Below are 56,562 nucleotides of genomic sequence, written 5' to 3' on the forward strand. Positions count from 1 at the left end.
GCCCGAATACTTCAGACTAAAGTCGCAGAGCAAAACCTTGTCAATATCCCGTCAAAAAAAACCTTCAACGATGATAATGCGATGCAACTAGCTGTTTTGTCGGCACTTATAAAAAGTTCAAAGACTTCATAGAGCAAAATGATATTACCGATTGTTTCGTTGCAACCTACGCTCCAGCTTGTGGGAGCAACGCAGCGTTTTTGGACTATTCGCCATAAGAGCGACCCGCCTGCGAGCCAACCAAGAAGCCACAACTACCGTTGTACGGGGCGCCGCAAGGGCTTCCCGATTTGTAATAAAGGGAGGCCTCCGATGCCCAAGCCACCACGCACCCGCTCCGAGCTGGCCGACGTGTTGTTTCGCCTGCGCCGCAGCTTCTACGCCCTGGCCGCCTTCAGCGGCGTGATAAACGTCATGATGTTGACGCCAGCTATTTATATGCTGCAGGTGTATGACCGCGCCCTGGTCAGCCGTAATGTCACCACCCTGGGCATGCTCACCCTGCTGGTGGTCGGGTTGTTCCTGCTGATGTCGGCGCTGGAGATGACCCGTACCCGCGTGCTGATCCGGGTAGGCAACTACCTGGACATGGCGCTCAACCGACGCATATTCAGCGCCGCCTTCGAGCGCAACCTGAGCCGCGCAGGCGGCAACCCGGCCCAAGCCCTGCAAGACCTGGCGCAGGTGCGGCAGTTTCTGACCGGCAACGGCCTGTTCGCCTTCTTCGATGCCCCTTGGACACCCATCTATCTGGTGGTCTGCTACCTGATCCACCCCTGGCTCGGGCTGGTCACGACAATCGGCTCGTTGATCCTGGTGGGCCTGGCCTACCTCACTGAAAAGGCCACGCAAAAGCCACTGGCCGAAGCCAACCAGGCGTCAATGTCGTCGGCCAGCTACGCCAACAACAACCTGCGCAACGCCGAAGTGATCGAGGCCATGGGCATGCTGCCGTCAATCGGCAAGCGCTGGTACCAGGGCCACTTGCGCATTCTGCAGATGCAGACCCTGGCCTCCGACCGCGCGGCGCTGATCAGCAGCACCGGGCGCTTCGTGCGCATAACCTTGCAGTCGGTGATCCTGGGGACCGGCGCACTGCTGGCGATCGAAGGCAAGATCACTCCCGGCATGATGATCGCCTGCTCGATCCTGACCGGCCGGGCCCTGGGCCCGGTGGAACAGGTGATCGCCTCATGGAAACAGCTGCTGGGCTGCCGTCTGGCCTGGGGCCGGCTCAACGACCTGCTGCAGGACTACCCACAACGGCCACCGAGCATGTCGCTGCAACGGCCGATGGGCATGCTGGCGGTGGAAAACGTGATTGCCGGCGCACCCGGCACCAATACCAGCATCGTGCGCGGGGTGAGCTTCAGCCTGGTCCCCGGTGAGAGCCTGGGCATCATCGGCCCTTCGGCCTCGGGCAAGTCCACCCTCGCCCGCCTGCTGGTGGGTGTGTGGCCGGCCCAGGCGGGCAAGGTGCGCCTGGACGGGGCCGACATCTTTACCTGGAACAAGGCCGAACTGGGCCCGTGGTTGGGCTACCTGCCGCAGGACGTGGAACTGTTCGAGGGCACTATCGCCGAAAACATCGCGCGCTTTGCCGAAGTGGACAGCGATGCAGTGATCCGCGCCGCCCGCAGCAGCGGCGTGCACGACATGATCCTGCGCTTCCCGCAGGGCTACGACACCCGCCTGGCAGCCGACGGCACCCCGCTGTCCGGCGGCCAGAAGCAACGCATAGCACTGGCCCGCGCGCTGTACGGCGAGCCCAACCTGGTGGTACTGGACGAGCCTAACGCCAACCTCGATGACGTCGGCGAGAAGGCTTTGGTCGATGCGCTGGCCGAGTTGAAAACGCGCGGTGCCACGGTGATCCTGATTTCCCACCGGCCCAATGTGCTGTGCGCCGTAGACAAGATACTGATGCTGCGCGACGGCACCGTGCACATGCTCGGCAGCCGTGACGAAGTGTTCGCGGCGCTGCGCAAGGCCAGCGTGATTCCAGCGGCCAATACGGCCCCGCTGGCTTCGGTAAAAGTACGGGAGTAACCCTTCATGCAAATGGCTCAAAACTCCGAACTGATTGCCGCCGAAGCCAAAGACCTGATCGACCTGGACGCCGCCCGGCCGGCACGCTGGGGCGTATGGATGGTAATCGCCGGTTTTGGCGGTTTCCTGCTGTGGTCTTGCCTGGCGCCACTGGACGCGGGCGTGGTTGCCACCGGCACGGTCAAGGTCACCAGCAACCGTAAGGCGGTGCAGCACCTGAGCGGCGGCACGGTCGAGGCGATCCTGGTGCGCGAAGGCGATTTGGTTAAAAAAGGCCAGGAGGTAGTACGCCTCGACGCATTGCGCGCCGCGGCCGAGCAAGGTGCACTCAGTGCCCAGTACATCGTCAGCAAGACCGTGGAAAACCGCCTGGAAGCCGAACGCGATGGCCGCGATACGGTCACCTTCGACCCTGCCCTGCTCAAGCACTACGACAATGACCCAAGGCTGCTGGCGGCCATGGACCTGCAACAGCGCCTGCTCGACACCCGCCGCGCCGGCCTTGCCGGTGAATTGAGCATCCTTGAAGAAAACCTCGCGGCCTCGGCAGTGCAGCTCAAGGGCCTGCAGCAGGTGTACGGCGCCCGCGCCTCGCAGATCGGCTTCCTCAGCCAGGAGCTGCAAGGCACCCGGGTGCTGGCCGCCGAGGGCTATGTACCGCGCAACCGCTTGCTTGAACTGGAGCGCAGCAATGCCGACCTGTCCGCCGGCCAGGCCGAAAACCTCAACAACATTGCCCGCGCACGCAGCCAGGCTACCGAAATCAAGCTGCGCATGCTGCAGCGCCAGCACGACTACCTGAAGGAAGTGGAATCGCAGCTGACCGACACCGCAAAGGAAAACACCACCCTGGCCGACCGTTTGCGTGCGCTGGACTACGAAGTGACCCACACGGTGATCCGCTCGCCGATCGACGGCATGGTCCAGGGCCTGAGCATCGCCACAGTCGGCGGCATCATCCAGCCCGGCGCCAAGATCATGGAGGTGGTGCCGCTCGACCAACCGCTGCAGGTGGACGCGATGATCCCGGTGCAGGCCATCGACAAGATGGTCCCGGGCCTGGCCGTGGACATCGCCTTCCCGGCCTTCAACCACGCGCAGACGCCAAACATTCCGGGGCGGGTGAAGACCATTTCCGCCGACCGCCTGCTCGACGAAGAAAGCAAACAGCCTTTCTACCTGGCCCAGGTAGAAGTGACGCCGGCCGGCATGGGCCTGCTGGGCAGCAACCACATCCGCCCCGGCATGCCCGCCACCGTCACCATCAAGACCGGCGAGCGCAACCTGCTCAGCTACCTGCTCAAACCCATGCTCGAACGCGTCGACGCTGCGTTCAAGGAGCAATGACATGAAACGCTCGTGCCTGATGTTGTGCCTGCTGGGGGTGGCCGTACAGGCCAGTGCCATGGACCTGAAGCAAGCCTGGGACTTGCTGCAATACCAAGGCCCGATCTACCGCGCGGCGGTGCACGAAAAAGAAGCCGGCAGCGAAAACCGCGCCATCGGCGAGGCCGGCCTGCTGCCGCAGATCAACGCGTCGGCCTACTTCAACAGGGTCAATGGCAGCCAGCGGCAGAACGGCCTGGACAACGATCTGGACTATGACTCCAAGGGCGCTAATGTGCGCCTGCGCCAACCGCTGTTCAACAAACAGAAGATGGCCGAGTACCGCCAGGGCCAGCAGCGGGCCGACTACAGCGTGGCAGTGTTCGACGCCAAGAGCCAGGACGCTGCGGTACGCCTGGCCGACGCCTACTTCGACGTGCTGCTGGCCAGCGAAACCATCACCTTGGCCAAGGCCAAGCTGAACGCCTTCGAAGAGCAGCAGGCTTCGGCGAAACGGCGCAAGGAGCTGGGCGCCGGTACCATCACCGACGTCGATGAGTCGGTGGCCCGGCGCGACCTGGCCGAGGCCGATCTGATCGAGGCCCAGGACAACCTGGTCAACGCCCGCCGCAAGCTGGAGGAATACATCGGTGAAACCCCAGAGTCGCTGACCACCTTGCAGCCGGGCTTCAGTACGCCACCGCTGATGCCGGGCAACCTGCAGGACTGGCTGGTCAAAGCCCAGGCCGACAGCCCGCTGATTCACGCGCGCCGGCACAGCTACGAGCTGGCCGAAGAAGAAGTGAAACGTGCCCGCGCCGGGCACTACCCCACCCTGGATTTCGTGGCGGGCTATAACGCCGGCAGCAGTCAGTCGATTTCCGAGCTCAACCAGCGCAACCACTACAGCTCGATCGGCCTGGAGCTGAACATTCCGCTGTACAGCGGTGGCAGCACAAGCGCCCTGACCCGCCAGGCCAGTGCCAACAGTTCCAAGGCCCTGGATGAGCTGGATGCTACCCGTCAGGAGGTAATTTCCGGCACCACCCGCGAGTACCGCGGCGTGCAAAGCGGCGCCTTGCGCATTCAAGCGCTGGAAAAGGCCGTGGCCTCCAACGAGCGTTCGCTGACCTCGACCCGCAAAGGCTTCAAGGAAGGCGGCACCAGCACCAACTCGGACGTGCTCAATGCCGAGGAACTGCTGTACGACGCCCGCCACGACCTGTTCGAGGCGAAGCTGAACTACCTGATGTCTCGGCTGCGCCTGGCCTCGTCGGTGGGTAGCCTGGGGGATGATGATATCCAGCAGGTCAACGATTACCTGGGGCCGGAACTGATGGTGAGCAACTGATAAATACCTGAACGCATGCTCCTGCAGAGTACCGAGGTGGGCGCGATCATCAGTGCCAGGACCACAAGTCTACGATAGATGCGACGCATTTCTTCGCGCTATGATCGGTCACCCTGCCGCGGACGTCCTGCCCATGCCCGTAGACCTTCAAGCCTTGTACCCCAGGTTGATCCACCTGATGCTGGACACCGTGTTCGTGGTAGACAGGGACAACCAGATCGCCTTCGTCAGCGATGCCTGCGAGGCCCTGCTGGGTTACAAGCCCTGCGAAATGATCGGCACGCCGATCACCGACTATATGCACCCCGACGACCTGGCGGCCACGCGCGCGTCGATTGTGCGGGTGATGAACGGCCAGCCCCATTACGATTTCCGTAACCGCTATGTGCGCAAGGATGGCGGTATCGTGCACATCCTGTGGGCAGCCAGCTGGTCCGAAGAGGCTCAAGCGCGTATCGGTGTGGCGCGGGATGTGACGGCCCTGCGCCAGGCTGAAGAGGAGCTGCGCTTCCTTGCCCATCACGACCCGCTTACCCGGCTGGCCAACCGGGCCATGTTCAATGAACGGCTGGACAGTGCCCTTGCCACAGCGCGGCAGCACGATGGCACGCTGGGGTTGCTGTTTCTGGATATCAATGACTTCAAGGAAATCAACGATGTGCACGGGCATGCTGTGGGTGACCGGGTGCTGTGCTCGCTTGCGCGGCGGCTGGAAGGCTGCGTACGCGCAACCGACACGGTGGCGCGCATGGGCGGTGACGAGTTCACCGTGCTGTTGAACGATTGCCCCTCGCCAGTGGCCATTGCCGAGCAGGTAGCCCGCATCCTGGCGGTCATGGCCGAGCCACTCGGTATGGAGTTGTCCGGCATCGACACGCCGTCCTGCAGCATCGGCGTGGCGCGCTTCCCTGAGGATGGCAACGATGCCGACATGCTGCTGCGTCATGCCGATGGGGATATGTACCGGGTCAAGCGAAAACACACGGCGACCGGGTAACGATAACCCGGCGGCACTCGGGGGCGATTCTGTTCCCGCAAGTGAGGATCGTTTTCAATATTAAGGTAGCGTTTCAACACAGCACAAGTTCAACCACCGGGACACCACCATGCCTGACCCTGAAAGCACTTTGCTCGACAGCTGGCAGCACAACGCCCACGCCTGGATCGACGCCGTGCGCAGCGGCGCCATCGAGAGCCGTCGCCAGGTCACTGACCAGGCCATCCTGCTCGCCATCCTCGGCCGCCAGCCCGGGCGAGTGCTGGACCTGGGCTGTGGTGAGGGCTGGTTGCTGCGTGCACTGGATGACCGCGGTATCGAAACCGTGGGCGTGGATGGTGACAGGGCGCTGGTAGAGGCCGCGCGCGCGGCGGGCTCGGCCGAGGTGCACCTGGCCAGCTATGCGCAGTTGGCCGATGCGCAGGTTTATGTGGGCACAGGGTATGACCTGGTCTGTGCCAACTTTGCGCTGTTGCACCAGGACATCATCCCGTTGCTGGCGGCCATGAAAGGTTTGCTGGTGCCGGGTGGCGCACTGGTGATCCAGACGTTGCACCCCTGGAGCGTTGCCAACGGGGAGTATCAGGATGGCTGGCGGGAGGAGTCGTTTGCCGGGTTTAACGGGAATTGGCAGCCGATGCCGTGGTACTTCCGTACGTTGGCCAGCTGGCTGAATGCACTGGACATGGCCGGGTTGCGCCTGCTCAGTTTGCAGGAACCACAGCACCCGCAAAGTGCGGTGCCGCAGTCGCTGTTGATGGTGGCTGAGCGCCCCTGAGTCATACACCCTCGGTGTAGGAGCGGCCTTGCGCCGCGAATGGGCCGCGAAGCGGCCCCAGAAATGGATGCCGCGACACAGAAACTGGGGGCCGCTTCGCGGCGCAAGGCCGCTCCTACACCGACCGCGTCGGGGTCAGAGGACGGGCTTGCGCGCCGCGCCGCTGCGGGCCTTGGCCATGGCTGCCAGGCGCACCGCGACGTTGGCCGCGCCGTAACCGGTATAGCCCCCCTTGCGCTGGATGATTTCGAAGAAGAAGCGCTCTTCAAACGGTTCGGTGTACACGTGGAACAGCTCGCCGCCCTGGGCGTCGCGGTCGTACAGCACGTTGTAGTACGCCAGTTCGCTGAGGAACTCGTCGTCGAAATCGAAGCGCGCCGCCAGGTCGTCGTAATAGTTCAGCGGAATTTCCAGCAGCGGTACTCCAGCCAGCTTGGCACGCGCCACTTCACGGAAGATGTCGTCACAATCGAAGGCAATGTGATGCACCCCCGAACCGCGGTAGCTGGAGAGTGCATGGGCAATGGCGGTGTTTCGGTTTTCCGAGATGTTCAGCGGCAGGCGCAAGGTGCCGCATTGGCTACGCAGGGCGCGGCTCTTGACCAGGCCATAAGGGTCGGGCAGCACTACTTCGTCGTCGGCAGCGAAGTCGAACAGGCTCTTGTAGAACAGCACCCAGCTGTCCAGTGACTCGGCTGGGAGGGCCAGGGCCATGTGGTCGATGCGACGCAGGCCGCCAGTGGCAGTGGCGCTCTTGTCCAGGCTGAAATCGGTGTCGTACAGCGTGTGGCCAGCGGTGCCCTGCTCCACCAGGTACAGCAAGCTGCCGTCCGGTGCGCGTACCGCCGGTACTTCGCACTCGTTGGGGCCGACCAGGCCGCGGAACGGCTGGCCACGGAAGGCGGTGGCACGCTTCAGGGCGGCTTGCGGGTCCTTGACCCGCAGTGCGGTGGCGCACAGCGACGGGCCGTGGGCCTCGAAGAAGTTGTGGCCGAAGGAGTACGGTTCGGCGTTCAGGACAATGTTGATATCGCCCTGGCGCAGCAGTTGTACGTCCTTGCTGCGGTGCTTGCCGGCTTCGGCAAAGCCCAGGCGCTTCAGCCAGCTGCCCAGGCGCGCGCCGACGGCTTCGTCGACCGCAAATTCAAGGAACTCCACGCCGTCATAGGCGCTGGCCGCTGGCGGGGTGAACAGTACGCCAGGTTCGATCGGCGTGTTTTCCTGCTCCAGGCGCAAGCGTGTCTGTTCTTCGAGATACAGCAGCGAACGCAGGCCGTCGGCGGCATTCTGCCGGGTGGGCGCGGCGCGGAAGCCGTCGTTGAAGATTTCCAGCGACAGCGGGCCACGGTAGCCAGTGGCAAGAATCGGCGCCAGGAAACCGGCCATGTCCATTTCGCCCTGCCCCGGGAAGCAGCGGAAGTGGCGGCTCCACTCCAGCACATCCATGGCCAGGATCGGCGCGTCAGCCATCTGCACGAAGAAGATCTTGTCGCCGGGGATGTCGCGGATCGCGCTTGGGTCGCCCTTCAGCGACAAGGTGTGGAAGCTGTCGAGAATCACCCCGAGGGCCGGGTGGTCGGCCTGGCGCACCAAATTCCAGACTTGCTGGTAGGTGTTGACGTGGCGGCCCCAGGCCAGGGCTTCATAGCCAATGCGCAGGCCACGTTTGCCGGCATGCTCGCCCAACAGGCGCAGGTCGTCGACCAGCAGCTGTTCATCGCCCAGGGCATCGGCCTGAACGTTGCTGCACACCAGCACCAGGTCGGTGCCCAGCTCTTGCATCAGGTCGAACTTGCGCTCGGCGCGGTCGAGGTTTTTCTGCAGGCGGTCGCGGCGGCAGCCTTCAAAGTCGCGGAACGGCTGGAACAGGGTAATGGCTATCCCTAGGTCGGCGCACATCTGGCGCACCTGGCGCGGGCTGCCGGCGTAATACAGCAGATCGTTTTCAAAGATCTCGACGCCGTCAAAACCGGCGGCGGCGATGGCTTCGAGCTTTTCCGGCAGGGTGCCGCTCAAGGACACGGTAGCGATCGAACGCTGCATGGCGGGAGTTCCTTGTTGTTAGAAAATGACGGTGCCAGTCAGGAAAAAACCACTGTCACAGTTTATGGCACGATCGATTATTCGCAGGTAAAGTCGTCGCTTCAATCTCTTTGTACGGAATGGTTAGTTTTGCGTTCGATTATCGCACAAAACCCGTTTTAACGAATTGCTAGACCGCTGGCCCGTGGTCAACATGAACCACAGACGCAGGCACACCGACCACTGCCTCCTGCCTTGGCGAACCAACGGCGGAACCTGCGCAAACAACAATAACAACGGAGACAACGATGGCTCACTCCAGCTCGCAAGCCAAAAAAGCGACCGCCAGTGGATGGATAGGCTCGGCACTCGAGTACTACGACTTCTTCATCTACGCCCAGGCCGCTGCACTGATTTTCCCGCAGATCTTCTTCCCCAATACCGACCCGAAAATGGCCATCATCGCTTCGTTGGCCACCTACGGCGTGGGCTACCTGGCGCGTCCGGTCGGTGCTTTCGTGCTGGGCCACTGGGGTGACACCCGCGGTCGCAAGAACGTACTGCTGCTGTGCATGTTCCTGATGGGCCTGTCGACCATGGCGGTAGGCCTGCTGCCCACCTACCACGACATCGGCTACCTCGCGCCGGCCTTGCTGGTGGTACTGCGCCTGATCCAGGGCTTTGCCGTGGCCGGGGAAATCTCCGGGGCCAGCTCCATGATCATGGAGCACGCGCCGTTCGGTCGAAGAGGCTACTACGCCAGTTTCACCCTGCAAGGCGTGCAGGCCGGCCAGGTACTGGCGGCGGCAGTGTTCCTGCCACTGGCCTACTTCATGCCTAGCGAAGCCTTCACCGAATGGGGCTGGCGCATTCCGTTCCTGATGAGCGCCATCGTGCTGATCGCAGGCTTCATCATCCGCAAGGAAGTGCATGAAACCCCGGCATTCGTGAAGGAAGAGAAGCAGGACAAGGTTGCCAAGTCGCCCATCAGCGAAGCCTTCCGTCACAGCTGGAAGCACATGGTGCTGGTGATGTTCATGGCCCTGATGAACGTGATCCCGGTGGTAGCCACCATCTTCGGTGCGGCCTACGCGGTACAGCCGGCCTATGGCATCGGCTTCGACAAGAGCGTGTACCTGTGGATCCCGGTGGTCGGCAACATCGTCGCTGTGCTGGTGATCCCGTTTATCGGCAACCTGTCGGACAAGATTGGCCGTCGACCGACCATGATCGCCGGTTGCCTGGGCTCTGGCCTGCTGGCATTCGTCTACCTGTATGCAATCAGCATCCAGAACGTGCCAATGGCGTTCGCCGCCTCGATCGTGATGTGGGGCATGGTCTACCAGGGTTACAACGCGGTGTTCCCAAGCTTCTACCCAGAGCTGTTCCACACCCGCTACCGCGTTTCGGCCATGGCCATCGCACAGAACATCGGCACCATGCTGACCGCCATGCTGCCGGCGCTGTTCGCCCTGGTTGCACCACCTGGCTCGGACAACATCCCGCTGGTAGTGGGTAGCCTGGCGTTCTTCATCACCTGCGTGTGCGCCCTGGCAGCCTACATCGCCCCGGAAACCCACCGCCTGGCGATGGAAGACCTGGGTAATCCGGATGCCAAGCCGATGGAAAAGGCAGCGTATGAAGCTAGCCGTAAAGGTAGCTTTCAGGCTGTGAGCCACTGATAGATTGCAGGGGGCTGCTTTGCAGCCCTTTCGCGGCACAAGGCCGCTCCTACAGGTGGATCGCATGAGCCCAGGCTTGCGCGTTGCCCTGTAGGAGCGGCCTTGTGCCGCGAACGGGCCGCAACGCGGCCCCGGCAGTCTCAGCCTGCAACCACTTCCTGCAACCTCTCCCAAAGCTTCTCGACATGCTCCCGCTCAGTCGGCAGCGCACCCACCGACACCCGCACCATCCATCGCCCGTCCAGCGTCGCTGGCGTCACATACGCATCCCCGGACGCATTCAGCCGCTCGGCCCACCCCTTGGTATGCGCATCCAGCGCCTCCCCTTCCACCCCCGCCGGCCGATGGCGAATGCACAAGGTCTGCAATTGCACCGGTGCCAGCACCTCCCACTGCGCCGCGGCCCCGACCTGTTCCGCCAACCACCGGGCATTGTCCAGGTCACGCCGCAGCCGCGCCTGCAACGCTTCGACACCCTCGCTGCGCAACATGAACCACAGCTTCAACGCGCGGAACCGACGGCCCAGCGGGATGCCCCAGTCACGCAGGTTCTTTACCTCGCTATCCACCGCCGATTGCAGGTAGCTGGGGTTGGTGCTCATTACCCGGATCAGGTGCTGCGGATCTCGCACGTAGTAGATCGAGCAGTCGAAGGCCACACCCAGCCACTTGTGCGCATTGACCACTACCGAATCGGCCAGCTCGATGCCGTCCCACATCCACCGGCACTCGGGCAGGATCATCGCCGAACCGGCCATGGCTGAGTCCACATGCAGCCACAGGCCATGGGCCTGGGCGATCTCGCCGATCGGGCGCAACGGGTCTAGCGCCGTGGTGGTCGTGGTGCCGGTGGTGGCCACCACGGCGCATGGCTGGTTGCCCGCCGCCAGGTCCTGCTCGATGGCTGCCTGCAGCGCCTCCGGACGCAGGGCGTAGTGTTCGTCAGTGGGGATCAGGCGGATGTTGTCGCGTCCAAAACCGGCCAGCAACGCGGCCTTGTCCACCGAGCTGTGGGCGTGGGCGCTAACGTAGACGATCAGGGGTTTGGCCTGGGCTTGCAAGCCACCGCGCACCAGTGCGTAGTCGCTGGCGCGCTCGCGGGCGCTGATCAGTGCCACCAGGGTGCTGGTAGAGGCCGTGTCCTGGATCACCCCGCTCCATTGGCCCGACAGGCCGAGCAACTGGCGCAGCCAGTCGAGGGTGGTTTCTTCCAGCTCGCTCAGAGCCGGGCTGGACTGCCACGACAGGCCCAGCACGCCCAGGCCGGTGCTGAGGAAGTCGCCAAGTACCGAGGACAGCGTACCGTTGGAGGGGAAGTAGCCGTAGAAGTCCGGGTGCTGCCAATGGGACAGGCCGGGCATGACCAGCTGGTTGACGTCGTCGAGGATGGCTTCGAAGGGCTCACCTTGCTGGGGAGCGGTGCCTGGCAAGGCAGCCTTGAGGTAGCCAGGCTCGACCTGGGCCATGACCGGGCGTTCGCCGAGGGTCTGGCGGTAGTCGGCAATCAGGTCGATCAGTTGGTGGCCGTACTGGCGGAATTGCTCGGGGGTCACGAGGGCTCTCCTGTGGGTAATCCACTGCCTGTACTGGCCTCTTCGCGGGTAAACCCGCGAAGAGGCCGGAACAGACAACACAATGCCCCCAGTCTAGGCACCTATCCCCCGGCGAATAACCCCGCATCGCGCATACCTGCTATGGCAAACCCGCATGCCCACCCTGCACGCCGAACTGCGACTGACGCCACAGCTCGAACACCCGGTTGCGCAGCCAGCGGTGCTCCGCCGAAGCCTGCAGCCGCTGGTGCCACACCACCCAGTAGCGCTGGCTGTGGTCGATAAAGCCCAACGGCCGCCATGCCAGGTCATGCAAGCGGCACAATTGCCGGGCGATGTGCTCGGGTACGGTGGCCACGGCCTGGCTGTTGGCAATGACCTTTACGGTGGCGGAAAAAAACGGCACTTCCAGGCTGACCCGCCGCTGCAGGCCCTGGGCGCGCAGGTGGCGGTCGATGAAACTGTCCTTGTCGCCACCACCGGAAATGCGCACATGCTTGTGCGCCAGGTAATCGGCCTGGCTGAGCGCGGAGTGGGCGGCCAGCGGGTGGTCGTGGCGTATCAGGCACACCGCACGGTCCTCACCCAGCAAGCGCCCGTGCAGGTTGGGGGGCGACTCGTCGAACAAGGTGGTTGCCAGGTCGATTTCGCCGCTGGCCAGCAACGCATACTGGCCGGCCTGCCAGGTACGGTACTCCAGCGATACACCCGGGGCTTCATGTTCCAGCGCGGCCACCAGCAGCGGCAGCATGTGCTCGGCCACGTAGTCCGAAGCGGCCAGGCAGAAACGGCGCTCACAGCGGGCTGGGTCGAATACGGCGGGCTGGCGCAGGGCGTGCAGTTCTTCGAGAACCTGGCGTAGCGGTTCGACCAGCGCTTCAGCGTATTCGCTGAGTACGTAGCCGCGGCCTTGGCGAACCAGCAACGGGTCGTCGAAAGCTTCGCGCAGGTGGGCCAGCTGGCGGCTCAAGGCCGACTGGCTGACGCCCAGGCGCTCGGCGGCGTGGCTGAGGTTTTTCAGCTGCAGCAGGTGGTCGAGGGTGCGCAGGTGGGCGAGGCTGAGGGAGGCGAAGGCGGGGTTCATCAAGGGTTCGGCTCCAGACCGCAGGCGAGGGCTTTGCCCTCGTTTCGCGGCACAAGGCCGCTCCTACAGAGGAGTGCATAACCCCTGTGGGAGCGGCCTTGCGTCGCGAATGGGCCGCAACGCGGCCCCGGCTTTTTTAGGCGGTCAGACCGACGTAGACGTTTTGCACGTCATCGTTCTCGTCGATCGCTTCGAGGAACGCTTCAACCTCAGCCAGTGCTTCAGCACTCAGGCTGGCTGCGCTCACCGGGTTCTTCGGGGTGTAGCCGATCTTCGCCGAGGTCACGGTAAAGCCATGCTCCGGCAACGCCTTTTGCACGGCATCCAGGTCAGTGGTGTCGGTGATGAACAGGGTCGAGCCCTCTTCTTCACCTTCTTCAAAGTCCTGGGCGCCGGCTTCGATGGCGGCCATTTCCGGGTCGGCGTCACCTTCCGGGGTAGCTTCGATCAGGCCGACGTGGTTGAAGTCCCAGGCCACCGAGCCGCTGGCGCCCAGCTGGCCCTTGCGGAACAGCACGCGGATTTGCGCGACGGTGCGGTTGACGTTGTCGGTCAGGCACTCGACGATCAACGGTACCTGATGCGGCGCGAAACCTTCGTAGCTGACTGCCGAGTACTGCACGGTATCACCGTCCAGACCAGCGCCCTTGCGAATCGCCCGTTCCAGCGTTTCACGGGTCATCGAAGCCTTCTTGGCCTGCACGATCGCCAGGCGCAGGCGCGGGTTCATGTCGGGATCGGCGCCCGATTTGGCTGCGATCTGGATTTCCTTGGACAGCTTGCCCATGACCTTGCCTTTGGCATTGGCCGCTGTTTCTCTATGTTTGGCTTTCCACTGTGCGCCCATGTCGACTCTCTTGTTTCAGCGGCCGGTTCAGGAAGCGACCGGCCAAAAGTGGGTGCATTTTATACGCCCTCAAGCATGGGATCGACAAGAAATCTCATCAGCCTTTATCGGCTTTGCCCGCCGCCGCCGCAAACCGTGCCAGGCGCACGTCCAGCCGACGCGGTCGCAAACCTTGGTCCTCTGCACGCTCCTTGCGGCGGATGGCATTGCGCACCATCAGCGAGCCCAGGTAGCGGATCGGTTCGGGCGGGAACAGCCCCAGCGGCCCCTTGACCAGCGGCGAACGGGTCCACGGGTTATCCAGCCCCAGCGCCAGCGACGAAAGAATCTGCCCCCCCATATGGCACGGGCCAACGCCGCTGCCGGAGTATCCAAAGCCATAGAACACGTTGCCCTGCCCGTCCAGGCGACCAAAGAACGGCAAGCCGGTCACCGAGCGGTCCGACGGCCCGTTCCAGCTGGCCGCCAGTGGCACCTCGGCCAAGGTCGGGAAAAACTCGCCAACGGTTTCGCCCAGCAATGGCCGGTACGGCGACGGCTGGTCGAATACCGGCAGCATGCGCCCGCCATAGGCAAAGGTGTTGCCGCCCTTGCCGAGCATCAGCCGGCCATCAGAGGTGTTGTGGTAGTAGTGCACGAAAATACGCGAGTCGAGCACGCTGATGCCGCTGTCCAGACCGATCTGGCTTAGCAGTTCGGGGCACGGTTCGGTAATGACCATGTCGCTGGAAACGATCGCCACGCTGCGCTCGAACTGCGGAAAAGCCCGCGCCATCCAGGCATTGAGGCCCAGCACCACGCGATCGGCACGAACGGTTCCACGAGCGGTGCGCACCTGCACCGAGGCGCCGTGCTCCAGGCCGGTCATGGCGGTACCTTCATGAATGCGCACACCGCGCTGCAAGGCCACCCGACGCAGGCCGCGCACCAGCTTGCCCGGCTGCACCGTGGCTGCCGCCGGCGAGAACCAGCCCTCCAGATGCCGCGCCGAACCCGCCAGACGCTGCACCTGTTCCAAGGGCAGGCGGCGGAACGAATTGATGCCCTTCTGCTCCAGCGCAGCGATCACCCCGTCCGTGGCGCCGACCTGGGCAGCGTTGGTGGCGGTGTACAGCGTGCCGTCCAGGCGGTAGTCACAGTCGATGCCGTTGGCCCCGCAGAACGCCCCGATGTCCCCGATGCTGCGCTCCGACTCGCGTACCAGGCGCACCGCCTCGGCCATGCCGAACAGGCGCTCCAGGGTGAAGTACTTGGCCGACCAGGACAACGCGCAGCCACCATTGCGGCCACTGGCACCGGCGCCGCAGATGTCGGCTTCGATCAGCAACACATCCAGTGCCGGCACCGCCTCCTTGAGCATCAATGCGGTCCACAGGCCGGTGTAGCCGCCGCCGACAATGCACACATCGCAGCGGGCATCGCCTTGCAGCGGCGGGCACACCGCCTCCTGCGTGGAATCCAGGGCCTGTTGCAGCCAGAAGGGTCTCATTCGCTCGCTTTCCTTTCAGGTACGCAGTGGCTTGATTGCCATGCTGGTATTCGGTGCCACGTCGTTGCTTTGCACACTGCTGGCCGGGCGGCTGTTCCAGTGCGGCAGCAGCACCAGCGCCGAGAACAGCGCGCAGCCAGCGAACACGATGAACACCGTGACGCCGTCGAAGTACCCCGGTAGCAGCCCACCCAGCACCGCCCCCACCGAGCCGCAACCATTGACGAAGCCGGCGGCAGTGGCACCGGCCTTGGCGGTACCGAAGTCGATGGCAGCGGCGCCGCTGATCATTGAGTCAGGCCCGTACAGGGTCAGGCCCATGACGAACAGCAAGGCCACCACCAGCATCACGCTACCGGTGTGCATGGCCGCCATGAACGCCGCCAGGGTCATGGTCAGCAGCACCAGGCTGATCACGCAGGCCGGCATGCGCCGGGCGCCGAACAGTTTGTCGGAGGCCAGGCCGATCATGATCGGACCAAGCAACCCCGCCAGCTCGAAGGCGGTCGGGATGATTGCCGCGCCGACCTTGCCTACTGAAGGCATCTGCTCGAACACGATCACCGGCCCCCACAGCAGGATGGCGTAGCGCGCCGGCTTCAACAGGAAGTACGCAAGCCCCAAAGTCAGCACCGTGCGGTTGCGCAGGATCTCCCTCAGCGGCGCCCACACGCTGCACAGGTTGTCGGCCGGGGCCATGCTCTGCGGCTCGGGCTCCACCGCCGGCAGGCCGACATCCTCAGGCTTGTTGCGCTGCAGGAAGAAGAACAGCACGGCCACCAAAGCCACCACGGCGGCACTGGAGAAGAACGCTGCGTGCCAGGTACCCACCAGGGTATAGGCCCACCACCCCGCGAACGGTGAGGCCACCAGGCCGCCGAAGGCATAGCAGGAACTCCACAGGCCCAGTACCCGCCCACGCTGCGAGGCCGGGAAGAAGCTGCCGATGTTCTTGCACAAACCGGCCCAGCCGGTGGACTGCGCCAGGCCCTGCACCAGCATGCAGGTGGCAAAGATCGGGAAGGTGGCGTAGCTGCCCATCACCACCGCTGCCACAGCAGAAATCAGCAACCCGCCAAGCACCACCACCCGCGGGCCGAAGCGGTCGGCGAGCATGCCCCAGGTGAACTGGCCCACGGCGTAGGCGGCCAGGTAGATGGCGTCGAGGTTGGCCATGGCGGCCTTGTCGAGCATGAAGCTTGGGTCTTCAGCGATGCCCAGCTTGGCGACCGAGAAGGCTTTGCGGGTGAAGTAGAAGGCGGCGTAGGCCAGCCAGGTAATGGCGAAAATCTGGATGCGCCAGCGTTTGAACGCGGCTAGGGATTGATTCATGTGTGTCTGACCTCTTGCTCAAGTGTGCCGGCAGAATGTGAAGAAACGCCTGTCTTGTTCTTGTGTTACGCACAGCGATGACGAGGCTGTCATCGGGTCAGGTGGCGCCGTGTGGGCACCAGGGCCCTGGCGGCATTCGTGATGCCGGCACCGGGCTGAAATCTATGGAAACAGTTGCGCTAAGATAAATAAAATCGATTTATCGTATTACACACATAAGCCAAGCTTGTTACTGAGGTCAGCCATGTCGGTTTCCCACGCACAACTCAAAGCCTTCCATGCGGTGGCCGTGCACGGCAGCTTTACCCGCGCTGCGCAAAAGCTGTTCCTGACCCAGCCAGCGGTGTCGGACCAGGTACGCAAACTGGAGGAGCGCTTCGGCGTATTGCTGTTCCACCGCAACAAGCGTTCGGTGCAGCTCACCGACCTTGGCGAGCGCCTGCTGGGCATCAGCCAGCGCCTGTTCGCCTGCGAGGCCGAGGCGCAGGAGCTGCTGCACGATTCACGCGCGCTGCACACCGGCAGCCTGGTGCTGGCAGTGGATGCCCCGGTGCACGTGCTGCCGCAGGTTGCCCGCTTCTGCCAGCGCTACCCTGGCATCCAGGTGAAGATCGAAACGGGCAATACCGACGAATCGCTTGCGCGGCTGTTCAGCTATCAGGCCGACCTGGCCCTGCTCGGGCGGGATGTCGACGATGAACGCCTGCATTGCCTGCCGCTGCGCCGCGACCCGATGGTGGCGTTTGTGTCCCACCATCACCCCTGGGCCAGCCGTGGCTCGATCAGCCTGGCAGACCTTGATGACATGCCACTGGTGCTGCGCGAGCCCGGCTCGGTGACGCGACAGACGCTGGAAGAAGAGATGCAACGCGCGGGTTTGCGGATTCGCCCGGCGATCCAGGTGGAAGGCCGCGAGGCGGCGCGGGAAGCGGTGGTGGTGGGGATTGGCGTGGGCGTGGTGTCAGCGGCGGAGTTTGGCGCCGATGCGCGGGTGTGTGCGTTGCCGATCGTGGATTGTCAGCGGCATTTGACCGAGACGCTGGTCTGCCTGAGCGAGCAGCGTACGCGGCGTGTCGTAGCGACCTTTTTGCAGGTGGTCGAGGAAGGGTTGTAAGCCGGTACCGGCCCTTTCGCAGCACAAGGCTGCTCCTACAGAGGAATGCGATTAGCTGTAGGAGCAGCCTTGTGCTGCGAAGAGGCCAGTGCAGGTAACCCGGCTATGCTGGGATAACCTCACCCCCCGGCGTACCATCCATGCTCTACCGCTTTGCCGCCGACACCCTGGTCCTGCTGCACCTGGCCTTCATCCTGCTGGTGCTGTTCGGCGGCCTGCTGGTGCTCAAGTGGCGCCCTGCCCTGTTCATCCACTTGCCGGCCCTGGCCTGGGGCCTGGCGGTGGAGTACCTGCACCTGGGCTGCCCGCTCACCACCTGGGAAAACCGCATGCGCAGCGCAGCCGGGGGCGCAGGCTACCAGGGCGGCTTTGTCGAGCACTACATCTGGCCACTGATCTACCCCGCCGGGCTGACAGCGCACACTCAATTGCTGTTGGGCAGCATCGTGCTGCTGCTCAACCTGGGCATCTACAGCTACGTGGCCTGGCGCTGGCGCCGGCCTAGCGGGTAGCGATCACGAACAACCGCGGGAACGGTAACAGCACCTTGCCATCGGTGGCCGGCGGGTAGTCGCGCTGCATGGCCTGCAGGTACATCTGCAGGAAGTCGGCCTTCTCCTGCTCGCCAAGCCTGGCCAGGTAAGGCCGCAACGCCGAACCCTTGAACCACTCCACCACCGCTTCGGCACCGCCCACCAAAGGGTGGTGATAGGTGGTGCGCCACACATCCACCCGCGCACATAGCGGGCTGAGCAGGTCGTAGTAGAACGCCGCACCGTGCCGTGGCGGCAACTGGAAATCGGCGAATTTCGCCGCCCAAGGGCCTTGGCTGGCAATCTCGCGCAACTGCCGATGGGCCGGTTCGTCAAGGTTGTCGGGGGTCTGCACGGCCAGGCTCGCGCCTTCACTCAACTGGCGCACCAGGTGCGGGTACAGCACCGCGTGGTCAGGTACCCATTGCAGCGAGGCATTGGCCAGGATCAGGTCCTGCGGCTCGGGGGCGGACCAGCCGGCAATGTCGGCAATGGCCGTGCGTACCCGTGGGATGCACAGCCGCTTGCGTTCGCGGGCCTTGTCGATCATGTCCGGGTCGCTGTCCAGTGCCGTCACCTGGGCATCGGGGTAGCGCTGCAGCAGCACCTCGGTGGAATTGCCCGGACCGCAGCCCAGGTCGGTGGCATGGCGCACCGGGCGTGGCGGGATGGCGGCGAGCAGGTCGCGCACCGCGCGGGTGCGTTCGTCTTCGAACAGGGAATACTGGTTGGCGGACCAGGCCATGTGGGGCTCCTTTTGGGCGGGCAATGTGCCTAGCATATGCCATCTGTCGACTGTGAGGGCCCTATCGCCGGCAAGCCAGCTCCCACAGGGACAGTGCAACACTTGAAGGCGATGAGGCCCTTGTGGGAGCTGGCTTGCCGGCGATGAGGCCTTGACCCGTTTTCAGAAATCCCAGCGGGTGGTCACCATGACGTTGCGTGGCTCGCCGTAATAGCCACTGTAGAACGTGGTATCCAGCGCACTGAGGTACTTCTTGTCGAACAGGTTGTTGACGTTCAGCGTGGTGGAAAGCTGGTCAGTGATCTGATAACGGCCCATCAGGTTGAACACGGCGAACTGCCCTTGCTTGGCCTTGACGGTGCCAAGCTCGGCAGGCGCGGCAGTGAAGTGCGTGCCGCTCTGCCAGTTCATGCCACCACCCACGGTCAGGCGGTCCAGCTCGCCCGGCAGGCGGTAGGTGGTCCACAGCTTGACCATGTTGGCCGGAAACACCGTGTTGATGCGCTCGCCGTCGGCATCCTTGATGATGCTGTGGTTGTAGCTGGCGCTGAGGTTCCAGCCCGGCTGCAACTCACCGCTGGCTTCCACTTCGAAGCCGCGCGTAGTCGCACCGGAAATCGCTTCATAGGCCGCCGTGGTGGTACCCGGTACAACTCTGCCTGGGTCGACCACCGCCAGGTTGTCCTGCTTGATCTCGAACGCAGCGATGCTGGTTTGCAGGCGCCCGTCAAAATACTCGCTTTTCAGGCCGACTTCGTAGTTGTCGCCTTCGCGTGGCGCCAGCGTCGCGCCGCTGGCATCACGGACCGTCTGCGGCTTGAAGATACTGGTGTAGCTGGCATAGACCGAATGAATGTCGTTCAGGGCGTAGACCACACCGGCATAGGGCGTGACGACGCCGCTTTCACGGTTACCCGGGATCTTGTTCGGCTGCGTGCTGAGGTCGTAGCGGTAGCGGTAGTTACTGACCCGGGCGCCCAGAATGATCGAGAGTTCATCGGTAGGGCGCAGGCGTGTGGCCAGGTAGGTACCGCTCTGGTAGATGCTGGTGTCACCGTCGTACAGCTTGCCATTACCGGTGTTGGGCTTGGTGGTGTAGTTGTCCCAGTCGTAGAAGTTGACCCGGGTGCCTTCGATCGCGGTGCCGCGCAACGGGTCGTGGTGGTTCTGGTAACGGGAGAAATTGTAGCCCAGCACCAGGTCATGCTGGCGGCCGAATGCCTCGAATGGCCCCTTGAGCTGCGCATCCACACCCACCTGCTTCTGCCATGTACTGCCGGCGCCGCCGTACAGGCGCACGCCTTCGCCGGTCTGCTTGTCGGGGAAGCCCCAGCTGGCGGTGGCCAGGCGGTAGTCGTCGCGGTTGATGTACATCTGGTTCACTGCCAGCCGCAGGCTCCAGTCGTGGCCCAGTTTCTGTTCGAGGCTGGCGAACGTGTTCAGTGCGTCCTGGGGGTTGCTGCTCCAGCGCGCGGCGCTATTGGTGGAGCGGGAAAAGTCGGTTTGCTCTCCATTGCTGTAGAACAGCGGGAACGCCACCGAGGACGAGCCCTCTGGCCGGTTGCGCTGATAGTCGGCGCCCACGGTGAGCAAGGTGGTGTCGCTCAGGTCGGCCTCAAGGATGCCGTACAACACCTGCTTTTCCTGGTGGTAGTGGTCGACGAAGCTGTCGTTCTGCTGGTAGGCGGCAACCATGCGCCCGCGCACATTGCCGGTGGGGGTCAACGGCCCGGACAGGTCGACCTCGGTGCGGTACTTGTTCCACGACCCCAGCCCAGCGCTGACATGCCCCTTGAACTCGGCAGTTGGCCGCTTGCGCACCAGGTTGATGGTGGCAGAAGGGTCACCTGCGCCAGTCAGCAGGCCGGTGGCACCGCGCAGCACCTCCACATGGTCATAGATGGCCATGTCGGCGAGGCTTTGCGCCGACACCTGGCTGACGATATCGAGGGTGGTGGGAATGCCGTCGAACTGGTAGTTGTCTACCGAATAGCCACGCGAGTAGATGTTGAACCGCTCACTGCCCAGGCTTTGGACCGACAGGCCCGGGGTTTGCTGCAGCACTTCGGTGAGGTCGTTCAGGCCCTGGTCGTCCATGCGCTGGCGGGTGACCACGCTGATCGACTGCGGCGTTTCCCGTGGCGACAGGTCAAGCCCTGTACCGGCGCGCGTAGTGCCCAAGGTGTAGGCACCGGTGCCGTCGGTGGTGTTGCCATAACGCTGGCTGTCGATGGTGATAGCGCCCAGTTCCAGCGCCATGCCGCTGGCCGGCGCGCCGATCAGGTAACCCTCCCCCGCCCGCTGCAGCTGCAGACCAGAGCCGGCGAGCAGCTGTTGCAAGGCCTGGGCAACGCTCATGCGCCCTTGCACGGCCGCCGCCTGACGGCCCTCGGCAGCATCCGTGGAAAACAGGATGCGGGTGCCGGTCTGCTGGGCCAGGGCGTTTAGCGAGCGGTCCAGGCGTTGGGCCGGGATGTCCAGGCCGAAGGTGGCATCCTGCGCCTGGACGGTGGCGCAGGTCAGCAGGCTGGCAGCCAACAGCGTCAGCGGTGAAAGGTGGTAACCCATGTGTTCCCCATACGATTCAAGTGACTTCATGGGGATGGCGGCTGGCCGTGGGTGAATGTTGATGTGCCAATGAAAATAATTATTGGTTGCCTGTTATGGCCCTTTCGCGGGCTTGCCCGCGAAAACGCCGGTGCAGGCGATCAATCAACCCGGCCAATGACCAAGCCCCCATCAGCCGCGCGCACCACCGTCACAGGCAACACCGCTGGCAACTGCTCCAGCAGTACCCGCACCTGCCGGCTGTCGAACTCACCCGACAAGCGCAAACCACCGGTACGTTCATCCGCCAGCCGCAATGGCACCTCGCTGTAACGCTGCAAATCCACAATCGCATCGCGCAACGGTGTGCCGTCAAAACGCAACACCGAGCTGCGCCAGGTCCCCATCGCACCTGACGCCACGGCCTGCACCTCGCCCAACTCGCCAGCAGCAGCAAGCAGTTGCTGCCCGGCCCGCAGTGGCTGCACAGCGCCGTGCCCAATGCCGACCTCGACCGCCCCCTCGAGCACCCCTACCCGCACGCCCCGCACATCGCTGCGCACGTCGAACACCGTACCGATATCACGCACCCGCACGCCCTGGCTGCGCACAATGAACGGCGCATCGGCATGCACTACGGTAAACCGCGCCAGCCCTTCGAACAGTTCCAGCTGCCGGCTGCGCAGGTGCCGTTCAATCTGCAGCCGGCTACCCGAATCCAGCAGCACCTGGCTGCCGTCCGCCAGCACCAGCTCGCGCTGCGCGCCCACCGCCACCCGCACCTGCTCGGTATGCCAGGCAGGGTCTAGCCACCACAGGCTGCCCGCCAGCAGCAACGACAGCAGGCTGGCCTTGGCCGCCTTGCCGGCCTTGCGCCGGCGTGCGGTCATGGCTTTACCTTCGGCGAGCAACGCCTCGCGGGACGCCACCCGCTCACGCAGGGCTTCGCTGAACGCCTCCAACGGGTCGGCCTGGGCCTTGCTTTCACGCTTGCCCTGGCTCATGCCCGCGCCTCGCCATGCAGGCGCCGGGCCGGTTCCCAGCGGCTGGCGATGGTACGCAATGCACGATTGAAGTGCTGGGTGACCATGTTGACCGAAATCTCCAGCTCGGCGGCAATGTCACGCTGAGCCATGCCATGGATGCGGTGCAGCAGGAACACCTGGCGCTGACGTGCCGGCAGGGCTTCGATAATCGCCAGCAGGGCATGCAGCTGTTGCTCGAAATCCAGCTCGCGGGCACCGTCCCAACTGTCCAGGGCGGGTTCGTCATGGCTCGCGGCAGCCAGGTGAGCCGCACGCAGCGATTCGGCGCGCACCCGGTCGATGGCCCGGTTGAAGGTGACCTTGCGCAGAAATGCCAGCGGCAGCGAAATGCGGTGGCGGGGTGGCTTGTCGAGAATCTGCAGGTAGACGTCGTGCACCAGGTCGCGGGCAAAATGGCGGTCGCGAAAGCGCTGGCGGATGTAGCGAACCAGGTCGTCATAGTGCAACGCCAGCGCGTCGAGCAGTTCCTGGTTGGGCGGTGTGTTAGACATGGAGGGCCGGCGCCAAGTGATAATGCTTCGCATTGTAGGGGCACAAACCTGTGTTTGTCTCCATGGCCTCATCGCCGGAACTGACCACCTATACGTGAAGTCAGTCCATTTATGCGCATGCCCATGAAGACCTACATCGCCCTCGCCATCCTGGCCTTGATCGCCGCCGCCGCCCTGCTCGGCTCGCCGTGGATGAACCAGCGCTTCCACATGCCCGCAGAAAAAGCCCAGGCCCAACAACGCGAAACGGCCGGGTCCCCAAAGGAGCCGGCCGTTTCCAGACACGAGTGACGCTTAGTGCTGCTTGCTGCTGCCAGAGCGGATCTGGTGCACCACACCCATTGCCACCACGACTGCCGCCGCGATACCGGTGGAGATCACCAGGATCTGGTAGTCAGGCATGAAGGCCATGGTTACCAGGGCGGCCACGATGAACGCGATCACCAGGTAGGTCAGCCACGGGAACAGCCACATCTTCAGGCGCACTTCCTTGCCTTCGGCAATCAGCTTGCGGCGCATGCGCAGTTGCGAGAAGGCAATCACCAGGTACACCAGCAGGGCGATCATGCCCGTGGTGTTCATCAAGGTATCCAGCACGTCTTTCGGGCGCAGGGTCTCGCTGAAGTTGATCAGCGCACACACCACGGCCACGGCGCACGAGCCCATGATCGCGTACACCGGTACTCCGGTGCCGGCACGGGTGATCTTGAAGAACGACGGCGCATCGCCGCGCTGAGCCAGGGAGAACAGCATGCGCGAAGCGGTGTAGTGACCCGAGATCAGGCAGCTGCTCACCGAAGTCAGCACCACGAAGTTCATCAGCAGCTCGGCATACGGCACGCCCAGCAGTTCCAGGGTACGGCGATAGGCGCCATAGCCGGAAACGCCCAGGTGCGGGTCGTTCCACGGTACCAGGCAGACGATCAGGAAGATCGAACCGACGTAGAACAGGCACACACGCCATACCACCGAGTTGGTGGCCTTGACGATCTGCGCGGCCGGGTCTTTGGCTTCGGAAGCTGCGATGGTGACGATTTCGGCGCCCAGGAAGGCGAACATCACCCCTAGCAGCGCACCGATCACGGTGGTGATGCCATTGGGCATGAAGCCTTCGGCGGTGAGGTGGCTGATGCCACGCACTTCACCGAACTGCCACACGTTCATCACGGCAGCGGTACACACGATCAGGAAGCAGACGATCGCGATCACCTTGATCAAGGCGAACCAGAACTCGAACTCACCGTAGTGCTTGACGTTGAAGAAGTTGACGGTGATCAGCAGCAGGGTCGTGGCCAGCACGAACACATTGACGCTAACGTCGGGGAAGAAGCCATGCAGGATCTTGCCCGCCACATAGGCTTCCCAGGCCATGAGGATGACCCAGTACCACCAGTACAGCCAGCCGATGGTGAAACCGGCCCAGCGGCCAATGGCGCGGTCGGCGTAGGTGGAGAACGAGCCGGTGTCTGGCGAGGAAGTCGCCATTTCACCCAGCATGCGCATGATCAGCACCACCAGGATGCCGCCCGCCAGGTAGGCCAGGACAGCGGCTGGGCCTGCGCTGTGGATCACGCTGCCGGAACCGACGAACAAGGCGCCGCCAATTACCCCGGCGATCGACATCATCGTCAGGTGGCGCGACTTCAGCGAGGCACTGAGCTTGCTCTCGTGCCCGCTTTTCGCGGTGGTGGTTGTGGATGTTGCGTCCATCAGTTGTGTACCCCGTGCTTCTTTTTATCCAAGGAAAACCGTGAAACCCCGATGGCTGGCGGCTTCACCTGTACATCAGTGCTAATGCGGGCAGGATGGTGTGAACGAACACACGCAGGCCCTCCATGGCGGCCTGCTGACGCGCCCCAGGACGACTGCCTGGAGCGAACTGAACATGCTTTATGTGGCGATATCCGACACCTAATGTAAAAATGTCCGACGCAGAGAGCCATGCACAGTGGCATGAATCTCGCACTGCACTGTACAGGTCGCCCTTGCAGTACACCCTGCAGACGCCAGGCGATACGCACCCTGAAGGCCCCGAATGTTCGAATTACATCCAGACTCCTCCACCCCGCTGGTCAACCAGATCATCGACGGGTTGCGCGAGTTGATCGACAACCAGACCCTGAAGCCGGGCGCCAAGGTGCCGTCTATCCGCGCCTTTGCCGCGAGCTATTCGGTGAGTACTTTCACCGTGGTCGAGGCCTATGATCGCCTGGTCGCCCAGGGGCTGCTGGTGAGCCGTGGCAATGCGGGGTTCTTCGTCAACCGTGCGGCGGGCGAACTACTGGAACGGCACAATACCGAGGCCGACGCCAGTCGACCAACGTTCAACTCCGAGTGGTACCTGCAGCAGATCTTCGAGATCCGCCAGTTGCCCTACAAACCGGGGTGCGGCTGGCTGCCTAACGACTGGATGTACGAAGAAGGCCTGCGTCGGGGGCTGCGCCAGGTGGCGGGTAGCCCGCTGGAACTGTCGGGCTACGGCGACCCCATGGGCCTGATGGAGCTGCGTTCGCTGACTGCGCAGAATCTGCAGCAAGAGCTTTCCATCGTCGCCAACCCGGCGCAGCTGATGCTCACCCACGGCGCCAGCCAGGCCCTGGATCTGGCCGCACGCACCCTGGTGCGCCCAGGCGATGTGGTGCTGGTGGACGACCCCGGCTACCCCAACCTGATGAGCATCCTGCGTACCCAGGGCGCGACGCTGGTCGGCGTGCCACGCACCCCGGCCGGCTACGACCTGAACCAGCTGGAACAATTGCTCACCCACCACCGCCCGACGGCGTTCTTCACCCAGCCGCACCTGCACAGCCCGACCTGCTCACGCACACCGCTGCCGCAGTTGCATCGCCTGCTGCAGCTGGCCAGCCAGCACGGCTTCCGCCTGGTGGAGAACAACCTGTACGCCGACATGGTCGCCGAGCCGCAGCCATGCCTGGCCAGCCTCGACCACCTGCAGCAGGTGGTGTACGTGGGCAGCTACTCCAAGAGCATCTCGCCCAATGTGCGGGTCGGCTACATGCTGGCCAACCCGGAGCTGATGCAGAAACTGCTGCACCTGAAAATGCGCTCAGGCCTGACCACCTCGCAGGTGATGGAGCGTGTGGTGTACGCCGCGATCATCGACGGCCGCTGGCGCAAGCACCTCAAGCGCCTGCGCCAGCGGCTGGCCGAAGCGCATCAGGAAGTTGGCCGGCATCTGCATCGATTGGGCTTCGAGCTGTTCACCGAATCGGATGAAGGCATGTACATCTGGACCCGCCACCCGGCGATTCCGGACAGCGCTGCGTTGCTGGATGATGCGCTGGAGAAAGGCATCATGCTTGGGCCTGGGCAGTTGTTCATGGTCGATGCCAAAGCGACCGGGTGGATGCGCTTCAATGTGGCGTTCAGCACGGACCCGGCGATGTGGGAGTTGCTGGAGAAGGTGTTCGTCAAGCATGTGCGACGGGGTGGGATGTAGTTCGCCACGACATTTTCAGGGTCTGTGAGATCGAGCGCCGCCCGCGCGGCGCTCGATCTCACAGACCCTGAAGACGTCGTGGCATGCACTTATAAGCTCCATCACCCTCTTCACGCTTGCTCCTCTCGCCCCTAGGCTCTGTACCGCAAACACCGCATGGAGCAAGCCAGTGAGACCATGGCGGCATAACTTTTCGCGAGCTTGTCGAAGCGGGTCACGATCCGGCGGTTCTCTTTCAGCCAGCTGAACATGCGCTCGATGATGTTGCGCTGTCGGTATTTTGGCCGGTCAAACAGTCTTGGTAAGCCAGGCTTGGGCTTGCGCTTCATCGAGCGCAGCTGGATGACGGGTTGCATTCGATATTGGTCGCAGTAGCGGCGTAGCGCTTCGGCGTCGTAGCCCTTGTCGGCGAGCAGCCATTTGCAGCGCTTGCGCGGGCGGCCACGTTGGCTCGATGCAATGCTGACCTTGTCCAATAGTGGTTGTGCGTAGCTGATGTCACTGGCTTGACCGCCGGAGAGGAGAAAGCGCAGCGGTGTTCCGTTGGCGTCGCAGAGCATGTGGATTTTGGTTGTCAGACCACCGCGACTGCGGCCTAGAGCATGATCGGCAGGCTCGTCAGGCCCCCTTTTTTCCCGGCGCCAGATGAGGCTCGGGTTGCGCGTACTGCGGTTGAGTCGATCATCCAGGTTTGCAGATCGATCAAGCCCTGCTCATTCAGTCGCAGGTGCAGACGTTTGAGCATTTGCTCGAAAGTCTTGGTTTCGCCAGCCCCGAAACCGTTGATACACCGTTGACCATGGGCCGAAGCGCTCTGGCATATCTCGCCATGCAGCACCTGAGCAGAGCACCCACAGCACGCCATCGAGCATCAGCCGGTCGCTCAGTCGGGGCCGGCCTCGGCCATGGGTTTCGATGAAGAGATCGGAGACCACATCCCAGGCCTCGTCCGTGAGTTCGTAGCGCCTTACCATCACAGAATTCCTTTCCGTTAATGGCGCGTGACTCTACAAAATCTCAGCGCTAGAGGAGCGACGATTTGGTTTCTCGGGATTTCGTACAGAGCCTAAGTATCCCTGGCACTTGGCGCTCTGGCATAACACTTCTTCTTAATTTTGTTGATCACACAGTTCAAACCCGCTCTTGCCCCAGTCACTTTCCTGTACCTGCGCCTCGTAGCTACAGGCTCTAACGCGCCCGGCAGCCCTGAATCAATTCCATCTGCAGCCTCTACTACAAGCTCTCCAATACTTCCCGTCTCAAATCCGCCTCACTGGAAATAGACGTGACCTCTCGAAAAACGTTAACGAGCGCTGAACTGCAAAAAATATACTCAGCCGAACCTTTCAGCTATGACTTAGAAAATATCCTTTCATGGGACAGCCCATGCACACTGCCTATAGTACCGCCCAACATAGCCTCGCTATCGACAGAAGCGCTTCGTATCAACGCAGCACGCATTGCAATGAATCTAATAAAGGAAATCGAGGCCACCCGCCCAGCCGACACCCCTGGACTGGAAACGTATTTAACCAAAAACTATTTAAGCATAAAGCATTTACACCCAGACCTGACAAACCATGACTATGCCAAAAAGAAATTCCTCCTCTTTCTTTATAATGAAATCGACAAAAAAATACCTCACTCGCTCAATAGATATATGGCAACACACCTCTATACCACAAGCATCGATGACATAGCCCTGAATGTTGAAAACATTGCAAACGAATTAGTCGAGGACGGACAGAATTTCTATTGGCTTGAGGAATAACTGTATTATTTAATGAGTGCCGCTACCGCCGCGCAAATTGAAATAGTGCTACGACGCTGCCTTGAGAAAATCCGAAATGAATTCGAAGAGTTCCACCCTGAAGCAATAAAAACATTACGAGAAAACCACTCCAGAGACACCAGCAGCAAATCCATCACCTTAAGCCTTAACACCACAATTCAACTGAGCTCAACACTAACCCCACTATCAACAACCGAAAGCCTGCAAAGCGCCCTCCTGGGCGGAATACAGACCCTCAAAAGGCTTGGCCTTACTGCCACCCCAGTTTTCAGACTGGGTATTGGGGTATTTTTTTATTCAGCAGAACTAGGCAACGCAGATTTGTACCATGAATCAGCCCTGAGCATGCCTGCTGAACTACTCATTCCTGAGCTACCTGACAACATTCATGACATCGCGCTTAAACATGGGACTTTCGAATCCCCGTTCCGGATTCATGCCAATCTCGACACGTATACACTTACGGATAAAGCAAATGCTACCCATGCGGAAAAAGAGGTACCCGTACGCCCTCTGATAATGGACAAAGAAAGCAATAGCTACACATCGATCCCATCGAGTGACTTCCCAATCAGGCTTAGTTTTCCCATTCACACCGAAAGTGGATCATCAACTACAACCCCCAGTATCCCGATACCCTCTGATCCCTATGAAGGTGTTAACCTCAGACGAGCATGGACAGAAGCGACACCACTCCCTGCCCATGAGCCACCAAATTACAAAGACTGCATCTACTGCTTCCCGCCAGAGTCTGGCCTACCGCCACTGTACGTAGTTTTCAATTCTCCCTATCCCGGCGCTACAACCATAGGGATTTACAGCGGACGTCCCTATAACCCGGAAAAAGCCGGGGGAGCAATCGAACGACTGGATTGGAGAGAGGCCCGGATCACAGCAGACGGCGTCGAGTTAGTCAAACTACACGTGAGTCGCTTTCTACCTTCGGATGCAAACAAAGTCATGATCGATAGACTTGAGAAAATCCTACAGGGCACCCTACAAACAACCGACATCGACAAGCGATTTTTCACACATGAAATAAGGGAGCTTGAGCGCTTCCGCGCCCTTGGCATTGCTGATAAAATTTTACCAACTGATCGTGGCGAGGCTTGGAACAATACTCACGCGGCCACTTTAGAAGACTATCAGCTTGGATCAGATGCCGCGCTATTGTATACAACGGAAGCTCTAGAAGCAGATACAATCCAACTTGAGCGGGAAAATCCATGAACACGATCCACGACGTAGTTAAAAACGAATCCCCTACGGATGTGATTTTATTTCTCACCAGAGGTACTGGCATATCCCACCCGCACATAGACAGGCTTTATACCCAGAACAATTGGATTCACCTAGGTGACTGCATGGCCCTCATCGAACTGACCAGAAAAATGACGAGCGACGGCTTGATTGAACAAAAAGCCGGCGGATATGTGAAAGGTCCAAAATGGAGTGCACCAAAATTCATGCTCGAGAATAAGTACACTTTTAATCAAAGTTGACAGCCTAAGTCGAATTCTAGCGTTGCGGACTTATTCACAAATACAGTTGCTCATTGCCCCTACCAAAAACTCGAAAACCGCAGTTCAGGGGCGGCAGCTACACCACAGCTGCCGCCCCTAAAGCTGCACACATCAGTCATCTCCCTGTTTGAGACACCCCGCCCGTGCCAGCACAGCGTTCAGCAGTACATCAGCGCCCTGTCGGGCATCATCAGGCAGCACGTCCTCAGCCTCGTTGTGGCTCAGTCCACCGACGCAGGGGATGAACACCATCGCCGTCGGGCAGTATCGCGCCAACAGGATGGCATCGTGACCCGCCCCGCTGACAATCGATTGCTGCGCATAACCAAGGCCGTCCACCGCTTGCTGCACGGCAGCCACGCAGTCGGCATCGAACGGGGTCGCCGGGCTCACCCAGTGGCGCTCGATACGCACCTGCAGGCCGCGCTGGCTGGCGATGGCTTGCAGCTTCAGGGTCAGCTCGCGCTCCATGGCTTCGATGGCGTCGTCGCGGGGGTGGCGCAGGTCGACCGTGAACTGCAGCAGGCCGGGAATGGTGTTGCGCGAGGACTTGGCAATAGACAGCTCACCTACGGTGGTCAGGCCTTCGGGGGCAAAGTCTGCTGCGAGTTGTTCGACCGACTGGATCATCCGCGCGGTGCCATACAGCGCATCCTTGCGCAGCGGCATCGGCGTGGTGCCGGCGTGTGCTGCCATGCCCTCTACCGTCACGTCCAGCCAGCGGATGGCCTGGCCACCACTGACCACGCCAATGGCCTTGGCGTTGTCTTCAAGGATCGGACCTTGTTCAATATGCGCCTCGAAATAGGCATCCACCTCGCCGCCCAGCGGGCGTTGGCCGGCGTACCCGGTGCGGTGCAGTTCGTCGGCGACGCTGATGCCATCGGCATCGCGGATGGCCAGCGCCTCGGCCAGTGGGAGGCTGCCGGTGAACACCGCCGAGCCGAACATGGCCGGGGTGAAGCGCGCACCCTCCTCGTTGGTCCAGACGGCAATTTCCAGCGGCTTGCGGGTGTGGATGTCCAGGTCGTTCAGGCGGCGCACCACCTCCAGGCCGGCCAGCACGCCATAGACGCCATCGAAACGGCCCCCTTCGGGCTGGGTGTCGAGGTGGCTGCCCATCATGACCGGGGCGGCATGCGGATCACTGCCGGCACGGCGGGCGAACAGGTTGCCGATGGCATCTACCGACAGGCTAAGGCCCGCTTCGCGGCACCAGTGGCTGAACAGTTCACGGCCGGCTTTGTCCTCGTCGCTGAGGGCCAGTCGGCAGCTGCCGCCGCGGGCGGTGGCGCCGACTTCGGCCATGGCCATCAGGCTCGCCCACAGGCGTTCGCCATTGCTTTTCAACATATGCGGGTACTCCAGGATAATTGGGGTTCGATCAGGCCAGTTCCAGGCGCTGGCTACGGGCGTACTGGCGCGCCAAGGCGAGCACGCAAACCAGCGAAATGGTGGCGATCAGGGTGTAGAAGGCTGCCATCGGCCACCATTGGCCGCTGAAGGTATGGGCCAGCCAGGTGCCAATCAGCGGGGTCAGGCCGCCAGCAATCGCGCCGCAGATCTGATAGGCCAGGGAAATGGCGGTGTAGCGCACGCGGGTTGCGAACATGCCGCTGACATAGCCGGCAATCACCGCGTAGAAGGAGGCCATGCAGGCTGCGGCCAGTGCGATGCCTAACACGATCAACGGGCCCTGGCCCGAGCTGACCAGCACGAACATCGGGTAGGGCGAGGCCATCGCCAGCAGCGCGACCAGCGCCAGGAAGCGCGTCGCGCCGACCTTTTCCGACAGCCACGCTGCCAGCGGCTGCACACAGAGCTGGATGATCGCCACAAAGAACAGGCATTCAAGGATCAACGAGCGCTCCAGGTGCAACTGCTGGGTGGTGTAGCTGATCATGAAAGTGTTGGTGAAATAGACCCCGGCAATGCCCAGGGTGTTGGCGCCGATGCACAGCAACAGCGGGCGCCAGGCGGTGCGCAGCACTTCAAACACTGGCGCCTGCTCCTTGCGCCGGGCCTTTTGCGCCTGCTCGCGGCTGGCGATGAACTCGGGCGACTCATTCACCCCCAGGCGAATCGCCAGGCCCACCAGCAACAACAACGCGCTGGCCAGGAACGGCACGCGCCAGCCCCAGCTCATCAGCTCGTCTTCAGGCAGGCGGGTAACCGCGCCAAAGGCCAGCAGCGACAGAATCAGGCCAGCCGGGCTGCCCAGCTGGGCGAACGAGGCGAAAAAATTGCGCCGGCCCTTGGGCGCATGCTCACCCGCCATCAATACCGCCCCGCCCCACTCGCCGCCCACGGCAATGCCCTGAACGATGCGCAGCAGGATCAACAGCACCGGCGCAGTGGCGCCGATCTGCGCGTAAGTCGGCAGCAGGCCGATGCACACGGTAACGATACCCATCATCAGCAGGGTGATGACCAGCGACTTCTTGCGACCGATTCGGTCGCCCACGTGGCCGAAGACGATGCCGCCCAGCGGCCGGGCGAAGAAGCCCACGGCGAAGGTGCCGAACGCGGCCATGGTGCTGAACAGGCTGTCGTCAGAGGGGAAGAACAAGGCACCGAACACCAGGGCGGCGGCGGTGGCGTAGATGTAGAAGTCGTACCACTCGATCATGGTACCGATGAACGCGGCGGCGGCTGCACGGCGCGGCTGGGCGGAAGCGGTAGGGTTCATGGGGGCTCCTTTGCTTGTTGTTCTGGCAGGAGTTGCTGGTCACAGTGGCGCTCTCATGGCGCTTGGCCTGCTGGTTCGGTGCTGGCTTCTTCGCGGGGTCGCACCCTGTCTGCGACAGTGCAGTACCTGTGGGAGGGGGCAAGCCCGCGAAGAAGCCGCCGCCGACGCACCAGGCTTCAATGCATGCGATTTATCGGCCCGGGGCTATGATTAGTCAATTTTCTATTTATTATTCGAACTATTAGCCACGCTTATCATCGAGTCCCCGCCATGTCTGACCGCCTGCTCAACGACCGCCTCGACTGGAACCTGCTGCGCACCTTCCGGGTCATCGGCCAGGAGCTGTCCATCAGCCGCGCCGCCGCCCGCCTGCACCTCACTCAACCGGCGGTAAGCCAGGCGCTCAAGCGCCTTGAAGAGCAGCTCGGCCGCCAGCTCATTGCCCGCCGTGGGCCGCGCTTCGTGCTGACAGAAATGGGCGAGCAGCTGTTCCAGCTGGCCGGCGAGGTGTATGGGCAAATGTCGCAGATCGGCGGATTGCTGGAGCAACCGGCAGACGAAGTGGTGGGCAAAGTGCGCCTGCTGATGATCAGCCGCATCGTCAGCGAACGCTTCGACAACTTCCTCGCCGACTTCCACCGCCAGCGCCCGCGAGTGGAACTGGAAATCGACGTGATGCGCAGCTCCGACATCGTCGCTGCCCTGCAGGAAAAAACCGCCACGGCGGGCCTTAGCCTCACCCGGCGTGCACAGCCACGGTTGGAGCAACGGCTGTTCCTGCGCCAGCGCTATGCGTTTTTCTGTGGCAAGCACCATGCCCTGTTCGGCCAGGCCGAAGGCGACTTGCAACGGGAGAATTTCGTCAGTTTCACCAGCGACCAGATTGGCGGCATGTTGTCGCCGCTGACCATTTTCCGTGACCTGCAAGGGTTTGCCGGGCGGATCGTGGCCTCATCGCCAAGCCTTGAGGAGGTACGCCGGCTGGTGATAGCCGGGTTTGGCATCGGCTGCCTGCCGGAGCATGTGGTGGCACCGGATGTCGAAGCGGGGTTGCTGTGGAAGCTGCCGCCGCAGGAAGGGATTGCCGATGTGGATATTCACCTGTTGTGGAACAGGGAACAGCGGTTCAGCCGGGCGGAAGAGGTGTTTATCGAGGCGTTGCAGCGTGTCATAACCTAGCGCTTCTGAGCGGCTCCATAGACCTCGCGCGCTCGCGCTTGCTTATAGGTCATCCAGAGACACCGGTACGCCTTTTTCACCCAGCCTGGTCTTGGCCAATTCACTCAATTCGAGATCTTCCAGGCGCTTCATCATGGATTCGTACAGTTTGGCCGGAACCATGTAACCCATCACACGATTGTGGTTAAGCACGGCAACAGGCATGCCAGCGGCCCCGGCCATTACAGCAGATGGGTTCTTTTTCAGTTCCGATACGCTTACGGTCACACTTGCAAAGATTTTTTGCATTATTCCGCCTCGAATCAAGACCAGATTTTGGTCCATATATAGGACGTAAACAAGCCTACGTTCTTGGTTCAGCCCTGCGGGTCGACGGCGGCGTGGTCGACAGCCTCGCTATCTGAATTCAACTGGAGGCATTCGGGGAAAACTTGGATCCCATTCTATGAGAGGGTATGCTGCGCAATAGCTATACGCCACTATCCAGGCAGGTTTGACGCCTGCCTTCAAGGACGAAGCCTTTGCCCAGCCACCCTACCCGCCACACCATTGCCCGCCAGTGGCAGCTGCTCAAGTTGCTGCCCGGCCGCCACCCCGGGATGAGTTCTACCCAGTTGCAGGCCGCCCTGACAATCGTGGGCCATACCACCAGCAAACGCACCGTCGAACGCGACCTGGTCGAGCTCGCCGCGTTGTTCCCGTTGCAGTGCAACAGTAAAGGCATGCCGTATGGTTGGTACTGGCAACCAGGCCTGAGCCTGGGCGAAGCGCAGCAGCTGCAACCCGACATGCTTACGCCCCCGGCCCAGGTTGAACTGCATGCCTGGGTTGATGACGCGCTGGCCATGCGCCTGGAGCAATCACCCCTGTCAGCAGACATGCAACTGACGCCGCAAGCGAGCGGCGGCGCCACGCTGGTGGCCACTGTTGACGACAACCGGGCGCTGATGGGCTGGCTGCTGTCCCAAGCAGGTTCTATCCGCATCCAGGCCCCGCAGGCACTGCGCGTGGCCATGCTCGAACAGTTGCGCCAGAGCCTGGCGCTGCACGAGGGTAGTTATTGACCGGCAGGCAAAAGTCATTGTCCCGCGGGCCGCTTTTTCCCCAAGCCTGCCCTGCGCAGAATTCGCTCCTGACAACGCATCCTTCAGGAGCACTCGATGACATGCTTTAAGCCCTTGCTACTGGCCGTCGCCCTGGCGACCACTGCCCAGGCCACTTTGGCCGCCGACTGGCAGACCTCGCCCTACGGCAAACAGGATGAAATCGGCGCGGCCAACCTGCTCACCCCGGACGTGGTCAAGCAGGCTGTCGACCTGGTCAAGGCCGGCAAGACCTACCCCCTGGCCGTGCCCGTGAGCAAGGACTTGCCGGCATTCCGCCACCGCAGCTTCCACCTTTACAACATCCAGCCCGGCGAACAGGCGGGCCAGACCCTGGGCCGCAACAAGTTCAGCTTAAACGATGAACTGGTCAACGGCTGGACCGGCGTCGGCACCCAGCTCAACGGCATCGGCCATATCGGCATAGACAACGTCTACTACAACGGCAACAAGGCGGCCGACTTCGTCACCGTCGAAGGCGTGACAAGGCTGGGCGTGGAGAAAGTACCGCCCATGGTTACTCGTGGTGTGGTGCTGGACATGACGGCCTACTATGGCAAGGCCATCGTCCCGGGCGGCACTGCGTTTACCGTCGCTGACATCAAGGCCGTGCTGAAGAAACAAGGCATTACCCTGCGCAAGGGTGATGTGGTGCTGTTCAATACCGGTTGGCTGGAGCTGATCGGCAAGGACAACCAGCAATTCCTTGCCACCGAGCCAGGCATCGACCTGCCGGCGGCCGAATGGCTGGCGGACCAGGGTATCGTCGCCTTTGGTGGCGATACCTGGGCCTCCGAGGTCTACCCGAACCCGAGCGGCGAAGAGTTCCCGGTCAACCAGTTCATGCTGGCCAAACGGGGTATCTACAACCTGGAACTGATCGACACGCGTGCGTTGGTGCAAGACAAGGCGTTCGAGTTCCTGTTCGTGCTGGGGCAGCCGCTGTACAAGGGCTCGACCCAAGTGAACATCAACCCGGTGGCCATTCACTGATCGCCGGACTGGCTGGCTTTCGAAATGGGGGCCGCTTGCGGCCCCTGCAATCTCAGAGGAAGGTAAACACTTGCGAAGCCGGCAACCGTGACTTGTTCAGCCCGGCGTTGAAGTCCGATTCACTGCGATAACCCAGGCTGAGGATCACCACGCTGGTAAAGCCACGCTCACGCAAGCCCAGCTCGGCATCGAGGATCTTGCTGTCGAAGCCTTCGATCGGCGTTGCATCCAGACCATGTGCCGCGGCCCCCAACAAGGCCGTGCCCAACGCCAGGTAAGTCTGCTTTTCCATCCAGTGCTGCGCGTCTTTATGGTCGTAGCGATGCAGGTTCACGTAGTGACGGCGGCTCTGGTTCTGCCCGGCACGCGCCTGTTCGTCACGGAAACGGCCATCGGCAGCCTCTTGATCAAGCACCGCATTCAGGTGCGCTTCGGTCATTTCTGTGCGGGTGCAGAACACGATCACGTGCGAGGCATCGAGCAGCTTCGGCGTGTTGTAGGCGTAACCCTCAGTCGTGCTTTTTGCCAGGCGGGCCTTGCCTTCGGCCGTATCGGCGACAATGAAGTGCCAAGGCTGAGAGTTGACCGAAGACGGGCTGTGGCGCAATTGTTCGAGCAGGGCATCGACAGTGGCCTGGGGAATGCGGCGCGAGGCATCGTAGGCTTTGGTGGTGTAGCGGCGCTTGGCCAGCGAGACGGTATCCATGCAACGACTCCGTGAATGAACAGTGGATTTGTCGCGTATCTTATCTTTCCCGCAGAAAAGAAAAACCGGCACAATGCAGCAACACTTTCATCCCTGGAGTGAAAATTCTGCGCATTGCCGACCTCGAACTGTTTGCCCGCAGCAGCGTGCTGGGCAGCTTCACTGCCGCCGCCCATGAAGCCGGCCTGCTGCCGGGCCAGGTGGCCGCAGCAATCAAGCGCCTGGAGCGCGACCTGGATGTACGCCTGTTCGCCCGCACCACTCGCAGCCTGCGCCTGACCGCCGAGGGCGAGCGCTACCTGCCCACCGCGCTGAATGTGCTGGAGAGCTTGCGCCAGGGCCATGAAGACCTGCATGGCAACCCCAATACCCTGCGCGGCACCCTGCAGGTGTCGGCACCTTCCGACATGGGCCGCAACATGTTGCTGCCCTGGCTCAGCGCCTTCCGCCGCGAGCACCCGGCATTGCAACTGCGCTTCTTCCTGTCCGACCAGATTGCCGACCTCAACCGCGACCCGGTGGATGTGGCCATCCGCTATGGCCTGAACCAGGATGCCAACTACATCGCTCTGCCATTGGCCGACTGGAACCGCAGAGTGCTGGTCGCATCGCCCGACTACCTGGCCCGCCACGGCCGCCCGCTCAGCCCCGACGCCCTTCAGCAACATGCCTGCCTGCTGTACATGCAGCACAACCGGGTATACGACAAGTGGCAGCTGGGCAACCGTACCGTGCAGGTGCGCGGGCCGCTGGTCAGTGACGATGCCGACGTCATCCGTCGCCTGGCCATTCAAGGCGAAGGCATCGTCTACAAGTCGTGGCTGGATGTCAGCGCCAACATTGCGGCCGGTGAACTGGAAATCGTCCTGCCCGAACTGCTCGGCGAACCTACCCCGGTCACCTTGGTATGCCCGCATCGCAAGCAGCTCACACCTGCGGTTTCGCAATTGCACCTGTGGCTGCGCGAGCGCTTCGAGGCCCTGCGTGATCGGGCACTGACCAACGGCTGCACAATCGTTCCAGACTGAGCCGAGGGGTTGCGCTAAGGTAGCCATTTAAGCCAACGGCACACGTTCATGAGCAACTGGATCGACCTCAAGCAAGACGCCGATAGCGGCATCGAGTCGGTCCGTGCGCATTTTGTCGGGCATGCCTACGACCCGCACTGGCACGACAGCTTCCTGGTCGGCGTGACCGAACAGGGCGTGCAGCAGTTCAATTGCCGCCGGGTGCGCCACCGCAGCACGCCGGGGCAAGTTTTCTTGCTCGAACCTGGCGACATACACGATGGCCTGGCGCCCACCGAAGAAGGCTTTACCTATTCGACGCTGTACCTGGCGCCCGATTGGCTCGACCAACAGCTGCGGGCGCTGTTCGAGCACGCACCGGGCGACAGCCTGCCCAGCTTCGCCGACACTCTGTGCCACGACGAACACCTCGCCCGGGCCACCGCCCTCGCCTTCCAGTCCGTGCACGACCAGGACTTACGCATCGTCCGGCAAACGGCCATGGACGACCTGCTTGCCTGCCTGACCCGCCACATGCACTGGCGCCGACGCATCAACCCCGACCCACGCCTGCCGCTTACCGCCCAGCGCGCACGGGATTTCCTGCACGCCAACCTGGAGCGCGACATCGGCCTGGAAGACCTGGCCCAGGCCTGCGGCATCGACCGCTTTCGCCTTACCCGTGCATTCAAGGCCGCATTCGGCATTGCACCGCATGCCTACCTGATCCAGCTGCGCCTGGCCCGGGCGCGGCGCCTGCTCGCCCTGGGCCAGACGCCTGCCGAAGTGGCCGTAGCCTTGGGCTTCGCCGACCAGAGCCACCTGGGGCGCTGGTTCCGTCGGGCCTACCGGCTGACCCCTGCCGACTACCGCAGGCGCTGCTCAAACCTTCCAGACTGATCGCCTGCGGGCAGCGAGCATGGTGCTTCGAATTTCCGGAGCCATGAACCATGTCGCAGTCGTTGTTGCCCTTCATTCTGTTCGCCCTGGTGTCCAGCATCAGCCCGGGGCCGACCAACCTGTTGATCCTGGCCCATGGCGCGCGCGCGGGTTTGCGCGCGAGCCTGGCGCCAATCGTGGCGGCCTGTGGCGCAGCGGCGGCGATCGTGTTGATGGTGGGTCTGGGGCTGGGTGAACTGCTGCTGCGTCACCCCTTGGCCCAACAGGTGATGAGTTGGGCGGGAGTGTTGTGGCTAAGCTGGCTGGCGTGGAAGATGCTGCGCAGTACCGCCGCACCGCTGCAAGCGGCCACGGCGCAAGGGTTCAGTGCTTTGAGCGCCGCAGCGTTGCAGGTGGTGAACCCCAAAGTATGGTTGATGGCCGTGGCGGTGGTCGGGGTGTTTGCCGCGCCTTCGTTGCCGGTGTGGCAGTTGGCACTGGTGTTTTTACTCATAGCCCTGCCGTGCATGGCAGCGTGGGCAGTGCTGGGGGTGGGCAGCGCCCGCTGGTTGCAGGCACCGCGCCGGTTGCAGCTGTTCAACCAGGTGTTGGCGGCGGTGCTGTTGATTTCTGCCTGGGCTGCCGTACTGGCTTGAACGCCAAGCAGGTGTCCCACACGTCTACGGGGGGAGCGGCCTTGGGTCAGTGTGTCAGCGCCTCGCGGAAGCGCCGCGTGCTGGCAACAGCCAGTACCAGCCCGACCAACGCCACGCTACCGCCCACCAGGCCGATATCGGCCACGTCCATCTGGCTGCTGACGATACTGCCCAGCAGTGCACCGCCACCAATCCCGATGTTGTAGATACCCGAGAACAGCGCCATGGCCACATCGGTGGCATCGGATGCCAGCTTCAACGTCTTGGACTGCAGCGACAGGCTGAAGCTGAGGATCGCCACACCCCAGAACATGCTCAGCACCGCAAACGCATAGAAGTTGCCCGACAGCGGCAACATCAGCAACAGGCACGCGGCGAGCAAGCCGATCGAGCCGACCAGGAAACCATGCGGGAAACGGTCGCTGTAGCGGCTGAACAGCAGCGAGCCGAATACCCCGGCACCGCCAAACAGCAACAACAACAGCGTGGTGCGCTCACCGCCAATCTGCGCCACGTGCAGTGCAAAAGGCTCAATGTAGCTATAGGCGGTGAACTGAGCGGTTATCACCAGCGTCACCAGCAGGTAGGTAATCACCAGCGCCGGGCGCTTGAACAGGATTGGCAGGCTGCGCAACGAGCCCGAGTTCTGGCTGGGCAGCAGCGGCAGCGACTTCATCAGGCACAGCATGGTGGCCAGCGCGACCCCGGCAATGCTGAGGAAGGTCACGCGCCAACCCAACGCCTCACCCACCACGCGCCCCAGCGGAATGCCCAAAACCATTGCCAGGGTGGTGCCGGTAGCCAGCAGGCCCAGCGCCTTGGCCTGCTGGCCAGGTGGCGCCACGCGCACTGCCAGCGAGGCGGTAATGGCCCAGAACACCGCATGCGACAGGGCAATACCGATACGGCTGACCAGCAACATGGCAAAGCTCTGCGACAGCCACGACAGCAAGTGGCTGACGATGAACACCAGGAACACGAACAACAGCAGGCGCCGCCGTTCGATATTGCGGGTCAGCAGCATCATCGGCAGCGAGGCCAGCGCCACCACCCAGGCATAGATGGTCAGCATCAGCCCCACCTGGGCGGTGCTCATGTCGAAGCTGCGGCCAATGTCGCTGAGCAGCGCCACCGGGACAAACTCGGTGGTGTTGAAGATGAAGGCCGCCAGGGCCAGGGCAATGACGCTCAGCCAACTGCCGCTGCCCGCCGTGGGCGGCGTGTGGGTGGGTATGGGTCCGTTCATGGGTGGAAAACGCTTCTCCGCAGACAAGGCAACAGTTCGCACGCCAGCCACCCGCTTGCAGGGGGCCGACGTACGCGCTGTTATTGATAGGAATGCACGGCATGGTACGCGTCAACCCGGGGCCTCACAACCGCAAGGCAGGCAGAAGGAGTACCATGCGCGCTTTGTGTGAAACGCGCGTGCAACAAGGAGCCCGATCCGCTCATGGACAAGCAGCACCCCCAGCAGCAGTGGCAGCAGGCAGTCATTGCCTATGCCCAGGCCGTCAACGACTACGTCGCGCAGGGCCGTGCGCAAGGCTGGGACAATCTTGAAGAGCCACAGGCGCCCGCCACCGGGCACCTGCTGGACGCCTGGCTGGCAGCCCTGCAGGCAGCCAATCACCCTGGCGCCAACGAACAACAGCGTCGAGCCTTCCGTGAGGCCTGGCCACCTGCGCACCACCCTCTGGTACCGTTGCTCGAAGACCACGGCCAAGGCATCAGCAATGTCCTGCTGCTGGAGGATGGCAGCCTGCTGGCACGCATCGGCATGCCGTACGACAAGGGCCAGGTGGTGCGTATCGGCCACCAAGGGGTAACCCCGGTCATCGGTATCGAACACTTTGGCCGCTGCCCGGCCCGTCGCTACTTCGCCCTGGCCAACGCCGAAGGCGTGCGTGTGACCGATGGCTGGGGCGGCCCACACGTGCAGCGCCTGGCCTGGCCCACGGGGCTGGAGGGGTTGCCGCCAGGTTACCCGTTCGAGCCGTTCGACCTGCCGCCCACCCCGACCGCGCTGATCCCCTTCCCGGATGGCCAGCGCGTGCTGCTGGTGAGTGCCGAAGGTATCTTCGTGCTGTCCACCCAGGGTGCGACTCGCCTGCTGCCGCAGCAGGCACGCGTGCTCGATGAGCTGGCCGAAGGCACCGACCCGGACGACATCAGCCTGGGGCTGAGCATGGAGCATGGCGCGGTGTCGGCGGATGGCCGGCTGATCGTGGTGGGTGAGCAAGGCAGCCGGCACCTGGTACTGGACGCGCAACTCAGGCCGCTGGCGGACATCGGCCCTGGCAGCGAGTACCCGCACTTTGCGTTGTTCAACCGCACCGGTAACCATCTGGCCCTCAATGCCTGTCATTTCTACAGCGGCGCCACGCTGGGGGTAAACGTCGCCGATTTGCCGGGGCTGGAGACCGACTACTACAGCCAGGACCCACGTACCCCACTGCTGCAGGATGGCGCACGGGTATACGCCGGGGTGGCGCGCGAGGGCGAGTACATTGTGGGTGATGCCTATGGCTACCTGCGGGCGTTTGGCGAGGACGGTACGGAGCACTGGCAGCATTACCTGGGCTCCACCATCAGTGCGATGGATATCAGCGCCGACGGGCAAACGCTGGTGGCGGCTAGCCACGCGGGGGTGGTGTCGGTGATTGCGCTGGATAGCGGGCGGCCTGAATGGCAGATCGGCACCGGGGCACATGGCGAGGTGCGGCGGTGGTTGTTCTGGCGGGGGTGGGACAAGGCATTGGTCTGGTAACAGAACCAGGATTTTTTGCAGCCAGTACTGGCCCCTTCGCGGGCTTGCCCGCGAAGAGGCCAGTACTGGCAGCCGATCAATCAGCCCTGCAACGTGGCCATGTCGATCACGAACCGGTACTTCACATCACCTGCGATCATCCGCTCATACGCCTGGTTGATGTTACGGATATCAAGCATCTCGATATCGCAACGGATGTCGTGCTCGGCGCAGAAGTCCAGCACTTCCTGGGTCTCGGCGATGCCACCGATCAACGACCCCGCCAGCACCCGGCGCTTCAGCACCAGGTTGGCCGCATGCACTGGCGGGTCGATCGGTTCGATCAGGCCGACCAGGATGTGCACACCATCGAACGTCAGCGTTTCCAGGTAGGGGTTGAGGTCGTGCTGCACCGGAATGGTGTCGAGCAGGAAATCGAAACGGCCAGCAGCGGCGCGCATCTGCTCGGCATCGGTGGACACGATCACATGGTCGGCGCCCTGGCGGCGGGCTTCCTCGGCCTTTGCCTGGGAGCGAGTGAACAGGGTCACTTCCGCGCCCAGGGCCTTGGCCAGCTTGATGCCCATGTGGCCGAGGCCGCCCATGCCGAGGATGCCGACCTTGTGGCCCGGGCCCACGCCGTGGTGCTTGAGCGGCGAATAGGTGGTAATGCCGGCGCACAGGATAGGGGCGGCGCTGGGCAGGTCCATGCCGGCCGGGATGCGCAGCACGAAGTGCTCGCTGACCACGATGCTGCTGGAGTAACCGCCCATGGTGTTGCTGCCGTCGACCCGATCCGGGGTGGCGTAGGTCATGGTCGGGCCTTCAAGGCAATATTGCTCCAGGTCCTTGGCGCAGGCTTCACAGTGGCGGCAGGCGTCGACCATGCAGCCGACGCCAACCAGGTCACCGACCTTGTGCGCGGTGACCTTGGCGCCCACTGCCGTGACACGGCCGATGATCTCGTGGCCAGGCATCAGCGGGTACACGGCAATGCCCCATTCGTTGCGTGCCTGGTGGATGTCGGAGTGGCACACGCCGCAGTACAGGATCTCGATGGCGACGTCATCCGGGCGCGGGCTGCGGCGCTCGAAGGTCATGGGGGCCAGCGGGCTGGTCGGAGTTTGGGCGGCGTAACCGATGGCGGTATACATACAGGGCCTCGCAGTAAAGTGAAACGATTCAGTCGGCACATTCTGCGCGTCCAACTTCGCCGCGCCCACGGCTGATTCTCCGGCATGCATGCCTGATTCTCCGAAGGTGTCATCTAACACCTGGCGCCACGCCTTCAATCTGCGATGATCAAGCTGTCTGATTCTCTGCACTTGGTTCACCATGCAACTGACCCGTCACGTCGACGCCAATGCGCCGCTTTGCGCACTGATCCGCAGCCTCGCCACGCGGCCAGGCTTTGTGCCCACGCACCTGCCCCAGGTGCAGGTGCTGAGCTGGGACCACTATGTGGCCAGCAGCCCGCAGATCTATGAACCCAGCCTGATGATCCTGGCCCAGGGCAGCAAGCTGGCGCGCCTGGGGCCGCGCACCCTGGAGTACGGCGCCGGGCATTACCTGGTGCAGGCGTTGTCGGTGCCGTTCATGTGCGAAACCTTCGCCACCCCTGACGCGCCATTGCTGGGCGTGGCGGTGGACATCGACCGTGGCGTGCTAGGTGAACTGGTGCAGAGCATGGGCCTGGTGCCGGACGCTGCAGTACAGGCGCAAACACCGCAATCGATGACCTCCGCAGCACTGGATGCGCCAATGCGCGAAAGTGTGGAACGGCTGCTGCACTGCCTGCAGGACCCGCTTGACGCCAAGGTACTGGGCCCGGCGCGCGTACGCGAGGTGCTGTATACCGCGCTGCGCGGCCCGCAGGCCGGTGTTTTGCGAGCACTGGTGGAGCAACAGGGGCACTTCGCGCGCATCGGCGCCGCCCTCGCCCACCTGCGCCAGCACTACGCCGAGCCGCTGAGCGTGGAGGCACTGGCCGCGCGGGCCAACATGAGCGTTTCGACCTTCCATGAACACTTCAAGCGCTGCACCGACATGGCACCGATGCAGTACCTCAAGCGCTTGCGGCTGCTCAAGGCGCAGCAGATGCTGATCGGCGAAGGCCTGGGGGTGGCGCAGGCAGCGCACCGGGTGGGTTACCAGAGCACCTCGCAGTTCAGCCGCGAGTACAAGCGCCAGTTCGAGCGCAGCCCGGGGGATGAACAGCCCTATCAGAGCTTGCCTGTGTAGCGAAGCCATGCTCCCACAATGGTCGCATGCGCTTCATGTTTGCCGTTCGACCATGGCGATAATGGCGGCCTTGAGCTCAGCCTTGGCCTGCCCGGCTTCCAGCTCTCCCGCTGCAGCCGCCTGGGACAGCGCATCCGCTGCCCCCACCAGCAGGCGCATGCCGGCAGCCCCTACATTACCGCTCGGCGAAAACCCGGCCAAGGCTTCGCGGCACTTGTCCAGGAACGGCTGTTCGTACGCCCGTTTCAGCGCCTCCATTTCCGGCGACCCGGCCAGCGCTGCCGACACCCCGGGTATCTCCCGGCCCTGGCTCATCACGCAGTCCACGTAGGCCTCGGCAATCACCCGGGCGCGGCTGGCCAGGCTGGCTTCACAGCTGGCCAAGGCTTGCGACAGCATCTGCGACTGTCGCGCATCGTATTCCTGGTACAGCGCCACCAGCAGCCCGTTGCGGGTCTCGAAATGGTCATAGACCACCGGCTTGGTCACCCCCGCCTGTTCAGCCAGGCGGCCCAGGCTCAAGGCATCGGTACCCTCCTCCCGCACCAATTGCCAGGCCATATCCAGCAACTGCCTGCGTCGGTCGTCGCGGCTCAGGCGCTTGCGCGAACCTGCTTGATCATCGCTTGACATTGATAACCTACCAAAAGTAACTTACTAAACGTAACTTACCTGGAGTATATAACGCTTCAGGCTACCCTGCATCGTTGAATGGAGAGCCACCATGCACGCTCTGATCGTCGTAGGTCACCATGACCCGCAATCCCTCACCCACGCGCTGGCCCGGCAGGTTGCCGACGGCCTGGCCAGCGAAGGCCACAGCAGCGAGATCGCCGACCTGGCCAGCGAGGGTTTCGACCCCCGCTTCGGTCTTGCGGACCATGCCGTGCACCGCCGGCAGGCAGCTCCGCCGGCCGATGTACTCAAGGAGCAGGCCCGCATCGAGCGCGCCGATGCCCTGGTGCTGGTCTACCCGGTCTACTGGTGGTCACTGCCGGCTTTGCTCAAGGGCTGGGTCGAGCGGGTATTCAGCAACGGCTGGGCGTTCGACTATGACGAAGGCACCACGATCAAGAAACTGCGCGGCATGAAGGTTCACCTGATCGGCGTCGCGGGTGCCGATACAGGCACCTTCGAACGGCACGGCTATGGCGAGGCGATGCGCGTGCAGATTGGGCACGGCATCTTCGACTATTGCGGCGCCGAAGTACTCAGTTCCACATTGTTGGATGACAGCGAAGGGCCTGACCAGCTTCCCCACTTGCACCACGCACACGCTTTGGGCCAAAAACTGTTTGCAGATTGCCAGGCCGCAGCCTGAACTGTGCGCAGTGCCGCTATTCAAGTAGCGGCACCTCGGTTCTGTAACCGGCCCATTGCAGGGAATCAGACGACCCGGCTACCATTGAGAACGATTCACACTAACAACCGGAAGCCAGGCGTTGGACAGCACATCGACCCGTAAACTGGGCTTTTTCTTCAGCGACCACCATCGCTGGTTGCTCCAGCACATCCAGAAACGCCTGCGCAACCACGCCGACGCAGAGGACACTGCCGCCGAAACGTTCTGCCAGATGCTCGGCGCACGGGTCGACCCGGACAGCATTCAGCAGCCTCGCGCCTACCTCACAGTCATCGCCCGTCGGCTGATCTTCGACCGCCATCGCCGTCGCCAGCTCGAGCAGGCCTACCTGGAACACCTGGCGCGGTTGCCTGAGGCCGTAGCGCCATCGGCCGAGGAGCAACTGCTGCTGATCGAGGCCCTGGTGAGCATCGATGAGGCACTGGACGGCTTGCCGGCAGTCGTCAAAGCCACCTTCCTCTACAGCCAGCTCGACGGCATGCACTACGCCGACATCGCGGCAAAGCTGCAGATCAGCGAACGCTCTGTCAGCCGCTACATGAAACAGGCGCTGCGCCAATGTTACCTGTGCGAGGTGCAGGCATGAGCAGACCTGCCCTGGACCGGGTCAGCGAGCAAGCCATCGACTGGATGGTCGAGCTCAGGGCCGCTACGCCTGACCCGGCGCTGCTGCAACGAGTCAGGTTGTGGCTGCAGCAAGACCCCGCTCACCAACAAGCCTGGAACCGCCTGGAGCAACGCCTTGGCCATCCGTTCGCCGCGCTGCTCGCCCTGGATCAACGTGCCCCTGGCCAAGCAGCAGAGGCACGCCGATTGCTGATGCAGCCTACTCGCTCACGGCGTGACGTACTTGGCGCCATGGCCAGTCTGGGGCTGTTCGGCGCGGCGCTGTGGGGTGGATGGCGCAGCGACACCACCCAAGGCTGGCTGGCCGATTTGCACACGGGCAGTGGCGAGCGGCGCAGTTTTACCTTGGCAGACGGCAGCCGCCTGAGCCTGAACAGTGCCAGTGCGGTCGACGTGCAGTTCGATGCCGGGCAGCGGCTTCTGGTGCTGCGTCACGGCGAGTTGCTGATCCAGGTTGCGCGCGATCCGCTGCGCCCCTTGCGCGTGCGCACCGCGCAAGGGCAAGTGCAGGCGTTGGGGACGCGGTTTCTGGTCAGCCAGGAGCAGGACGCCACACGGGTCGTGGTGCTGCAGCACAGCGTCCGCGCCAGTCTCGCCGATGGGCAGTGGGCGGAGCTGCAGCAAGGGCAGGCTGCCCTGCTACGGAACAACACCATCGAGCGGCTGACAGGCGAGCAACAGCAACGCGCTGCATGGCTGGAGGGCCGCCTGGAGGTCCTCGACGCGCCACTGCATGGGGTGATCGACGCGCTGCGCCCCTACCAGCGTGGCTACATCCGGCTCGCCCCCGCGGCACGCGACCTGCGGGTACAAGGCGTATTTCCTCTGGCCCAGCCACAGCAGGCGTTCAAGGCGTTGGCCGAGGCCCTGCCAATCAGCGTGGAGCGCTATGGCCCGTGGCTGATGTTGATCGACCTGAAACCCGCTTGATCAAAATATTTATCGAAATCATTCGCAATCGTGGCAAGTTTTCTTTGCTCATCCCACATACCTCCTGACAGCCACTTCATTCGGGAGTAATCCGTGTACAACCCCTTGCCCCGCGCCCTGCCCCTGGTCGCTGCCCTGGCCAGCTTCAACGTGCTTGCCCAGGCGCAAACCCAAGTGTTCGACCTGCCACCCGCCAGCCTGGCTCACACGCTCAACCGCATCGCTAGCCAGAGCGGCCACATCATCGCGCTGGAGCCAGCACTGGTGCGCGGCAAGCAGGCACCTGCCGTAGTCGGCCAGATGAGTGCCGAGCAGGCCATGCAAGCTGCGCTGGCCGGTAGCGGCTTGCAGTTGCGGGTTTCCGCCGAGGGCCATTTCAGTGTGGCGCCCGGCAACCTGGGCAGCGACGTCATGGAGCTGGGCAGCACCAGCATCACCGACAACTATGTGGACGCAACCAGCGAAGGCACCGGGTCGTATGCCGCCCGCGCGGTGACCCTGGGCAAAGGCACGCACACCCTCAAGGAGATTCCCCAGTCGGTCACCGTCATCACGCGCAAGCAACTGGATGACCAGGGCATCACCGACTTGCAGGACGCGCTTAACCACACCACGGGCATTGTCGGCGCGCAGGGCATTGGCCCTGGCGTGGTCGTGACCTCGCGTGGTTTTCAGATTGATGACTGGCAATACGACGGTGTGCCCATCCCGCGAAACAACTATTCGCTGGGCAACTGGGCCACCCAGGACCTGGTGTTCTTCGACCGGGTTGAAGTGCTGCGCGGTGCTTCAGGCCTGTTGCAAGGCACCGGCAGCCCAGGTGGCGCAATCAACCTGGTGCGCAAGCGTGGCCAAACGGCGCCGACCGTTACGCTGACAGGCAAAGCTGGCTCCTGGGACCACTATGGCCTGCAGCTGGATGCCGGCGGCCCGCTGACGACCGACGGCCGTGTGCGCGGGCGGCTTGTCGCTGACGAAGACCAAAGCGACAGCTTCATCGACTATGTCTGGAGCAAAAGCCATTCGTTGTATGGCGCCCTGGACATCGACCTGAACGACGCGACCACGGTGGGCGGCGGTATCAGCTACAACCGCCAGCAGTCCCGGCCGATGCTGCGCGGCCTCCCACGCTACGCCAGTGGCAAACCGGTCGACCTGCCGCGTTCGACTTACACCGGCGCCCGCTGGAGCCGCGCAGAAACCGACGTCACCACGTACTACCTGGACCTTGAACACCGCTTCAACGATGACTGGACCTTCAAGGCCGCAGCCGTGCGCATGGATGAAACCAACACATCCACCCACCAGCGCGTGCAGAGCACCCGCCAGGGCGTTGCGCCTGACGGCAGCGGCATCACCTACGCCGACTGGCTCACCGATTTTCACTCGACCAAGCTGGGCCTGGACATGAACGTGGTGGGCCACTTCGATACCGGCCCACTGGCCCATGAAATCACCGTGGGCGGCAACTACTCGAAGCTGACTTCGGATGACGCCTACTGGCGCAATTTCGATGCCGGCGGCAACATCTTCGACATCGACCATGACCGCCCGGAACCCAGCCGCGACAGCGTCTTCGAGGGCGAACTGGCACGTGCCAACAGGGCCAGCTACGACATCCGCCAGACAGGCCTGTACGGCGCCTGGCGCGTCAAACCCACCCAGGACCTGACGTTGGTCCTTGGCTCGCGCGTTAGCTGGTTCGACTACAGCTGGGACTCGATCGACTTCGACAGCCTGACCGACCCCGGTACCCGCTACCCGACCAGCCGCATGACCGAAACGGGCCAAGTCACCCCTTATGCAGGCTTTATCTACGACTTGACCCGCGAATGGGCATGGTACGCCAGCTACACCGACGTGTTCGTACCGCAAACCGAACGCGCCGTGGGCAATACGCCGCTCAAACCGGTGATCGGCAGCAACTACGAAACGGGACTCAAGGGCGAACTGCTCGACGGCCGGGTCAACGCCTCGATCGCATTGTTCCGCTACGACCAGGAAAACCGCGCCGTCACCGACGTAGCCTCCGGCTTCGCCTGCGATGACTGGTACTGCTCCACCGCAGCGGGCAAGGTGCGCAGCCAAGGCGTCGAAGCCGAAATCAGCGGCGAAGTGCTGAGTGGCCTGCAACTGTTCGCAGGCTACACCTACAACACCACCAAGTTCCTCGATGACCCTGACGACAAAGGCCGCACCTTCAGCCAGTGGACACCCAAGCACATGCTGCGTGCATGGGCCGATTACACCCTGCCACTGGACGGCCAGCGCTGGAGCACCGGCCTGGGCTTCACCACCCAGAGCCACACCCTCGGCTACGAGCGTACCTACACCGTGCCTGGCTATACCGTCTGGAGCGCACGCCTGGCCTACCAGCTAACCCCCGACGTGAACCTTGCCGTCAACGCCAACAACCTGTTCGACAAGAAGTACTGGGTTGCAGGCTTCAACCAGCTCAATGGCAGCAACAACTATGGCGAGCCACGCAACTTCATGCTGACGGTCAAGTATACCCCGCAACTCTGACCCCGGGTCAATCTGCCAGCGGCCACTGCGCCAAGGGCCGGTAAGCGCCCTTGCGCGACTCGTAGAGCGTGAAATGGCGAGCCGCGAGGTAGAACTCCGGCGCGCTGCTGGCCTCGGGTGGTTGCCCGCGGTAATCCCTGGACAAGGTCAAGTGTGGCCGATACTCACGGTTGGCCACCTCCACCCCCAACGGCAGCAGTGCCTGCTGCAAGCCGTACACCAGTTGCAACAGGGCTGGCGGTGTCTGCTGTGGCTCCAGCACCAGCGCGCCAGCCCGCTGCCACACCTGCAAGCGGTCAAGCAAAAGCCGCGGTGCCATGGCCGGCAGCGCCAGTTGATCGACTGCCGCACAGATCGCAGGCACCTGCGCGGTATCTACATCGCCGAGGAACAACAGCGTGACGTGGAAGTTGGCCGCTGGCACCGGTTTGCCGCTCCGCAGGCCCAGCCCACGCCGCCACTGGGCCAAGGCCCGGCGCTGGGCATCGCTGACCGGCAAGGCGAAAAACAGCCGTTTGAACGGGCTACCGCTGGGGCGTATATCCTGAACCATACCAACTCCATGACGTGAAACGTTTGCGCAAGACTGTAGGGCATTACACCAATGTCGCCCCGGCGTTTCGTAACAATAAGTACAAACTACCCCCATGATTGTTTATGCTGGCGGGCTTATGCCATGGCGCATGGCCATTTTTCGACAAGTAAACGTCCATGAAAATTGCACTCGTACTTATCTTCGCCCTCTCGATTGCCTACGTGCACCTGCGCGGTCGGGTTCGCCACAAGTTGACCCGCCAGCTGGGCGACCACTCCAGCTTCCTGGCCCCGGTCAACAGTTTCCTGTACCTGTTTTCCAAGCTCCCGGCCAAGCCTTACTTGCCGGTCGAAGCCTTCCCCGAACTGAAGCCGCTGCAGGACCACTGGCAGGAAATCCGCGAGGAAGGCCGCCAGTTGCTGCACGTGGGCGAAATCAAGAAGTCCGACAATTACGATGACGTCGGTTTCAATTCGTTCTTCAAGACCGGGTGGAAGCGCTTCTACCTGAAGTGGTATGGCGAAAGCCACCCATCGGCGATGGCCCTGTGCCCCCGCACCACCGAGCTGCTGCAAAGCATCGGCACGGTCAAGGCCGCCATGTTCGCCACCCTGCCACCGGGCGCCAAGCTGGTGCGCCACCGTGACCCGTATGCCGGCTCGTACCGCTATCACCTGGGCCTGGACACGCCCAACGACGACGGTTGTTACATCGACGTGGATGGCGAGAAGTATTCGTGGCGCGATGGCGAGGGTGTGATCTTCGACGAAACCTACATCCACTATGCGGCAAACACCACCGAGCACAACCGCATCATCCTGTTCTGTGACGTCGAGCGCCCGCTCAAGTACCGCTGGGCAACTGCGTTCAACCGCTGGTTCAGCCGCAACGTCATGGCCGCTGCCGCCGCGCCTAACGGTGACGGCGACAAGACCGGCGGTATCAACCGCTTGTTCACCCGCATCTACAAGATTCGTGAACGCGGCAAGGCGCTGAAGAAGCGCAACCGCATGCGCTACTACCTGGAAAAGTGGGCAGTGGTTGCGGCGCTGGTGCTGGTGTTCATCTACATCTGAATGCTCAGCGCGCTCCCGTCTGTAGGAGCAGCCTTGCGCTGCGAAGAGGCCATTGCAGCTGAAGAAAATCTTTAGCCTTACTGGCCTCTTCGCAGCGCAAGGCTGCTCCTACAAGGTGCTGCGGCAGCCTAAGTGATGGTGCAAGACAGTTGCCCTCACAAGTACTGCTGCACACCCACCAAAGTACAAGCCTCGCTCTCGCCACTCTTCGACTAGCCTGAAAGCTCCACTCGCAACCACCCCAAGGTGAAGACGATGAGCATGATGGACTGGGACGCCTACCGTAAGCAGTTGATGGCCGGCATCGGCGATCTCAAGCAACTCTCCCCCGACACCGTGGCCGGGTACATGACCGCCAGTGGCGCGGGAGCCAAGACCAACCACCTCGACGCCAAGACCCGTGAGTTGATCTCACTGGCCGTGGCCGTGACCACCCGTTGCGACGGCTGCATCGCCGTGCATTCGCAGCAGGCGGTCAAGCACGGTGCCACCCGCGAGGAAATTGCCGAAGCCCTCGGCGTGGCGGTGGCGATGAACGCCGGTGCTGCGCTGGTGTACTCGGCGCGGGCCATGGATGCGGTGGGCAAGGCCAACGGCTAGGCACAAACGGCGTCGTCGCCCTTGCGCGACGGCGCCGCGCCCCACAGACTTGGCGGCCCAGCCCTTGCAGGAACCCGCATGATCCACATTCGCCCCATGACAGCCGAAGACTTCGAGCGCTTCTGGCCCACCTTCCAGGCCATTGTCCAGGCCTGTGAAACCTACGCATTCGACCCAGCCCTGAGCTTCGACCAGGCACGCCAGCTGTGGCTGGAGCTGCCATTGCACACGCTGCTGGCCGAAGAGGATGGCGAGCTGCTGGGTTCTTATTACCTGAAGGCCAATGCCGCCGGGCCTGGCGGGCACGTGGGCAACTGCGGCTACATGGTGTGCAAACAGGCACGTGGCCGGGGCGTGGCGCGCCTGATGTGCGAGCACTCGCAGAAGCTGGCACGCCAAGAGGGCTTTCTGGCCTTGCAGTTCAACTCGGTAGTGGCCAGCAATGAAGTCGCGGTGGCACTGTGGCACAAGCTGGGCTTCGAAACGGTCGGGCGCTTGCCCAAGGCTTATCGCCATGCCCGCCTGGGGCTGGTGGACTGCCTGGTGATGTACAAGTGGCTGGCGGATGAGCCGGTGGTGGAGAAGCCGCCACTGCTGATCGGACGCAAGAATATCGAGGCACGGGTGTCACGGCGTCGCGGGCGCTGATCTTCTCTCGCAGGTTAGTCCTCTTCGCGGGTGAACCCGCGAAGAGGTCGGGCATGCTAAACGCTCAGTTTCAGAAGGCCAGGCCCACCTTCACCCCAAACTCGTCACGCTTGAGCTTGGTGTTGTCTGCTGCTGGAGAGTCTTCATCCAGCTTGTATTCGGTGCGGGTGTAATAAACCCCCGCCTGCACCGGCATACCGCCCTGCTGGTTCATCAGCAACGTCACTTCGGCATACGGGTTGGTGCGGTCTTTCAGGTCGACCGTGTCGCTACCAAAGTCGTCAACCTTCAGCCGCGCGCGGCCGTCCAGGGTGTGGCGTGCCCCAACTTCCACGCGCAAGGTCGAGGCGTCGAACTGATGGTTGTAGCCCAATGCCGCCTTGGCGAAGGGCGATTTCACGGTGAGCTTGGTATCGAGGTCGTTGATTTCCGGCTCGAAGCGCGACCAGCTGTAACCGCCGCCCACGGTCACGTCGACAAAGTTGCGAGCGTCCAGCGTCGCACGCCAGCCAAGGTCAAGGTCGGCCTGGGCCTCCTTGAGCTTGTTGTCGTTCTTCTTGCCGAATTTGGCTTCGGCGCCGAGCTGGTAGATGAACCCGGATTCGGCTGTCAGCTTGTTGCCGAAGGTGGCGAACACGCCGCCTTGGCCCATGTGTTCCTTGTCGCTTTCACTGCCACCTTCGAACTTGAACTTGTCGTAGGCGCCCTGCAGCCCGATGGTGAACAGCGGGTCAGTGCTGGGTGCGGCGGTGGCGGCCAGCGGTGCGGCGATCAGGGCGAGCAGGCAGGTGTGGCGCAACAGATGACGAGCAGGCATGCGTAAAGTCTCCATGACTTGATAACGAAAGACGAACGTGCGGTTCGAGACAAACGCCAGCTGAAAAGTTCGAAAAAAAGTCATTAAAAGCGCGCAACCTCGTGTTTTATCGCAGTATTCATGGCACGCCAACATTTGACGCCCCAGCATTTCAGTGGTCATATGCGCGCCAGTTTCAGGTGCCCTTCGCCGCCGCGCGCAGGGTGAAACGGGAAGCCGGTGCGTCGTGGTACCCACGACAAGTCCGGCGCTGCCCCCGCAACGGTAAGCGAGCGACCCCTTCGAGATACCACTGTGCACATGCATGGGAAGGTGAAGGTGTCATGCCCCTCGCAAGCCCGGAGACCGGCCTGGAGCGTCACTTGGCAACCCGCGGTGGGCGGGCGCAGGCCGGAATCCGTGCGCGCGCCTGCCTGCATGGTTCGCCTTTGCGTGTTTTCCACCGGGATCCATTCATTCCTGCAGCAGTGGAACGACATGTCCCGTAAGTTCAAGCTTCACCCCCTGGCGGCCTGCCTGGCCGTCGCCCTGCCGGTCCTGGCCGATGACCGTGACCCGCAGCCCCTGGCCTTGCCCTCCACGGCCATCACCGACACCCTCGACAGCCGCGCGATCGACCTGGCCACGCCAACCCCGGCAGGCTCGCGCCTTGGCCTCAGCGCCCTGGAAACACCGGCCAGCACCAGCAGCATCAGCGCCGAGCAGATCCAGCAGCGCAACAACCTCACCGTGCAGGATGCGGTAACGCGGTCGCCGGGCATCACCTTCGTCGGCTCACCGGGCGACGGCGGCACCGGCCTGTCCGCCCGCGGCTTTGCCGGCCACAGCTCGGTGATGACCCTGTTCGACGGCGCCCGCCTCTACACCGGTGCCGGCACCCAGACGTTCCCTGTCGACCCGTGGATGGTCGAACGCATCGATGTGATTCGCGGCCCGGCTTCGGTACTGCATGGCGAAGGCGCCACCGGCGCGGTGATCAACGTGATCCCGAAAAAACCGTTTGCCGGTGAGGTGCGCAACCACCTGCGCCTGGGCTACGGCTCGTGGGACCGCCAGCAGCTGGGCCTGGACAGCGGCGGCAGCCTCAGCGAGCGCCTGAGCTATCGCCTCACCCTCAACCAGCAGGCCGGCAACGGCTGGGTCGACCGCACCACTTCGCGCAGCCTGGCCCTGAGTGCCGCGCTGCGTTTCGATGCCAGTGACGACCTCAGCTTCACCCTTGCTCACGACCGTGGCGATGCAGAGCCTGCCAACTACTATGGCACCCCGCTGATCGACGGGCACTACCGCAGCAGCCTGCGCAAGAAAAACTACAACGTGCAGAACGACGTGCAGCACTACGTCGATGAGTGGACCCGGCTGACCACCGACTGGACGTTGAACGACCACATCAGCGCGAGCAACCAGCTGTACTACATCAAGAGCCGCCGCCACTGGCGCAACGCCGAAGACTACGGCTGGGACGCCGAGCGCCAGCAATTGCAGCGCGGCAGCTACCTGGAAATCAAGCACAACCAGGAACAGTTCGGCGACCGCCAGACCTTCACCTTTGACCACAGCGTGTTCGGCCTGGCCAGCAAGACCGTGATCGGCGCGGAATACAACAAGGTCCGCTTCAACGTCGACAGCAATGCGCCCTACAACGATGTGGGCGGCGACTACATCGACCCGTGGCAACCAGAACCGGGCTGGTTCCACAGCGCCTCGCCGCTGCGCCCGCAAACCTTGTCCAGCACCCAAACCTTCGCCCTGTTCGCCGAGAACCGCCTGCAGCTGAGCGACCGGCTGTCGCTGGTCACCGGCGTGCGCCGCGACCAGAACCACATCGACCGCACCAACCTGACCAACGACAGCCGCAGCGACCGCAGCCTGCAAGGTGGCAACTGGCGCGCCGGGCTCGTGTTCGCCATCAACGACGACCTGTCGCTGTACGGGCAGTACTCCACTAGCCAGGAGGGGGTCAACAACCTCATCAGCCTCAGCCCCACCCAGATGCACTATGACCTGACCGAGGCGAAGCAGACCGAGGTAGGCCTCAAGCAGCGCTTCTGGGACGGCCGTGGCGAATGGACGCTTGCCGCCTACCACATCGTCAAGAAGAAACTGCTGGTGGACGACCCGATCACCCACGAGAAGCAGCAGGCTGGGCAGCAGGCGTCCGATGGACTTGAGGCCACCCTGGAACTGGCCCTGGCGCATCAGTGGCAGGTGTCGGCCAACGCGTCGCTGGTGCGCGCCAGGTATGACGACTTCGACGAGATGGTCGGCGGCGTGGCGCAGGACCGTGCTGGCAACCGGCCGGCCAACGTGCCACGGCGTACCGCCAACCTGTGGTTGAGCAAAGGCTTCGGCCAGCAGGTAGAGGCCGGCATTGGTGCGCGCTACGTAGATGAGCGTTATGCCGATACCGCCAATACCCAGAGCGCCCCCGGGTACACCGTGGTCGATGCCAACATCGCCTGGCAGGTGCTGCCGGATGTGAAGTTGGGCTTGCAGTTGAACAACCTGTTTGATCGTGAGTATGTGCAGTCGGCCTTCAGTGGGCAGCAGTGGTTGATGGGGATGCCGCGGTCGTACTTTGCGACGGTGGATTACACCTTCTGAACTGAGTTGCCTGTAACGGTCTCTTCGCAGCACAAGGCTGCTCCTACAAGTCACCACCGACCGGTAGGAGCAGCCTAGCGCTGCGAAGAGGCCGGCCCAGGCAACACAAAAACTCTACCAACCTCTAATAAATTAGTTATAAGATAACGTTTCACATGACATTCATTCCTATCAGCGACCCTCCATGACAAGCGCCAGCGCCACGCCCTCCCTGATCACCCAGCGCCTGCAGAGCATCGATGCCCTGCGCGGCCTGGTGATTCTGTTCATGCTTCTGGACCATGTCCGCGAAACGTTCTTCCTGCACCGACAGGTCAGCGACCCGATGACCATCGACGCCACAGAGCCTTCGCTGTTCTTCAGCCGCACCCTGGCCCACCTGTGCGCGCCAGTGTTCGTCCTGCTGACCGGCCTGTCGGCCTGGCTGTATGGCGAAAAACACCAGGGCCGTGGCGATGTCTCGGCGTTTCTGTTCAAGCGCGGGCTGTTCCTGGTGGTGCTGGAATTCACTTTGGTCAACTTCGCCTGGACCTTCCAACTGCCCCCCAGCGTCATCTACCTGCAAGTCATCTGGGCCATCGGCGTCAGCATGATCGCCCTGTCGCTGCTGGTATGGCTGCCACGTGCGGCCCTGCTCGCCCTGGGCGCAGTCATCATTGCCGGTCACAACCTGCTCGACGGCCTGCACTTTGGCGTGGAGTCCGCCCTGCACGTGCCATGGGCCATCCTGCACGACCGTGGCTGGCTTGAATTCTCCGAAAACCTGCGCCTGCGCACGTCTTACCCGGTGCTGCCATGGATCGGCGTCATCGCCCTGGGCTATGGCCTGGGCCCCTGGTTCGCCCGTGGCAGCACAGCCGGCCAACGCCAGCAGCG

50 protein-coding genes, 1 pseudogene and 1 riboswitch (1 of these 52 running past the window's edge) are annotated in these 56,562 nt (G+C 62.8%); of the genes and pseudogenes, 30 read left to right on the forward strand and 21 right to left on the reverse strand.

All coding sequences use genetic code 11. The annotated features are described in order from the left end of the window. Positions 1 to 312: 312 nt before the first annotated feature. From SB765_RS16810 to SB765_RS16830, 5 genes are all read left to right on the forward strand, one after another. A complete protein-coding gene (locus SB765_RS16810) occupies positions 313 to 2,049 on the forward strand; it encodes a type I secretion system permease/ATPase (RefSeq protein ID WP_341798258.1) in 1,737 nt (578 codons plus the stop codon). A gap of 6 nt (positions 2,050 to 2,055) precedes the next feature. Beyond that, a complete protein-coding gene (locus SB765_RS16815) occupies positions 2,056 to 3,396 on the forward strand; it encodes an HlyD family type I secretion periplasmic adaptor subunit (protein WP_410911224.1) in 1,341 nt (446 codons plus the stop codon). Position 3,397: 1 nt separating this feature from the next. Next, positions 3,398 to 4,726, forward strand: a complete 1,329-nt coding sequence (locus SB765_RS16820; RefSeq protein ID WP_341798256.1) for a TolC family outer membrane protein — start codon at positions 3,398 to 3,400, stop codon at positions 4,724 to 4,726. Between the two features lie 133 nt (positions 4,727 to 4,859). After that, complete coding sequence (locus tag SB765_RS16825) at positions 4,860 to 5,723, forward strand: sensor domain-containing diguanylate cyclase (RefSeq protein ID WP_341798255.1); 864 nt, start codon at positions 4,860 to 4,862, stop codon at positions 5,721 to 5,723. A gap of 109 nt (positions 5,724 to 5,832) precedes the next feature. Beyond that, positions 5,833 to 6,501 carry a class I SAM-dependent methyltransferase gene (locus tag SB765_RS16830; protein WP_410931636.1) on the forward strand — a complete coding sequence of 223 codons (669 nt, stop codon included), beginning with the start codon at positions 5,833 to 5,835 and terminating at the stop codon, positions 6,499 to 6,501. A 135-nt stretch (positions 6,502 to 6,636) separates the two neighbouring features. Here the strand turns inward: SB765_RS16830 and quiC are convergent, their stop codons facing one another. After that, entirely contained in the window at positions 6,637 to 8,544 is a 1,908-nt protein-coding gene (gene quiC / locus SB765_RS16835; protein ID WP_016500398.1) for a 3-dehydroshikimate dehydratase QuiC, read from the reverse strand. A gap of 287 nt (positions 8,545 to 8,831) precedes the next feature. On the opposite strand from quiC, the gene SB765_RS16840 reads away from it, so the two are divergent. Beyond that, positions 8,832 to 10,205 carry an MFS transporter gene (locus SB765_RS16840; protein ID WP_028613508.1) on the forward strand — a complete coding sequence of 458 codons (1,374 nt, stop codon included), beginning with the start codon at positions 8,832 to 8,834 and terminating at the stop codon, positions 10,203 to 10,205. Between the two features lie 140 nt (positions 10,206 to 10,345). Here the strand turns inward: SB765_RS16840 and SB765_RS16845 are convergent, their stop codons facing one another. The 5 genes from SB765_RS16845 to SB765_RS16865 form a co-directional block, all read right to left on the reverse strand. After that, positions 10,346 to 11,758 carry a DOPA decarboxylase gene (locus SB765_RS16845; RefSeq protein ID WP_410931637.1) on the reverse strand — a complete coding sequence of 471 codons (1,413 nt, stop codon included), beginning with the start codon at positions 11,756 to 11,758 and terminating at the stop codon, positions 10,346 to 10,348. Positions 11,759 to 11,897: 139 nt separating this feature from the next. Further along, positions 11,898 to 12,842 carry a LysR family transcriptional regulator gene (locus SB765_RS16850; protein WP_410931638.1) on the reverse strand — a complete coding sequence of 315 codons (945 nt, stop codon included), beginning with the start codon at positions 12,840 to 12,842 and terminating at the stop codon, positions 11,898 to 11,900. A gap of 136 nt (positions 12,843 to 12,978) precedes the next feature. After that, positions 12,979 to 13,689 (reverse strand): YebC/PmpR family DNA-binding transcriptional regulator, encoded by a 711-nt coding sequence (locus SB765_RS16855; protein ID WP_016500402.1) that lies wholly within the window; start codon positions 13,687 to 13,689, stop codon positions 12,979 to 12,981. Positions 13,690 to 13,786: 97 nt separating this feature from the next. Then, a complete protein-coding gene (locus SB765_RS16860; protein ID WP_410931639.1) occupies positions 13,787 to 15,178 on the reverse strand; it encodes an FAD-dependent oxidoreductase in 1,392 nt (463 codons plus the stop codon). 15 nt (positions 15,179 to 15,193) lie between these two features. Continuing rightward, on the reverse strand, positions 15,194 to 16,510 hold the full coding sequence (locus SB765_RS16865) for an MFS transporter (RefSeq protein ID WP_016500404.1): 1,317 nt from the start codon (positions 16,508 to 16,510) through the stop codon (positions 15,194 to 15,196). 244 nt (positions 16,511 to 16,754) lie between these two features. Here SB765_RS16865 and SB765_RS16870 point away from each other — a divergent pair, with 244 nt between their 5' ends. Next, positions 16,755 to 17,624 (forward strand): LysR substrate-binding domain-containing protein, encoded by an 870-nt coding sequence (locus SB765_RS16870; protein ID WP_016500405.1) that lies wholly within the window; start codon positions 16,755 to 16,757, stop codon positions 17,622 to 17,624. Positions 17,625 to 17,764: 140 nt separating this feature from the next. Then, complete coding sequence (locus SB765_RS16875) at positions 17,765 to 18,136, forward strand: DUF2784 domain-containing protein (protein WP_410931640.1); 372 nt, start codon at positions 17,765 to 17,767, stop codon at positions 18,134 to 18,136. Here the strand turns inward: SB765_RS16875 and tam are convergent. From tam to SB765_RS16895, 4 genes are all read right to left on the reverse strand, one after another. Then, positions 18,126 to 18,902 (reverse strand): trans-aconitate 2-methyltransferase, encoded by a 777-nt coding sequence (gene tam, locus SB765_RS16880; protein WP_341798247.1) that lies wholly within the window; start codon positions 18,900 to 18,902, stop codon positions 18,126 to 18,128. The genes SB765_RS16875 and tam overlap by 11 nt on opposite strands. Positions 18,903 to 19,064: 162 nt before the next feature. Then, positions 19,065 to 21,470: a TonB-dependent siderophore receptor gene (locus SB765_RS16885; protein ID WP_410931641.1), complete on the reverse strand. Its 2,406-nt coding sequence runs from the start codon at positions 21,468 to 21,470 to the stop codon at positions 19,065 to 19,067. A gap of 140 nt (positions 21,471 to 21,610) precedes the next feature. Continuing rightward, the gene (locus tag SB765_RS16890) at positions 21,611 to 22,453 is read right to left on the reverse strand and encodes a FecR family protein (RefSeq protein WP_410931642.1); all 843 of its coding nucleotides are present in this window, start codon (positions 22,451 to 22,453) and stop codon (positions 21,611 to 21,613) included. Further along, positions 22,450 to 22,986: an RNA polymerase sigma factor gene (locus SB765_RS16895; RefSeq protein WP_341798244.1), complete on the reverse strand. Its 537-nt coding sequence runs from the start codon at positions 22,984 to 22,986 to the stop codon at positions 22,450 to 22,452. The genes SB765_RS16890 and SB765_RS16895 overlap by 4 nt, the downstream gene beginning before the upstream one ends. A gap of 111 nt (positions 22,987 to 23,097) precedes the next feature. Here SB765_RS16895 and SB765_RS16900 point away from each other — a divergent pair, with 111 nt between their 5' ends. Then, positions 23,098 to 23,277 (forward strand): hypothetical protein, encoded by a 180-nt coding sequence (locus tag SB765_RS16900; protein WP_341798243.1) that lies wholly within the window; start codon positions 23,098 to 23,100, stop codon positions 23,275 to 23,277. 3 nt (positions 23,278 to 23,280) lie between these two features. On the opposite strand, the gene SB765_RS16905 is transcribed toward SB765_RS16900, so the two are convergent. Next, positions 23,281 to 24,696, reverse strand: coding sequence for an amino acid permease (locus SB765_RS16905; RefSeq protein ID WP_016500412.1), 1,416 nt, complete (start codon positions 24,694 to 24,696; stop codon positions 23,281 to 23,283). A gap of 325 nt (positions 24,697 to 25,021) precedes the next feature. Here SB765_RS16905 and SB765_RS16910 point away from each other — a divergent pair, with 325 nt between their 5' ends. Beyond that, a complete protein-coding gene (locus SB765_RS16910; RefSeq protein WP_341798242.1) occupies positions 25,022 to 26,446 on the forward strand; it encodes a PLP-dependent aminotransferase family protein in 1,425 nt (474 codons plus the stop codon). A gap of 131 nt (positions 26,447 to 26,577) precedes the next feature. Here SB765_RS16910 and SB765_RS16915 read toward each other — a convergent pair. Beyond that, positions 26,578 to 27,420 (reverse strand): annotated as a pseudogene (locus tag SB765_RS16915) (IS5 family transposase). 311 nt (positions 27,421 to 27,731) lie between these two features. Between SB765_RS16915 and SB765_RS16920 the strand changes: the two are divergent. From SB765_RS16920 to SB765_RS16930, 3 genes are read left to right on the forward strand one after another with little or no spacing between them, the layout of a single operon-like run. Then, positions 27,732 to 28,217 (forward strand): hypothetical protein, encoded by a 486-nt coding sequence (locus SB765_RS16920; RefSeq protein ID WP_410931643.1) that lies wholly within the window; start codon positions 27,732 to 27,734, stop codon positions 28,215 to 28,217. Between the two features lie 12 nt (positions 28,218 to 28,229). After that, complete coding sequence (locus SB765_RS16925) at positions 28,230 to 29,468, forward strand: S-type pyocin domain-containing protein (RefSeq protein ID WP_410931644.1); 1,239 nt, start codon at positions 28,230 to 28,232, stop codon at positions 29,466 to 29,468. Then, on the forward strand, positions 29,465 to 29,740 hold the full coding sequence (locus SB765_RS16930; protein ID WP_063427003.1) for a hypothetical protein: 276 nt from the start codon (positions 29,465 to 29,467) through the stop codon (positions 29,738 to 29,740). The genes SB765_RS16925 and SB765_RS16930 overlap by 4 nt, the downstream gene beginning before the upstream one ends. Positions 29,741 to 29,872: 132 nt before the next feature. Here the strand turns inward: SB765_RS16930 and SB765_RS16935 are convergent, their stop codons facing one another. Together SB765_RS16935 and SB765_RS16940 are read right to left on the reverse strand one after the other, a co-directional pair. After that, positions 29,873 to 31,114 carry a Zn-dependent hydrolase gene (locus tag SB765_RS16935; protein WP_410911233.1) on the reverse strand — a complete coding sequence of 414 codons (1,242 nt, stop codon included), beginning with the start codon at positions 31,112 to 31,114 and terminating at the stop codon, positions 29,873 to 29,875. A 31-nt stretch (positions 31,115 to 31,145) separates the two neighbouring features. Beyond that, the gene (locus tag SB765_RS16940) at positions 31,146 to 32,450 is read right to left on the reverse strand and encodes an MFS transporter (protein WP_049275511.1); all 1,305 of its coding nucleotides are present in this window, start codon (positions 32,448 to 32,450) and stop codon (positions 31,146 to 31,148) included. A gap of 270 nt (positions 32,451 to 32,720) precedes the next feature. Here SB765_RS16940 and SB765_RS16945 point away from each other — a divergent pair, with 270 nt between their 5' ends. Next, positions 32,721 to 33,629, forward strand: coding sequence for a LysR family transcriptional regulator (locus tag SB765_RS16945; protein ID WP_341798238.1), 909 nt, complete (start codon positions 32,721 to 32,723; stop codon positions 33,627 to 33,629). Positions 33,630 to 33,671: 42 nt separating this feature from the next. On the opposite strand, the gene SB765_RS16950 is transcribed toward SB765_RS16945, so the two are convergent. After that, positions 33,672 to 33,917 (reverse strand): type II toxin-antitoxin system Phd/YefM family antitoxin, encoded by a 246-nt coding sequence (locus tag SB765_RS16950; protein WP_341798237.1) that lies wholly within the window; start codon positions 33,915 to 33,917, stop codon positions 33,672 to 33,674. Between the two features lie 233 nt (positions 33,918 to 34,150). On the opposite strand from SB765_RS16950, the gene SB765_RS16955 reads away from it, so the two are divergent. Beyond that, a complete protein-coding gene (locus SB765_RS16955; RefSeq protein WP_341798236.1) occupies positions 34,151 to 34,693 on the forward strand; it encodes a WYL domain-containing protein in 543 nt (180 codons plus the stop codon). A 96-nt stretch (positions 34,694 to 34,789) separates the two neighbouring features. Then, positions 34,790 to 35,725, forward strand: coding sequence for a cyclase family protein (locus SB765_RS16960; RefSeq protein WP_341798235.1), 936 nt, complete (start codon positions 34,790 to 34,792; stop codon positions 35,723 to 35,725). Between the two features lie 52 nt (positions 35,726 to 35,777). Here SB765_RS16960 and nfsB read toward each other — a convergent pair whose 3' ends face one another. Continuing rightward, positions 35,778 to 36,431: an oxygen-insensitive NAD(P)H nitroreductase gene (gene nfsB, locus SB765_RS16965; protein WP_341798234.1), complete on the reverse strand. Its 654-nt coding sequence runs from the start codon at positions 36,429 to 36,431 to the stop codon at positions 35,778 to 35,780. Between the two features lie 104 nt (positions 36,432 to 36,535). On the opposite strand from nfsB, the gene SB765_RS16970 reads away from it, so the two are divergent. From SB765_RS16970 to SB765_RS16980, 3 genes are read left to right on the forward strand one after another with little or no spacing between them, the layout of a single operon-like run. Further along, on the forward strand, positions 36,536 to 37,459 hold the full coding sequence (locus tag SB765_RS16970) for a LysR family transcriptional regulator (RefSeq protein ID WP_016486010.1): 924 nt from the start codon (positions 36,536 to 36,538) through the stop codon (positions 37,457 to 37,459). Between the two features lie 48 nt (positions 37,460 to 37,507). Next, positions 37,508 to 38,338, forward strand: coding sequence for an AraC family ligand binding domain-containing protein (locus SB765_RS16975; protein WP_410911236.1), 831 nt, complete (start codon positions 37,508 to 37,510; stop codon positions 38,336 to 38,338). Positions 38,339 to 38,388: 50 nt separating this feature from the next. Beyond that, positions 38,389 to 38,973 carry a LysE family translocator gene (locus SB765_RS16980; protein WP_410911237.1) on the forward strand — a complete coding sequence of 195 codons (585 nt, stop codon included), beginning with the start codon at positions 38,389 to 38,391 and terminating at the stop codon, positions 38,971 to 38,973. Between the two features lie 46 nt (positions 38,974 to 39,019). On the opposite strand, the gene SB765_RS16985 is transcribed toward SB765_RS16980, so the two are convergent. Then, the gene (locus SB765_RS16985) at positions 39,020 to 40,219 is read right to left on the reverse strand and encodes a sugar transporter (protein WP_341798230.1); all 1,200 of its coding nucleotides are present in this window, start codon (positions 40,217 to 40,219) and stop codon (positions 39,020 to 39,022) included. Positions 40,220 to 40,423: 204 nt separating this feature from the next. On the opposite strand from SB765_RS16985, the gene SB765_RS16990 reads away from it, so the two are divergent. Then, the gene (locus SB765_RS16990; RefSeq protein WP_410931645.1) at positions 40,424 to 41,740 is read left to right on the forward strand and encodes a hypothetical protein; all 1,317 of its coding nucleotides are present in this window, start codon (positions 40,424 to 40,426) and stop codon (positions 41,738 to 41,740) included. Positions 41,741 to 41,820: 80 nt separating this feature from the next. On the opposite strand, the gene calA is transcribed toward SB765_RS16990, so the two are convergent. Further along, positions 41,821 to 42,873, reverse strand: coding sequence for a vanillin reductase (calA, locus tag SB765_RS16995; protein WP_341798228.1), 1,053 nt, complete (start codon positions 42,871 to 42,873; stop codon positions 41,821 to 41,823). Positions 42,874 to 43,054: 181 nt separating this feature from the next. On the opposite strand from calA, the gene SB765_RS17000 reads away from it, so the two are divergent. Then, the gene (locus SB765_RS17000; RefSeq protein ID WP_049275529.1) at positions 43,055 to 43,960 is read left to right on the forward strand and encodes an AraC family transcriptional regulator; all 906 of its coding nucleotides are present in this window, start codon (positions 43,055 to 43,057) and stop codon (positions 43,958 to 43,960) included. A gap of 33 nt (positions 43,961 to 43,993) precedes the next feature. On the opposite strand, the gene SB765_RS17005 is transcribed toward SB765_RS17000, so the two are convergent. Beyond that, on the reverse strand, positions 43,994 to 44,593 hold the full coding sequence (locus tag SB765_RS17005; RefSeq protein WP_410931646.1) for a TetR/AcrR family transcriptional regulator: 600 nt from the start codon (positions 44,591 to 44,593) through the stop codon (positions 43,994 to 43,996). Positions 44,594 to 44,684: 91 nt separating this feature from the next. Here SB765_RS17005 and SB765_RS17010 point away from each other — a divergent pair, with 91 nt between their 5' ends. The 4 genes from SB765_RS17010 (at position 44,685) to SB765_RS17025 (ending at position 49,406) form a co-directional block, all read left to right on the forward strand. Next, a complete protein-coding gene (locus SB765_RS17010) occupies positions 44,685 to 45,281 on the forward strand; it encodes an NAD(P)H-dependent oxidoreductase (protein WP_410931647.1) in 597 nt (198 codons plus the stop codon). 121 nt (positions 45,282 to 45,402) lie between these two features. Further along, complete coding sequence (locus SB765_RS17015) at positions 45,403 to 45,909, forward strand: sigma-70 family RNA polymerase sigma factor (protein WP_016500433.1); 507 nt, start codon at positions 45,403 to 45,405, stop codon at positions 45,907 to 45,909. Further along, entirely contained in the window at positions 45,906 to 46,880 is a 975-nt protein-coding gene (locus SB765_RS17020; protein ID WP_410931648.1) for a FecR family protein, read from the forward strand. The genes SB765_RS17015 and SB765_RS17020 overlap by 4 nt, the downstream gene beginning before the upstream one ends. Before the next feature lie 93 nt (positions 46,881 to 46,973). After that, positions 46,974 to 49,406 carry a TonB-dependent siderophore receptor gene (locus tag SB765_RS17025; RefSeq protein ID WP_410931649.1) on the forward strand — a complete coding sequence of 811 codons (2,433 nt, stop codon included), beginning with the start codon at positions 46,974 to 46,976 and terminating at the stop codon, positions 49,404 to 49,406. Between the two features lie 7 nt (positions 49,407 to 49,413). Here SB765_RS17025 and thpR read toward each other — a convergent pair whose 3' ends face one another. Further along, positions 49,414 to 49,959: an RNA 2',3'-cyclic phosphodiesterase gene (gene thpR / locus SB765_RS17030; RefSeq protein ID WP_410931650.1), complete on the reverse strand. Its 546-nt coding sequence runs from the start codon at positions 49,957 to 49,959 to the stop codon at positions 49,414 to 49,416. Positions 49,960 to 50,117: 158 nt separating this feature from the next. On the opposite strand from thpR, the gene lpxO reads away from it, so the two are divergent. The 3 genes from lpxO (at position 50,118) to SB765_RS17045 (ending at position 52,265) form a co-directional block, all read left to right on the forward strand. Next, positions 50,118 to 51,017, forward strand: coding sequence for a lipid A hydroxylase LpxO (gene lpxO, locus SB765_RS17035; RefSeq protein WP_049275535.1), 900 nt, complete (start codon positions 50,118 to 50,120; stop codon positions 51,015 to 51,017). Between the two features lie 255 nt (positions 51,018 to 51,272). Next, entirely contained in the window at positions 51,273 to 51,617 is a 345-nt protein-coding gene (locus SB765_RS17040) for a carboxymuconolactone decarboxylase family protein (RefSeq protein ID WP_027919898.1), read from the forward strand. A 78-nt stretch (positions 51,618 to 51,695) separates the two neighbouring features. Further along, positions 51,696 to 52,265 carry a GNAT family N-acetyltransferase gene (locus SB765_RS17045; protein ID WP_410931651.1) on the forward strand — a complete coding sequence of 190 codons (570 nt, stop codon included), beginning with the start codon at positions 51,696 to 51,698 and terminating at the stop codon, positions 52,263 to 52,265. A 70-nt stretch (positions 52,266 to 52,335) separates the two neighbouring features. Here the strand turns inward: SB765_RS17045 and SB765_RS17050 are convergent, their stop codons facing one another. Next, the gene (locus SB765_RS17050) at positions 52,336 to 53,082 is read right to left on the reverse strand and encodes an outer membrane beta-barrel protein (RefSeq protein WP_410931652.1); all 747 of its coding nucleotides are present in this window, start codon (positions 53,080 to 53,082) and stop codon (positions 52,336 to 52,338) included. Positions 53,083 to 53,242: 160 nt separating this feature from the next. After that, a riboswitch (cobalamin riboswitch) is annotated at positions 53,243 to 53,451 on the forward strand. 108 nt (positions 53,452 to 53,559) lie between these two features. Between SB765_RS17050 and SB765_RS17055 the strand changes: the two genes are divergently transcribed. Together SB765_RS17055 and SB765_RS17060 are read left to right on the forward strand one after the other, a co-directional pair. After that, positions 53,560 to 55,686 carry a TonB-dependent receptor gene (locus SB765_RS17055; RefSeq protein ID WP_410931653.1) on the forward strand — a complete coding sequence of 709 codons (2,127 nt, stop codon included), beginning with the start codon at positions 53,560 to 53,562 and terminating at the stop codon, positions 55,684 to 55,686. 184 nt (positions 55,687 to 55,870) lie between these two features. Next, positions 55,871 to 56,562 carry the 5' portion of a DUF1624 domain-containing protein gene (locus tag SB765_RS17060; RefSeq protein ID WP_341798220.1) on the forward strand. 475 nt of this gene lie beyond the right edge of the window, so the window shows 692 of its 1,167 coding nt (coding positions 1–692); it begins with the start codon at positions 55,871 to 55,873; its stop codon lies beyond the right edge, outside the window.

The sequence above is a fragment of the Pseudomonas sp. SIMBA_067 genome (genome assembly GCF_046534675.1).
In the GTDB taxonomy this organism is placed as follows: Bacteria; Pseudomonadota; Gammaproteobacteria; order Pseudomonadales; family Pseudomonadaceae; genus Aquipseudomonas; species Aquipseudomonas putida.

What these genes read in the sequence shown, in the direction of transcription:
- SB765_RS16810 (WP_341798258.1), top strand. Translation starts at nt 313, where the DNA reads ATGCCCAAGCCACCACGCACCCGCTCCGAGCTGGCCGACGTGTTGTTT.
- SB765_RS16815 (WP_410911224.1), top strand. Translation starts at nt 2,056, where the DNA reads ATGCAAATGGCTCAAAACTCCGAACTGATTGCCGCCGAAGCCAAAGAC.
- SB765_RS16820 (WP_341798256.1), top strand. Translation starts at nt 3,398, where the DNA reads ATGAAACGCTCGTGCCTGATGTTGTGCCTGCTGGGGGTGGCCGTACAG.
- SB765_RS16825 (WP_341798255.1), top strand. Translation starts at nt 4,860, where the DNA reads ATGCCCGTAGACCTTCAAGCCTTGTACCCCAGGTTGATCCACCTGATG.
- SB765_RS16830 (WP_410931636.1), top strand. Translation starts at nt 5,833, where the DNA reads ATGCCTGACCCTGAAAGCACTTTGCTCGACAGCTGGCAGCACAACGCC.
- quiC (WP_016500398.1), bottom strand. Translation starts at nt 8,544, where the DNA reads ATGCAGCGTTCGATCGCTACCGTGTCCTTGAGCGGCACCCTGCCGGAA.
- SB765_RS16840 (WP_028613508.1), top strand. Translation starts at nt 8,832, where the DNA reads ATGGCTCACTCCAGCTCGCAAGCCAAAAAAGCGACCGCCAGTGGATGG.
- SB765_RS16850 (WP_410931638.1), bottom strand. Translation starts at nt 12,842, where the DNA reads ATGAACCCCGCCTTCGCCTCCCTCAGCCTCGCCCACCTGCGCACCCTC.
- SB765_RS16855 (WP_016500402.1), bottom strand. Translation starts at nt 13,689, where the DNA reads ATGGGCGCACAGTGGAAAGCCAAACATAGAGAAACAGCGGCCAATGCC.
- SB765_RS16860 (WP_410931639.1), bottom strand. Translation starts at nt 15,178, where the DNA reads ATGAGACCCTTCTGGCTGCAACAGGCCCTGGATTCCACGCAGGAGGCG.
- SB765_RS16865 (WP_016500404.1), bottom strand. Translation starts at nt 16,510, where the DNA reads ATGAATCAATCCCTAGCCGCGTTCAAACGCTGGCGCATCCAGATTTTC.
- SB765_RS16870 (WP_016500405.1), top strand. Translation starts at nt 16,755, where the DNA reads ATGTCGGTTTCCCACGCACAACTCAAAGCCTTCCATGCGGTGGCCGTG.
- SB765_RS16875 (WP_410931640.1), top strand. Translation starts at nt 17,765, where the DNA reads ATGCTCTACCGCTTTGCCGCCGACACCCTGGTCCTGCTGCACCTGGCC.
- tam (WP_341798247.1), bottom strand. Translation starts at nt 18,902, where the DNA reads ATGGCCTGGTCCGCCAACCAGTATTCCCTGTTCGAAGACGAACGCACC.
- SB765_RS16885 (WP_410931641.1), bottom strand. Translation starts at nt 21,470, where the DNA reads ATGGGTTACCACCTTTCACCGCTGACGCTGTTGGCTGCCAGCCTGCTG.
- SB765_RS16890 (WP_410931642.1), bottom strand. Translation starts at nt 22,453, where the DNA reads ATGAGCCAGGGCAAGCGTGAAAGCAAGGCCCAGGCCGACCCGTTGGAG.
- SB765_RS16895 (WP_341798244.1), bottom strand. Translation starts at nt 22,986, where the DNA reads ATGTCTAACACACCGCCCAACCAGGAACTGCTCGACGCGCTGGCGTTG.
- SB765_RS16900 (WP_341798243.1), top strand. Translation starts at nt 23,098, where the DNA reads ATGCGCATGCCCATGAAGACCTACATCGCCCTCGCCATCCTGGCCTTG.
- SB765_RS16905 (WP_016500412.1), bottom strand. Translation starts at nt 24,696, where the DNA reads ATGGACGCAACATCCACAACCACCACCGCGAAAAGCGGGCACGAGAGC.
- SB765_RS16910 (WP_341798242.1), top strand. Translation starts at nt 25,022, where the DNA reads ATGTTCGAATTACATCCAGACTCCTCCACCCCGCTGGTCAACCAGATC.
- SB765_RS16925 (WP_410931644.1), top strand. Translation starts at nt 28,230, where the DNA reads ATGAGTGCCGCTACCGCCGCGCAAATTGAAATAGTGCTACGACGCTGC.
- SB765_RS16930 (WP_063427003.1), top strand. Translation starts at nt 29,465, where the DNA reads ATGAACACGATCCACGACGTAGTTAAAAACGAATCCCCTACGGATGTG.
- SB765_RS16935 (WP_410911233.1), bottom strand. Translation starts at nt 31,114, where the DNA reads ATGTTGAAAAGCAATGGCGAACGCCTGTGGGCGAGCCTGATGGCCATG.
- SB765_RS16940 (WP_049275511.1), bottom strand. Translation starts at nt 32,450, where the DNA reads ATGAACCCTACCGCTTCCGCCCAGCCGCGCCGTGCAGCCGCCGCCGCG.
- SB765_RS16945 (WP_341798238.1), top strand. Translation starts at nt 32,721, where the DNA reads ATGTCTGACCGCCTGCTCAACGACCGCCTCGACTGGAACCTGCTGCGC.
- SB765_RS16950 (WP_341798237.1), bottom strand. Translation starts at nt 33,917, where the DNA reads ATGCAAAAAATCTTTGCAAGTGTGACCGTAAGCGTATCGGAACTGAAA.
- SB765_RS16960 (WP_341798235.1), top strand. Translation starts at nt 34,790, where the DNA reads ATGACATGCTTTAAGCCCTTGCTACTGGCCGTCGCCCTGGCGACCACT.
- nfsB (WP_341798234.1), bottom strand. Translation starts at nt 36,431, where the DNA reads ATGGATACCGTCTCGCTGGCCAAGCGCCGCTACACCACCAAAGCCTAC.
- SB765_RS16975 (WP_410911236.1), top strand. Translation starts at nt 37,508, where the DNA reads ATGAGCAACTGGATCGACCTCAAGCAAGACGCCGATAGCGGCATCGAG.
- SB765_RS16980 (WP_410911237.1), top strand. Translation starts at nt 38,389, where the DNA reads ATGTCGCAGTCGTTGTTGCCCTTCATTCTGTTCGCCCTGGTGTCCAGC.
- SB765_RS16985 (WP_341798230.1), bottom strand. Translation starts at nt 40,219, where the DNA reads ATGAACGGACCCATACCCACCCACACGCCGCCCACGGCGGGCAGCGGC.
- SB765_RS16990 (WP_410931645.1), top strand. Translation starts at nt 40,424, where the DNA reads ATGGACAAGCAGCACCCCCAGCAGCAGTGGCAGCAGGCAGTCATTGCC.
- calA (WP_341798228.1), bottom strand. Translation starts at nt 42,873, where the DNA reads ATGTATACCGCCATCGGTTACGCCGCCCAAACTCCGACCAGCCCGCTG.
- SB765_RS17000 (WP_049275529.1), top strand. Translation starts at nt 43,055, where the DNA reads ATGCAACTGACCCGTCACGTCGACGCCAATGCGCCGCTTTGCGCACTG.
- SB765_RS17005 (WP_410931646.1), bottom strand. Translation starts at nt 44,593, where the DNA reads ATGTCAAGCGATGATCAAGCAGGTTCGCGCAAGCGCCTGAGCCGCGAC.
- SB765_RS17010 (WP_410931647.1), top strand. Translation starts at nt 44,685, where the DNA reads ATGCACGCTCTGATCGTCGTAGGTCACCATGACCCGCAATCCCTCACC.
- SB765_RS17020 (WP_410931648.1), top strand. Translation starts at nt 45,906, where the DNA reads ATGAGCAGACCTGCCCTGGACCGGGTCAGCGAGCAAGCCATCGACTGG.
- thpR (WP_410931650.1), bottom strand. Translation starts at nt 49,959, where the DNA reads ATGGTTCAGGATATACGCCCCAGCGGTAGCCCGTTCAAACGGCTGTTT.
- lpxO (WP_049275535.1), top strand. Translation starts at nt 50,118, where the DNA reads ATGAAAATTGCACTCGTACTTATCTTCGCCCTCTCGATTGCCTACGTG.
- SB765_RS17040 (WP_027919898.1), top strand. Translation starts at nt 51,273, where the DNA reads ATGAGCATGATGGACTGGGACGCCTACCGTAAGCAGTTGATGGCCGGC.
- SB765_RS17045 (WP_410931651.1), top strand. Translation starts at nt 51,696, where the DNA reads ATGATCCACATTCGCCCCATGACAGCCGAAGACTTCGAGCGCTTCTGG.
- SB765_RS17050 (WP_410931652.1), bottom strand. Translation starts at nt 53,082, where the DNA reads ATGCCTGCTCGTCATCTGTTGCGCCACACCTGCCTGCTCGCCCTGATC.
- SB765_RS17055 (WP_410931653.1), top strand. Translation starts at nt 53,560, where the DNA reads ATGTCCCGTAAGTTCAAGCTTCACCCCCTGGCGGCCTGCCTGGCCGTC.